We start from the raw sequence: 57,671 nt of genomic DNA, 5'->3' as shown, positions 1-57,671 counted from the left end.
TGGGTGCGGAAGGTGCACGGCGGCGTCTCGCGCTCGACCCGCTCCGCCGAGCCCGAGGTCGCCGTGGTGATCGGCGGCGGCTCGGGCCACTACCCGGCCTTCGCCGGGCTGGTGGGGCCCGGTCTCGCGCACGGAGCGGCGATGGGCAACCTGTTCGCCTCGCCCTCCGCGCACCAGGTCGAGTCGGTCATCCGCGCCAGCGAGCAGGGCCGCGGGGTGCTGCTCAGCTACGGCAACTACGCGGGCGACGTGCTGCACTTCACTGCGGCGCAGGACGCGGTGCGCGCCGACGGCATCGACTGCCGGACCATCACGGTCACGGACGACGTGTTCAGCGCCCCTCCCGCCGAGGCGCACCGACGCCGGGGCATCGCCGGCGACCTCACCGTCTTCAAGGTCGCCGGAGCAGCGGCCGCCGCGGGCTACGACCTCGACGGCGTCGAGCGGGTCGCCGCCGCCGCGAACGCGCGCACCCGCTCGCTGGGTGTCGCCTTCAGCGGCTGCACGCTGCCGGGCGCCGACGAGCCGCTGTTCTCGGTGCCCGAGGGGCGGATGGCCGTCGGCCTCGGCATCCACGGCGAGCCCGGGATCGACGAGGTCGACGTGCCCAGCGCGGCCGGGCTCGCCGAGCTGCTCGTCACGCACCTGCTCGACGACGCCGAGATCCCGGAGGGGGTCGCCGTCGAGGGCGCCCGCGTCGTGCCGATCCTCAACGGCCTGGGCTCGGTGAAGAGCGAGGAGCTGTTCGTCGTGTTCAGCACCGTCGCCGATCTGCTCGAGGCGCGCGGGGCGGTCCTCGTCGATCCGCAGGTGGGCGAGTTCTGCACGAGCTTCGACATGGCCGGCGTCTCGCTGACGCTGCTCTGGATCGACGACGAGCTCGAGACCCTGTGGTCGGCTCCGGCCGACACTCCCGCCTACCGCACGGGCGCGGTCGACTCCGGCTCGCTGACCGCCGTCACGGCCTCGGACGAGGACGTCGCCGAGGCCGCGCTCGGCGAGGCGAGCGATGAGTCGCGCGAGGCGGCGGCCCGTGCGGCCGACGCGCTCGGCGCGATCCGCACGGTCATCGACGAGAACGCCGGCGAGCTCGGGCGCCTCGACTCGATCGCGGGCGACGGCGACCACGGCATCGGCATGCAGCGCGGAGCCCGCGCGGCGGCCGAGGAGGCCGGGTCCGTGCTGGCTCGGGGCGCCGGAGCCGGCTCGCTGCTCACGCGCGCCGGCGACGCCTGGTCGGACCGTGCGGGAGGCACCTCCGGAGCGCTCTGGGGCGTGATCCTGCGCAGCCTCGGCGACGCGCTGGGCGACGACCGGCCCGTCAGCGCTGCCGAGGTGAGCGCGGGCGCGACCGCCGCCTCCGACGCCGTGCGCGCCTACGGCAAGGCGGCGCCCGGCGACAAGACCATGGTCGACGCGCTCGTGCCGTTCGCCGAGACGCTCGCCGAGCGGGTCGCGGCCGGCTCGCCGCTCCGTGAGGCCTGGGCGGCCGCGGCCGTCGCCGCGCGCACCGCGGCCGATGCGACGAGCGAGCTGATGCCCGGCCTCGGCCGCGCGCGCTCGCACGGCAGCAAGTCCCTCGGCACCCCCGACCCCGGAGCGGTGTCGCTGGCCCTGATCGTCGAGACCGTCGGACGACGGCTCGCCACCCCGATGGAGGAGGAGACCCCGTGAGCACCACCTGGAGACTCGTGATCGGCTCGGACGACGCCGGTTACGACTACAAGGAGGCCCTGAAGCGCGACCTCGAGGCCGACGACCGCGTCGTCTCGGTGGTCGACGTGGGAGTGGACGCCGACGGGCACACGGCGTACCCCACCGTCGCGACCACCGCCGCCGAGATCGTGGCGCGCGGCGACGCCGACCGCGCCCTGCTGATCTGCGGCACGGGCCTCGGAGTCGCGATCGCCGCGAACAAGGTGCCGGGCATCCGCGCGGTGACAGCCCACGACTCCTACTCCGTGGAGCGCAGCGTGCTCTCGAACGACGCGCAGGTGCTCTGCATGGGCCAGCGCGTCGTGGGCCTGGAGCTCGCGCGCCGGAACGTGAAGGAGTGGCTGGGCTACGTCTTCGACACCTCGAGCGCCTCGGCGGCGAAGGTCGACGAGATCCGCGAGTACGAGCGCGGGACGTCCGGCGGGGAGTGATCGGGCGGCTGCCGGGCCGTGGATGCGTAAGCTTCTCCCGGGCCCGGCAGCCGTCGCCCCTCCTGCAGCACTCACCCCGCGAGGCCTCATGACCGACCCCGTGTTCCGACTCACCGGCTCGGAGTCGATCGAGCGGCGGGGACTGCGCGACCACGTCTACGACCGCGTCCTCGACGTCCTGCTCGGTCCCGGCATCGAGCCCGGCATGCGGCTCTCGATCGACGCGGTCGCCCGCGAGCTCGGCGTCTCGCCGACTCCCGTGCGCGAGGCGCTCGTGCAGCTCGAGCGGACCGGCCTGGTGACCCGGGTGGCCAACAAGGGCTACCGCGTCGCTCCTCCGCTCGCCGACGACCAGCTCGACGCGCTCTTCGACGCCCGGGTGGTGCTCGAGAGCGGAGCCGCGGCACTCGCCTCGGCGCACGAGGCCGCACTCGTCCCGCGCCTCGAGGCGGCGCTCGCCGAGCACGAGGCGATGACGGCGGTGGTGCGGGCCGCGTCGTCGACCGGGGACCTGCCCGTCGACCTGCTGCGCGAGTACTTCGAGGTGGACTGGAACTTCCACCACCTCATCTTCGAGGGCACGCACAACCCGTTCCTCATCGACATGTCCGAGGCCATCTCGACCCGCGTGCACCGCATGCGCCAGACGGTGCAGACCGGGGTGAGCGACGCCGACGACGCGGTGATCGAGCACCGCGCGATCGTCGCCGCGTTCGCCGAGGGGCCCGAGGCGGCTGCCGCGGCGATGCGCTCGCACATCGAGCGGGTGCGCGAGCGCTCGCGCCGGGACTCGGTGCGCTGAGCGCCGGGCGGGCGTTCGCGGCGCCGGTCGTCGCGACGATCCGTCGCGAACGGCGGGGTTCCGGGGGCGCCGGGGACCGTCTGCGACGGATCGCGGCCTCTGCCGCTCGGTCGGGGCGCGGAGGCGTCGGTCCGTCGCGAACGGCGGGGTCCCGGGGGTGCGGACGACTGTTCGTGGCGGATCGCGGCGCCGACGCGCGGCTCCGTTGCGCCGCTCCGAGGGCCGGAACGCGCCGACGAGGGCGGAGAATGGGGTGTCCTGCGCGCGCGGGCGGGGGAGGAGCGGCATGACGGGGCCCGAGGTGCTGCCCGAGACGACGGCGATCGTCGTGCCGAGCCCGGCCGACCGGCTCCGCGGGACCCTCGCCGACACCTACGAGCGCGGAGTGCTGCTCGTCGGACTCGGCGTGCCCGTCAGCGTCCTCGTCGTGCTCGGCAAGATCGCCCTGACGGCCGCCTCGCCGTCGGTCTTCCTCTTCGCGAACGTGCTCGTCACCGCGGCCGTCGCCGTGTCGCGCGTGCTCGTCTTTCGCGCGCACCACTCCAAGCGCGCGATCGGCGTGCGCGCCGACTTCCCCGTGCAGCGCCGGCTCTACCGCGTGATCGGGCGCCTGATCGCCGGGACGGCACTCCTCTACACGGCGGCGTCGGCCTGGGAGTTCGTCGACGACTCCCCGGAGGCGGCGTTCCCGCAGCCGATCGCGCTCGCCCTCGCCGTCATCGCCCTGACCGAGCTGGTCTTCGCGATCGTCGGCACGATCACCGCCCGGCGGCAGCGGGCGCTCCTGCTCGAGGCGGCGCGCCTGGCCAACATCGCGGCGGCCCTCGTGCTGCTCGTGCTCGCGCAGACGGCGCTGCTCAGCCTCGTGAACGCCGAGTCGCAGGGCCGGATCGACGCGGTGAGCGGCATCGTGCTCGGCGCCGCGGCGACGCTGATCGGAGTCGGCATGCTGGTGCGCTCGCGGATCCCGCGCGGCCGGTTCTCCCCGGATCCGCGGGTGCGGGCGCGGCTCGACGACTGACGCGGGTCGGGCCCGGCCGGGATCCCGATCCGCCGGTCGGTCCCTGCTCGGCGCCGCTGCGCATCAGGATCCGCTCGCGCTCCTCACGGGGTCACGGGCGCGCCTGCGCCACAAGTCGACGGACGGCTTCTCGAGGAGCGCTCTCGACGACGGGAGGATGCGCCAGGACGAGTGTGGACCGGCGGGCCGCCGAGTACTCGGGCCAGCCGTCCGGCGCCCGTCCCGCGATGAAGGCTGCCCATCGGTCGGTGATCGCATCGCTCAGCGCGAGCGCGTCCCCGTCCTCCTCCTCGAGGAGGGCGGCATCGGCCCTGTCGAGGTTCCGGAAGAGGAACGGAAGCTCGAGCGAGTGCGCCGCACCGCGCGCATCATCGACGCGATGGGCGAACAGGAACGCGCGCGTCGACGCCTCTGCGCCCGCGCGCGCATCGAGGAGCCGGTGGCTCGGCTGCCGGTAGATCTCGTCGGCCAGGCATGCTTCGAGCGCCTCCGCATCCGACGGGGGACGACCGAGGACGAGGGCGAGCGCGTCGCGGTAGGCGGAGGAGCGATCGCCCTGCAGCCGGGGGAGCAGCGCCTGCAGCCGCTCGTCCAATCGGCGACGCCACGCCTCGTCGTCACCGGCCTCGAGGTCGACAGCGCCGGACGCCTCGTTGACGTTCGTGCCCACGATGAGGTCGACGTTCGTCGAGGCGCCCTGTCGGAGGGCGGCTACGGGCGGGCGGGTCAGCAGACGCCCGTCGAGAGCGGCGCGGAACACCGCGACGGTCGTCGGGCTGCGCGAGGACCGCTGGGCGAGGAGCCGGTTCTGCGCCTCGAGGATCAGCGGTACCGGCAGGTCGAGGAGTCGGCGGGGTGCTGCGTGGAGGTCGAGGAGGCCGAGGAGATCGTCCGTGACGGCTTCGCCGTAGTCCCGGTCGCCGATCCGCTCGGGATCGGCGCTGTGCAGGATCGCCCGGTGGAAGAGCCCCGCGGCGGCATCGGCGGCGAGGAGCATCGCGACCGTCGTCGCGCCGGCCGATTGGCCCGCGAGGGTCACGGCCGCGGGGTCGCCTCCGAACGCGCCGATGTTCTCCCGCACCCACTCGAGCGCGGCGATCACGTCGTGGAGTGCGGCGTTCCCCGAGTCGCGGTACTCGTCGCCGAGGAGGTGGTCGAGGGTGAGGAATCCGAGGGCGCCGAGACGGTGGTTCACTGCGACGACGACGATACCCGTGCGGGTGGCGAGGCGAGCACCGTCGCACAGGGGGTCGGAGTTCGATCCCGCCACGTGGAGCCCGCCGTGGATCCAGACGAGCACGGGCGCCGCGCCGTCCCGCCTCGACGGTGCCCAGATGTTCAGGGTGAGGCAGGCGTCCTCGTCGCCGAGTGGGGCGCCGGAGCCCTGTGCGCTCTGCGGCGCCGACGGCCCGATCCGGGTCGCGGTCCGCACCCCGTCCCACCGCGCGACGGAAGCGGCAGGACGGAAGCGGCGGGTCGCCCGGGCGAACGGGACGCCGAGGAAGGCGTGAGCGTCCCCGTCGGGAGTCCGTGCCGTCAGTCCGCGGATGCGGCCGGCGGGAGTATCACGCTCCGGCACGGTCGTCCTCGTGTCGCTGCAGGATCGGCCCGTGCCCTGGGGAGAGCGTGCTCTGCAGCACGAGCGACGAGGCGCCGACGGCGGCGGCGTCGCGGGGGTTGCTCGAGAGCGAGACGTCGAGGGGGTGGGCGCGACGAGCGAAGCGGCGCTCGTCGAGCTTCGAGCGGATCGCCCGGGTGTAGATCGAGCCGGCGATGGCGACCCCCGGCCCGGTGAGCACGAGCTCGTCCAGGTCGAAGAGGTTGACGAGGGTGAGAGCGCCCTCCGCGAGGTGGTCGGCAGCCTTCCCGATGAGCGCGAGCGCTGCGGAGTGACCGTTGATGGCGGCGAGGCTCAGCACGTCGAGGTCGCGACCCTGCTCCTCCGGCCGGAACGCCAGCTCGAGGTCGATGAACGACTCGGGATCGTCGCGGGCGCCCTCGACGATGACGGCGGGGGCCGCGTAGCGCTCGAGGCAGCCGCGATTGCCGCAGAAGCACTCGCGACCGCCGGGGACGATCGAGATGTGGCCGACCTCGACCGCATTGGAGCTCGCGCCGCGGAGGAGAGCCCCGTCGAGGACGACTCCCGCGCCGATGCCGGTGCCGACGTAGATGGTGCCGAACGTGCGGTGTCGCGAGACGCCGCGGCTCCAGTACTCGCCGATGCCGGCCGCCGCGGCATCGTTGTCGAGGAGGATCGGAGCGCCGATGCCGGCGCCGAGTGCTCGCCGGAGCGGGAAGTCCCGCCAGTGGTGCAGTGTCGGAGGGCCCAGGACGCGGCCGGCCTGCTGGTCGATCGGACCGGGCGCCACAGCGGCGACCCCAGCGATCGAGCGCCGGTCGATCGCGGTCCCACGCACGAAGTCCTCGTAGGCGCCCACGATGCGCTCGGTGACCTCCTCTGGTGAGGCGAGCGCGGCTCCATCGATCTGCTGGCGCGCGATGACGCCGCCTCCGGTGTCGGTGGCCACGAGCGTGATCGACTCGAAGCCGAGCTGCACGCCGATGCCGATCCGTGCACGGGCGTTGATCTCGAGGAGCTGACGGGGCTTGCCGCCCGTCGAGGTCGAGCCGGTCTGCCGGATGATCCCGTCCGTGAGCAGCTTGCGGACGATCATCGAGATCGCCGGCTGCGTGAGGCCGGTCGCGGCCGTCAGCTCGACCCGGCTGATCGGACCGGACGAGCGGATGAGGTCGACCACGAGGGCACGGCTGCCGGGTGCGGCGGGAGTCGCTTCACGACGAGCCATGGGGGGGCTCCTCTCATCACGTTCGACAGCGTACGGGACGGCCGACAGCCGGCTTCCGCGAAGAAGGGGAGCCGTGACGGAGCGCCCTACGCTGAGGGTCTGTGCAGAGAGGACTACGTCGATGACTCGGACGGCACTTCCCCGACCGATCGGCCTCGCGCTCGTCCGTGCGACCGAGATCATGGGTGCGGAGCCCTACTTCCACGAGTTCATCGCCGGAGTGGAGCGGACGGTGCGGCCCGCGGGGTACTCGGTGCTCCTGAACGTCCTGCCCGACGAGGCGGCCGAGTTCGAGACCTACCGGCGCTGGAGCGAGGACGGCGAGGTGAGCGCGGTCATCGTGGTCGACCTCGAGGTCGACGATCGCCGGCCCGAGTACGTCCGGAGCCTGGGGCTGCCGGCCGTCGTCGTCGGCCCCCCCAGCGCGGCGGACGGCTTCCGGGCCGTGTGGACGGACGACGACAACGCGATGCGCAGCGCCGTGGAGTTCCTCGAGGGCCTCGGGCATCGGCGGATCGCTCACGTCGCCGGCCCGGCGGAGCTCCTCCACACGCGGATCCGACAGGAGACGTTCGAGCACGAGTGCGGGCGGAGGGGAATCGCCGTGACGCATGCCTCCGGCGACTACTCGAGGGCCTCGGGCGCCCGCGCCCTGCGGTCGCTGCTGGAGGGCGCCGAGAAGCCCACTGCAGTCATCTTCGACAGCGACCTGATGGCGCTCGGCGGGCTCGACGAGGCCCGCGACGGCGGGAGGCAGGTCCCCAGCGAGCTGTCCCTCCTCGCGTGGGACGACTCCGCGCAGTGCCAGCTGAGCGAGCCGCCGCTGTCCGCGGTCTCGCACGACGTGCAGGTGATCGGGATGCTGGCCGGTCGCGAGCTGCTCGAGGAGATCGCCGGGCGAGGGAGCGACCCGATCAGCAGCCCGGCCGTGGTCATCGTCCCTCGCGGTTCCACGGGGGCTCCGACGACCTAGCTCGGGCCGGCGGCGGGAGCAAGCGGGAGGAAGCACTCGTCGATCGTTCCATAAATTATTTACTTTTGTATTGACGAGGCCCCGCTGCGTCGACGAGTCTGTGGGGGCACCGCGAAAGAGCGCCCTTGCCGCCGGTGCGTCCCACCCGGTCGAAGGAGCCCTGGAGAACACATGACCCGATCAGCCCTGCCCGCCTCCCTGAGGACGCCTGTGCGTACCTGCCTCGCCGGTGCCGCTCTCATCGCTGTGACCGCGTCGACTCTCGTCGTCGCCGCCCCCGCCTCTGCCGACCCGCCGCTCGACTGGACCAGTGAGAACACCGAGTTCGTCCAGCGCGAGGGCAGCTCGCTGATGCTCGACGGGGAGCGCTTCCGCGCGAGCGGCACCAACATCTACTGGCTCGGCCTCGACGAGAACGTCGGGGGAGTGGACTACCCGACGTACTTCCGGATCAAGGACGCACTCGATACCGCCGCGCAGATGGGTGTCACCGTCGTCCGATCGCACATGATGACCTCGACGGGCCAGAACGATCAGAACCCCCTCGCGCTGATGCCCCGCCTCGGCGAGTACAACGAGGAGGCGTTCCGCACGATCGATTTCGCCGTCGCCTACGCGGGCACGCTCGGCATCCGGCTCGTGCTGCCGCTGACCGACGAGTGGCAGTACTACCACGGCGGTCACCGCGACTTCACGACACCGCTCGGCTTGGAGCCGGCCGACTTCTACGCCGACCCCGCCGCGATCGACAGCTACCAGGACTACGTCGACCACATCCTCGGGCACACCAACTCGATCACGGGGATCCCGTTCGTCGACGACCCCACGATCATGGCCTGGGAGCTCGGCAACGAGCTCGAGGGGATGACCCTCGACTGGATCGACGAGCAGGTCGCCCACATCAAGGAGCAGGCGCCCGAGCAGCTCGTCGCTGCAGGCCGTCGATTCGACATCGACCCCGACACCCTCGCGGCCGAGGACCTCGACATCGTCGACGTCCACTACTACCCGCCGACCGCGGAGCGCGTTTCGGCGGACGCCGCGACCGTCGCCGGCGCAGGCAAGGTCTACATCGCCGGTGAGTACGCTTCGACCGCTGCCAGCCAGGAGCTCCTCGGAGCCGTTGCAGCGGACGAGAACGTCTCGGGGATGTTCTTCTGGTCGCTCTTCGGCAACAACGACCGCGGCGGATTCGTGCCGCACGACGATGGCTTCACGCTCCACTACCCGGGCGACTCCGCTCGAGAGAAGGAGAGCGTCGCCGCCATCGAGGCGTACGGCGTAGAGACCGGCAGCACGCCGGGGGAGCTCGAGCTCGGTTCGCCGCTGATCACAGCCATCGATCAGAACTACGGCATCAACGTCGTCTCCTGGCGCGGCACCGCCGGGGCTGAGGGCTACGTGGTCCAGCGCTCCGTCGAGGACGGAGAGTGGACCGATCTGACGGAGGGGACCGTGTCCGCCTCCGCCTCGCCCGTCACCGATCTCGAATCACCGGCCGGCGCCCGCTACCGCGTCATCCCGGTGGGTGCGGGCGACGAGCGCGGACCCGCGTCCGACGTCCTTGCCGCACCGACCGGAGGAGCCGTGCTCGTCGACCCGCTGCAGAGCTGGTCACTCACGTCCGCACACGAGGGCGCCCGGATCACCGCCACCGTGGACGGTGGAGTCGTCACGGCGGCCGCCGACGCGCCCGCCAGTATCACGTGGCAGCGCGACGGAATCAGCGAGGCCTCCTTCCTCGTCTCCGACGTGGACGCCACTGTCGAGACCACCGCGGACGGATCGACCTGGACGCCCGTACGGACCACGGCCACCGAACTCGACGGACGCACGACGATCACCGCCGCCGACCTCGCAGGCAGCGCTGTGCGACTCAGCTGGACGGGTGCCGGCTCCGTCGAGCGCGCCACGATCACGAGCGCCGCGGAGAAGGTGGCTCTGTTCGACCCGCTGGACGACTTCTCGAAGACGACCTCGCACGACGGCAGCCTCTCCTTCGACAGCGGGAACCCCGCGCTGTTCGGCGGTGACAGCTCCCGCGTGAAGCGCGACAGCGCCGACCCGGCGAGCCTGACCTACTCCCTCGACGACATCAGCGGCGCCGACATCACCGCCTACTACTGGCCCGATCAGCCGGTCGCACCGTTGACGATCGAGGGCTCCGCGGACGGGACCACCTGGACGCCCCTCACCGTGGACGCACGCGGCGGAACCGGAAACTGGAAGGCCTACACGTACAGCGCCCGCGACCTCTCGGGCATCGACCGCATCCGTGTCTCCTGGCCTCAGGCTCCGGGCGAGGTGTGGACGCCCCAGATCGGCTCCGTCAGCCTCTACTCGCCGAACGCGGCAGAGCTCGGAGCTCCCGGCGCCGTTGCGCTCGGCACCCCCGAGGACGACGCCACCGCGATCCGGGCGACACCGACCTTCACGTGGCAGCCCGCCGTCGACGCCACGTACTACCGATTCGCACTGTCGACCTCGAGCGACCTCTCGGATCCGCTCGTCTCAACCACCGGGCTGTCCGCGACCAGCTACCGCCCGGCGACCGACCTGACCCCCGGCACCCGCTACTACTGGCAGGTCACGGCGGTGAACGGAGTAGGCACGAACACCTCCGAGGTCCGCTCGTTCGAGGCGTCCGCCCTGCCCGCCGAACCCGTCATCATCGACGACTTCGAGAGCTACGCCGACGACGCGGCGCTGCAGGCCGCCTACGTCCGAAACACTGGCGGCGGCACCATCACGCCGACGCTCGTACCGGACGCCGTCACCGGCTCCACCGCCGCACGCTTCGACTACGACCTCGCCACCGCGGGATACGCCGGAGTCGTGAAGACCTTCGACAGCGCGCAGGACTGGTGGGGCCGCACCGGTCTCTCTCTCCAGGTCGACACCGACGCGGACGACTCCCTCTCGGTGCAGTTCGTCGCGAACGGCGCCTACTGGGAGGCATCGGTCACACCGAACGCCGACGGACCGCAGACCATCGTGATCCCGTTCGAGGACTTCGCCCCGCCGGCGTGGGCCCCGGAGGCGGACCTCGACCTGACGTCGGTCAGCCAGTACGCCCTCTACATCAACGGAAGCGGAACCGGCGCCCTCACCGTCGACGACGTGCAGGCAGTACCCGCCGAGGTGACGCCCACGCCGACGCCGACGCCGACCCCGACCGGGACGCCGACTGCAACGCCGACGCCGACTGCGACCCCCACGCCGACTGCGACGCCCGCACCTGGGGGGCCGTCCACTCCCTCGGTGCCTTCGTGGCTGGAGTCGCTGGTCAAGCGGTACCTGCCCGCCGTCTGGCAGTGGTGGCACGGCCGCCACTAGCCCCCACTCCTCCCTTCCTCACACAGCACTGCACCCCGTCGCCGATGGCGGCGACGGCCTACCAAGGAGAACAACCGTGCACCGATACCACCCCACCCGCCGAACGGCGCTGATCGGCATCGCCGCCGTCGCCGTCTCGACATCCCTCGCCCTCTCCGGATGCTCCGCCGGCGCGAGCAACGACTCCGGAGAGCCCTCGGGCGAGATCACCGTCCTCACCAACCGCACCGACATCGTCGACACGACCTTCGCCGACTACGCGAAGGCGTTCGAGGAGAAGTACCCCGGCACGACCGTGAAGTTCGAGGCGCTGACCGACTACGAGGGCGACACCAAGATCCGCCTGAACTCGAAGGACTACGGCGACGTGCTGCTCATCCCGAGCTCGAACGTCACCAAGGACGACTACGCGAACTACTTCGAGCCGCTCGGCAGCACCGAGGAGCTGTCGTCGCAGTACCGCTTCACCAATGAGGGTTCGTTCGACGGCACCGCCTACGGCATCTCGACCTTCGGCTCCGCCATGGGCTACGTCTTCAACCGCGACGTGTGGACCGCCGCCGGTGTCACGACGCCGCCGACGACGGAGGAGGAGTACCTCGCCGCTCTCGAGAAGATCAAGGCGAACGGCGTCACTCCGTACTACACGAACTACAAGGACGGATGGCCCCTCGCCACCATCGAGGGCAACCTCGGCACGGTGCAGGGCGAGGACGTGCGCACCGAGATGATCGCCGACGACGCTCCGTGGACTGAGGGCAACGACCAGTACAACATCGACGGTCTGCTCTACGACACGGTCGCCGCCGGCCTCAGCGAGGACGACCCGACCACCACCAACTGGGAGGAGTCGAAGGACCTGCTCGCCAGCGGCGACATCGGCTCGATGGTGCTCGGCTCCTGGGCCGTCTCGCAGATGCAGGACGCCGCCGAGAAGGCCGGCAAGCCGCGCGACACCATCGGCTTCTGGCCGATGCCCTGGGCACAGGACGGTGTCTTCACCTCGGTGACCGCCTCGGACAAGTTCCTCGCGATCAACAAGAACTCCGGGAACAAGGCCACCGCTCGCGCCTGGATCGACTGGTTCACGAACGAGTCCGGCTACGCGGCGAGCCAGGGCGCGATCAGCCCGGTCATCACCGACCCCGCTCCCGACACCCTCGCCGACTTCGACGCACTCGGCGTGCAGTACCTCGAGCTCGCCCCCGACCCGGTCGGCAAGGAGGCGGTCATCAACGACATCGCCAACGAGGCCGAGATCGACCTCTTCGGCAACGCCTACCGCCAGGAGCTCATCGACGCCGCACGTGGCGCCGGCGACGGCGACAAGGAGACCCTCTTCGCCGACCTCAACGAGCGCTGGGCCACCGCCCGCGCCGTCGTCGCGGAGTAAGACCCCGGGGGTGGCCCGCCGACCACGGCGGGCCACCCCCTCGACCGCATCCGAGAGATACCGAAAGGATCGACATGGCGATCACCGATGCTCCGCCTCTCGAGGTCGGAGCGAGCAAGAGGATCCGCACCCGACGCGGGCAGCGGCTCACCGGGCGCCGGATCACTCCGTGGCTCTTCCTGGCGGTGCCGCTCGCCTTCCTCGTCGTTCTGACCTACATCCCGGTCGCGAACATGTTCTGGTACAGCGTCACCGACTGGGACGGCCTCGACCCGGACAAGACCTTCGTCGGCCTCGAGAACTACGTCGAGATCTTCACCCGGCCCGAGATCTTCCGCGTCTTCTTCGTCAGCCTCTTCTACCTCGCGGGCGCCGTCGCGCAACTCGGACTCGCACTGTTCTTCGCGACGCTGCTGAGCTTCAACACCCGGTTCCGCAACTTCTTCAAGGGCGTCATCTTCTTCCCCTACCTGATCAACGGCGTCGCCATCGGGCTGATGTTCCTCTACTTCTTCCGACCCGACGGCACCCTCGACGCGGTCCTCGGCGCTCTCGGCGTGCAGGACACTCCGCAGTGGCTCGGCGACCCCTCCGTGGTGAACGTCTCCCTCGCCGCCACCTCGGTCTGGCGGTACATGGGACTGAACTTCGTGCTGTTCCTCGGCGCCATCCAGTCGGTGCCCGAAGAGCAGTACGAAGCCGCCGACATCGACGGCGCGACCGCCTTCGACAAGTTCCGCTTCATCATCGTGCCGAGCATCCGGCGCATCCTCGGGCTCTCGTTCATCCTCGCGATCGCCGGAGCCCTGTCGGCGTTCGAGATGCCGTACATCATGACCGGCGGCGCCAACGGGTCCGAGACCTTCGTCATCCAGACCGTCGACACCGCCTTCCGCTACTCGAAGGTCGGCCTCGCCTCGGCCATGGCCGTCGTCCTGCTCGCGATCGTCCTCATCATCACCGCGGTCCAGCGCCGCGTCTTCCCCGACGAGAAAGGCGGCCAGGAATGACCGACACTCAGCCGCGACAGGCCGACGTCACCGGTCTGCCCGTCGAGCAGCGGCCCGCGATCACCTCGCCCGCGCCGGCTCGGCGTCGACGCGGCCGATCCCGCTCCACCCTCGCCGGCCTCGGCAAGTACGGCTCGCTCGTGATCGCCTGCGTGTTCGCGCTGCTCCCGATCGTCACCATCTTCATGCTCGCGTTCAAGACGTCGGCGGAATACCGCAGCACCGGCCCCCTCGTGCCCCCGAGCAACTGGTTCAACTTCGAGAACTTCGCGATCGCCTTCACCCAGGGCGGGATGGTCACGGGCTTCCTCAACACCGGGATCATCCTGGTGGTGTCGATCGCCGGCACCGTCTTCATCGGGACGATGGCGGCGTACGCGATCGACCGCTTCCGCTTCCGCGGACGGCGCCTCGTGACCGGGCTCTTCCTGCTGGCGACCCTCGTGCCGGGAGTCACGACGCAGGTCGCGACCTTCCAGGTGATCAACGCGCTCGACCTCTTCAACACCCGCTGGTCGGCGATCCTGCTCTTCACCGGCACCGACATCGTCGCGATCTACATCTTCCTGCAGTTCATGCAGTCGATCCCCGTCTCCCTCGACGAGGCCGCGATGCTCGACGGCGCGAGCCGCTTCACCGTGTACTGGCGGATCATCCTGCCGCTGCTCAAGCCCGCGATCGCGACCGTCGTGATCATCAAGGGCATCGCGGTCTACAACGAGTTCTACATCCCCTTCCTCTACATGCCCTCGCGCGATCTCGGCGTGATCTCGACCTCCCTCTTCCGCTTCATGGGGCCCTTCGGGGCGCAGTGGGAGGTCATCGCCGCCGGCACGATCCTCGTGATCGTCCCGACGCTGATCGCGTTCCTCTTCCTCCAGCGCTTCATCTACAACGGACTGACATCAGGAGCTACGAAGTGACCCACACCCTCGACACCACCCCTCGCACCGCGGCGGCCACCAGCCGTCCGCTGCACGACGGCTGGAGCGTCCGCGCGACCCGCGGGCCGATCCCCGCCGAGCTGGTCTCGGCCGTCGTCCCCGCGGTCGTCCCCGGCCTCGTCCACACCGACCTGCTCGAGGCCGGGCTCATCCCCGACCCGTACCTCGACCAGAACGAGAAGAAGGTGACCTGGATCGGCGAGACCGACTGGGAGTACTCCACCTCCTTCGACTGGACGCCCGACGACCACGACGTGCACGAGCTCGTCTTCGAAGGCCTCGACACCGTCGCCACCGTGTCCCTCAACGGTCACGAGATCGCGAGCACCCGCAACCAGCACCGCACCTACCGCGTGCGCGTCGACGGCGTGCTGCACGAAGGCGCGAACGAACTCGTCGTGCGCTTCGCATCTCCCGTTGCGGAGGCGGACCGGGCCAGCCTCGAGATCGGCTACCGTCCGCACACCTACTCCCACCCCTTCAACGCGCTCCGCAAGGCCGCCTGCAACTTCGGCTGGGACTGGGGCCTGGACGCCGCCTCCGTCGGTATCTGGAAGCCGCTCACCCTGGCGGCCTGGACCACCGCGCGGCTCGCTTCCGTGCGACCCGTCGTCACAGTCGACGGAAGCACGGGCCGAGTGGCCGTGCACATCGACCTCGACCGCACCTCCGACGTCGAGGTCGAGCTGAACGCCACCGTCGCCGGAGTGACGGCGACCACCGCTGTCCCCGCCGACGAGAGCTCGGCAGTGCTCGAGCTCTCGGTCGAGGACGTCGCAGTGTGGTGGCCGCGCGGCTTCGGCGAGCAGCCCCTCTTCGACCTCGAGGTCGTCCTGAGCATCGACGGCGAGTCGATCGACTCCCGCTCGCACCGCATCGGCTTCCGCACCATCGACGTCCAGCTCGACCAGGACGCGGAGGGGACCTCGTTCCGCTTCGTCGTGAACGGCGAGCCCGTCTGGATCCGCGGTGCGAACTGGATCCCCGACGACGCCTTCGTCACCCGCGTCGACCGCGCCCGTCTCGCCCGACGGATGGACCAGGCTGAGTTCGCCAACATGAACCTGCTGCGCATCTGGGGCGGCGGCTACTTCGAGTCCGACGACTTCTACGAGCTCTGCGACGAGCGCGGGATCCTCGTCTGGCAGGACTTCCTCTTCGCCTGCGCCGCCTACGCCGAGGAGGAGCCGCTGCGCAGCGAGGTCGAGGCCGAGGTGCGCGACAACGTGACCCGCATCATGCCGCACCCGAGCCTCGCGCTCTGGAACGGCAACAACGAGAACATCTGGGGCTTCGAGGAGTGGGGCTGGGAGAAGCGTCTCCAGGGCCGCACCTGGGGGCTCGGGTACTACCTCGACCTCCTGCCGCGCCTGGTCGCGGAGCTCGACCCCGAGCGCGCCTACACCCCGGGCAGCCCGTGGTCCGGTGACCCGCAGATCTTCGCGAACGACGTCGATCACGGCTCCGTGCACCTCTGGGAGCTGTGGAACCGCGTGGACTACCCCGCGTACCGCGACGTGCACGCCCGATTCGTCGCCGAGTTCGGCTGGCAGGGGCCGGCGAGCTGGTCCACGATCCAGCGCTCGATCTCGGATTCTCCGCTGACCCCGGAGTCGCCCGGGATGATCCACCACCAGAAGGCGACCGACGGCAACGACAAGCTCACGGACGGACTCGTCGCGCACCTGCCGCTGCCGGACGACACCGAGGACTGGCACTGGGCCATGTCCCTGAATCAGGCGCTCGCGGTCACCCTGGCGATCGAGCACCAGCGCTCCGAGAGCCCGCGCTGCATGGGCTCGATCGTCTGGCAGCTGAACGACTGCTGGCCCGTCACCTCCTGGGCGGCGGTGGACGGCTACGGCGTCGCCAAGCCGCTGCTCTACGCCCTCAAGCACGTCTACGAGGACCGCCTGCTCACCGTGCAGCCCCGGGACGAGGGCCTCGCGGTGGTCGCGGTGAACGACAGTGCTCTCGAGTGGTCGGGGGAGTGCATCGTCCGCCGCATGAGCTTCGAGGGACGAGTGCTGGCGGAGGAGCGGCACGAGGTGGCTCTGGCTGCGCGCTCGACCGCGACGCTCGCGGTCGGCATCGGCGCGGCGGGTGACGCCGCCTCCGAGCTCCTCGTGGTCGACCTCGCCGGGGAACGCGCCTTCTGGTTCTTCGCCGAGTACCGCGCCTCTGCGCTCGAGGCGGCCGTGGTCACGACGTCGGTGCGGCAGCTCGACGGCGTCGCGGAGGTGACGGTCACGGCCGAGAACCTCGTGCGCGACCTCACCCTCCTCGTCGACAAGCTCGACCAGGCCGCGACGGTCGACGACCAGCTCGTCACCCTGCTGCCGGGCGAGTCCGTGACGTTCCGGGTCAGAGCGCAGTCGCCGCTGGACGCGGACGCCCTGGTCTCGTCGAGCGTGCTGCGGACCGCGAACCAGCTCGTCGCCGACTGGGCCTGACGCCCACCGGGGCTGAGCGGTGGCGTCGCTTCGACCCGCTGCTCAGCCCCCTGCCGCTTCTCGAGGAGAACCGATGCGCTTCCTGCTCACCTCTGGCGTCGCTGCGCCCTCCGGCGACGCCTGTTCGCCGGCGGGCGCGGTCCCCCTCGCTGCCCGGCGCGCTGCCGCCGCGGGACGCCTCGGCTCCGGCCCGCGCCCCTCGGCCGACCTGCCGTGAGCGCGCGATCGGAGCGAGCGCGCACCGGGACCGCGATCGACGCGGACCATCCGCTGCGCTCCGCTCTACGGCCCTCCGGGTGGCGACTCGTGTCGGCCGCGATCGCCTTCGCCGTCAAGGACAGCCCGCTGTGGATCCTGCCGCTGGTGACGGCGGCCGTCGTCGACGCCCTGGTGGCCGGGGATCCCCCCGAGGCGCTGCTGCTCCCGGCCGCCGCGGGGGCGGCCACCATCGTGGTCAACGTGGCCGCGAACGGCGTCTTCGTACGGCTCTTCTCGTCGTCCGTCCGCTCCATGGGCGCACGTCTCCGTGAGGCGCTCGCAGAGCGCCTCCAGCTGTTGTCCTTCGGCTACCACGCTCGGGGCAGCGCGTCGGTGCTGCAGACCAAGATCGTGCGCGATGTGGAGAACCTGGAGCTCATGCTCCAGCAGGCGTTCGGGCCGCTGCTCAACGCTGTGGTGATCCTCGTCGGGGCCGGCGTGGCGACCGCGCTCCGAGTGCCCCAGTTCCTCCCGGTCCTCGCGCTCACCCTCCCGCTCGCTGCGGGGCTCATCCTCTGGCTCCGCTCCCGCACCGCGGCGAGCAACGAGACCTTCCGCCTCGACGTCGAGACCATGTCGTCGGCCGTCGGCGAGATGTCGTCTCTCCAGGAGGTCACCCGGGCCCACGGGCTGGAGCAGGTCTCGGCGCGGAGAGTGGTCGAGGCGGCGCATCGCGTCGAGCGCGCCGGCTTGCGGCTCGACCGCCTCAACGGCCGCTTCGGCGCACTGTCGTGGAGCAGCTATCAGGTGATCACGCTCGGATCCCTGTTCGGCGCCGCGCTGGTGACGATGACGGGCGCTCTCCCGATCTCGGTCGGCGAGGTCGTGCTGCTGAGCTCGTACTTCGCCCTGCTCACCGGCGCGATCACGGGCGCGTTCCAGACCGCGCCGCTGATCACCCGCGGACTGGCGTCGCGACGCTCCATCGCCGAGGTCCTCACCGATCCGGATGTCGAGAGGAACGAGGGAGGCGCTGTCGTCGAGGCGCTCGACGGCGCGATCGACTTCGAGTCCGTCTCGTTCTCGTACGGGGAGGAGGAGGTCCTCTCGGAGGTGACCCTGCACATCGCGCCGGGACAGACGATCGCCTTCGTCGGCGCGTCCGGATCGGGCAAGTCGACCCTGACCCGGCTCGTTCTGGGCTTCCTGCGGCCGACCCGCGGGCAGGTGCTGCTCGACGGTCGCGACGTCGGCGAGCTCGACATGCGCAGTGTGCGGCGCTTCGTCTCGGTGGTGCCGCAGGAATCGGTCCTGTTCCGCGGGAGCATCCGCGACAACGTCCTGTACGGCTCTCCGGACACGAGCGACGAGCAGCTCGTGGCGGCGCTGCATGCCGCGAACGCCGACTTCGTCCTCGCGCTCCCCGACGGCTGGAACACCACCGTGGGTGAGCGGGGTGGGCAGCTCTCCGGAGGGCAGAGGCAGCGACTCGCGATCGCTCGCGCGCTCATCCGCGATCCGCGACTGCTGATCCTCGACGAGGCGACCGCCGCGCTCGATCCGCGAGCGGAAGCCGAGGTGCGCGGGGCCCTCGAGCGCCTCCGGGAAGGCCGGACGACTCTGATCGTGGCGCATCGGCTGAGCACGGTCAGGACGGCCGATCGGATCGTCGTCCTCGACGGCGGGCGCGTGATCGAGGAGGGGACCCACGAGCAGCTGCTCGCTGCGCGAGGGCGTTACGCCGAGATGAGCGGAGCCGTCTGACGGTGCCGGGGAGCGGATCCCCGGCACCGCCGCTCCTCAGGGCAGCGTCAGCTCGCCCTGGTTGAGCACGCGCGGATGGAAGTAGGCGCTCTGGATCGCGGCGTTGGTGTTGCCGCCGCGCAGCTGCTCCGACCAGATCATGAAGTACGACCACCGCGGCTGGCCCTGCAGGAGCGTCGCATCGGGGACCTTCCCCATCTCGGCGAGGGCGATCGGCTTCGGTCCGGCGATGGACTGCATCTGCTGGTAGTCCGAAGCGCTCGGGAAGCTCTTGTACCAGACATCGAGCGAGACGACGTCGACGTACGAGGCCCCCGGATAGTAGGTGGACCAGCCGCCCTGCGGGTTGTCCTGGACGTTCCACACCCAGATCAGGTTCGTCAGGCCCTGGGAGTCGAAGTAGTCGCGCATCTGCTGGTAGATCTTCGCCCCGCCGTTCGCTCCTGGGCGTCCGCCCCACCAGCTCCAGGTCTCGTTCATCTCATGGAACGGGCGGAACAGAACGGGGACGCCGGCGTCCTCGAGCTGGCGGAGGTACGGCACGACCTCGCTCATCCACTGCCGCCACGTGGTGTTCAGCGCGGTGCCCCTGGTAACGATCTGCTGGAACTGCGCGTCGGTGATCGAGCTCTTCACACCCCCGTCGAAGGCGCAGGTGCTCGGACCGGTCGGCGGGCAGACGTGCCAGGCCAGCGTCACGAGGGAGCCGTTCGCCCACTCCGTCTTCGCCTGGTCGACCACCCGCTGCCTGTTCGCGGCGTCGGACGCGGTGAAGAACAGGTCGCCGCCCCAGAGCCCCGGGTACTGCCCCGTGATGTCCTTCACCTGCTGGGTGTACTGAGCCGGCGCGCTCGCGGGCTCCTTGTTGTGCTGCCCTGAGACGATGCTCGTCCCGGTGATCGACTGCAGATACTGCAGAACGGCGGCCTTCGGCTTCGCCGGGAACGCCTGCGCGGTCTCGGGCGACGGGGTGAGGAGGGGAGTGAGCAGTGCGGCGGCGAGGGCTGTGGCCAGGAGGAGGCGGCGAGTGCGGGCTCTTCGTCGAGTCATGGGTCTTCCTCTCTGCGGATGCTCCTCGATGAGTAACCGCACGGCCACCCTCGCGTGCACGCACGCCTCCGTCAACCATTACGTCAATTAATTATGATTTGCGAGGAGCGCGGAAGGGCCCGGCCGCCGCAGCGACCGGGCCCTCGTTCCGCGGGGCTCAGTGCCCCGTCTGGATGTTCGTGGTCTCGAGCAGCTCGTCCGCCTTCGCGCCGCGGAAGAACTTGGTGCTGAACATCATCGCGGCCGCCAGGAACGCGAAGACGCCCAGCGAGACGACTCCCCACACCCCGCTCTCGGTCGGGATCGCCTCGTTGAAGCCGTTGCGCATGAGGGGCGCGACGAAGCCGCCGAGGTTTCCGAGCGAGTTGATGAGGCCGATTCCCGCCGCCGCGGCCGCACCCGTGAGGAACGCGGTCGGGTAGGCCCAGGTGATCGGTCCGACCGAGAGGAAGCTCGACACCGCGAGGGTGATGAACAGCAGGCCCAGGATCGGCTGGCCGTTCGCTCCCGCCCACGCCGATCCGAAGATCGACAGGCCGGTGAAGATGTAGAACAGCGAGCCCCAGGAGCGGCGGCGGCGGATGGTGTTCGCGTGCCGGCCCACGTAGTAGCAGGCGAAGAGGCCCACGAGCCACGGGATGGCCGACACGAGTCCGACCTGGAAGCCGACGTCCTGCCCGATCAGGTTCGCGACCTGCTGCGGGAGGTAGAAGGTGGTGCCGTAGACCGCGATCTGCAGGCAGAAGTAGATGATCGTGAAGTACCAGACCTTCCAGCTGCCCATGGCGCGCCAGATGCCGGTCGGGCCGTCGGCCTGCCGCACGGTGTCCTCGCGCTCCATCGCGGCCGTCAGCGAGTCCTTCTCCTCCTGGGTCAGCCACTTCGCCTTCTGCGGATGGTTCGTCAGGAACTTCAGCGCCGCGAATCCGGCGATCACCGCGAGCATGCCCTCGGCGAAGAACATCACCTGCCAGCCCTCCCAGGGGGTGATCTGGTTGCCGATGCTGATCAGGCCGCCGCTGAGCGGGGCGCCGAGCATCTGCGAGAACGGCTGCGCCAGGTAGAAGATCGAGAACATCTGCACGCGCACCTTGTTCGGGAACCACTCCGACAGGAACATGATGACGCCCGGGAACAGGCCCGCCTCGGTCACGCCGAGGAGGAAGCGCAGGATGATGAACATCGTGTCGTTCGTCGTGAAGGCGAACAGCGCCGCGACGATGCCCCAGGTCACCGCGATGCGGGCGAGCCAGAAGCGGGCGCCGAAGCGCTTGAGGAGCAGGTTGCTCGGGATCTCGAAGATCGCGTAGCCGATGAAGAAGATGCCGGCGCCGAGGGCGAACGCGCCGTCCGAGATGCCGCGGTCGACGCGGAGCGCCTCCTCCGCGAATCCGACGTTGGTGCGGTCGAGGAACGCGACGAAGTAGAGGATGACGAGCATCGGCATGAGATGCCGGCCCGCCTTGGTGATCGCGGACTTCAGCGCGGGATCCCGCGTGGATCCGACGGCCGCGGACGGCGAGGGGTTGGACAAGGCACTCTCCTTTGAGATGACCGGTGCGAGGGGGAGGCGCTGCTGCGCCGGACGGCCGGAGCCGCCGCGGAGGACGGGGAGGTCAGCCGCCGAGGGCGGGCAGGATCTGGGCGGCGCCGACGCCGACCAGCAGGACGCCGACGGCGAGGAAGAGCACGCGGCCGATCGACCAGGTGCCGAAGGTCTTGTTCATGAGGGCTCCGATCAGTGCATGTAGAGGCCGCCGTCGACGTTCAGGGTCTGACCCGTCACGAATCCGGCGTCCTCGCTGATGAGGTAGGAGACGGCCGCGGCGATGTCGCGCGGGGTCCCGATGCGGGGGAGCACGCCGTCGGCCGCCATGGCCGTCTTGCGCTCCTCGGTGAGGGTGCCGCCCATGATGTCGGTGTCGATCGGGCCGGGCGAGATCGCGTTGACCGTGATCCCCTGGTGGCCGAGCTCGCGGGCGACGCTCCGGGTGAAGCCGATGACGCCGGCCTTGGCGGCCGAGTAGGCGGTCTTGCTGAAGGTGCCGCCGCCGCGCTGGGCCGAGACGGAGGAGAGGTTGACGACGCGGCCGACTCCGCGCGCCGTCATCGACTCGACGGCGCGACGCGTGCTGAAGTGCACGCCGTTCAGGTTGATGTCGATCACGCGCTGCCACTCCTCGGGGGTGACGTCGAGGTAGGAGACGGGCGAGGCGACTCCCGCCAGGTTCACGAGGGCGACGACCGGGGGCAGGGCGGCCTCGAGGGAGTCGAAGGCGGCGCGGACCTGCGCGTCCTTCGAGACGTCGGCGCCGGCGCCGGCCGCCTGCACGCCGTGCTGCTCGGCGATCTCGGCGGCGACCTCGCGGGCGGCGTCGTCGGCGAGGTCGATGACGCCGACGTTCCAGCCCTGCTCGGCGAGGTGGTGGGCGGTGTAGCGGCCGATGCCGCGGGGAGAGGCGGCGCCGGTGAGGACGACGGTGCGGGATTCGGGGAACGCGGGCATGCGGTGGCCTTTCTGACGACTCTGTCGGGGGTGGCGCGGGGGTGGTGCGAGCGCGCCGGCGGGTGCGCGACGGCCTGCGGAGGGCGGTCGCGCGGGTGAGCGCCGCGGCGCGGGTCAGGCGATCGGGGCGGGGCCCAGCTCGTCCATCAGCTTCTTGATGGCGACGTAGGCGCGGTTGCGGTAGGCGATGAGCTCGGCGGTCCGCTCGGCGGGCACGTCGAGGTAGCCGGCGCCCGACTTCGTGCCGAACTTGCCGGCCTCGACCAGCTGCGCGAGCGACTCCGGGGTCGCGAAGCGCTCGGGCCAGCGGGTCTGCAGCGACGCGTAGCAGAAGGCGTAGACGTCGAGCCCGGCCATGTCGGCGATCGCGAACGGGCCGAACACGGGCAGGCGGAAGCCGAAGGTGGTCCGCACGATCGTGTCGATGTCCTCGGGGGTCGCGATGCCCTCCTCGACGATCTGCGTCGCCTCGTGGAACAGCGCGTACTGCAGGCGGTTGAGCACGAAGCCGGTCGAGTCCTTCACCCGCGCCGTCTCCTTGCCGGTCGCCGCGACGATCTCCTCGGCGAGGGCGATCGCGCTCTCGGAGGTGGCGGAGTGCGGGATCAGCTCGACACCGGGGATGAACGGCGCCGGGTTCGAGAAGTGCACGCCGAGGAAGCGCTCGGGGCCGGTGACCGCCTCGGCGAGCGAGCCGATCAGGATCGTCGAGGTGTTGGATCCGATGACCGCGTCCGGACGCGCGGCCGCGCTGATCCGCCGCAGGGTCTCGTGCTTGATCTCGATCTTCTCGGGCACCGCCTCCTCGATGAAGTCGGCGTCGGCGACGGCCTCCTCGATCGAGGCGGCGGGGGAGAGGTTCTCGCGGATGCGCTCCACGGCGTCCTCGGGGAAGAGCCCGTCGGCGACGAACTGCGCGGTCTCGGTGAGCAGGCGCTCGTAGTTGCTGCGGGCGATCTCCTCCGAGATGTCGGCGATGACGACGGTGGCGCCCGAGAGGGCGAGCACCTGGGCCATGCCTCCGCCCATGTAGCCGGAGCCGACGACGGCGATTCTGCGTGCGGTCATGGTGCTGCGTCCTTACTTCGAGGTCCGGGCTGCCCGCGGGAGCAGGGTGCGGAGGTAGGTCTGGTTGGTGGAGCACATGCCGAGGCTGTCGCCGCCGTAGTGCTCGGCGAGGAGGATCCCGCGGAATCCGCCCTCGACGGCGTCGCGCATCACCTGCCGGTAGTTGATGAGCCCGGCCTCCATGCTCGAGGGCACCGAGGTCGCCCAGCTGCCGTCGGCCGACTCGTCGCGCGTGTAGTTCTTGACGTGCATGTAGTTGGCGTAGGGGAGGGTCTTGGCGAAGAGCTCGCGCCAGTCCTCGACCGGGCGGTGCAGGCGGATGAGGTTGGCGACGTCGGGGTTGAGGCCCACGTTGTCCAGTCCCACGTCCTCGACGAAGCGCACGGCGCTGTCGGCGGTGCCGAGGTAGGTGTCCTCGTAGAGCTCGAGGGCGAGCGGCAGGCCGACGTCGGCGGCGTGCTTCCCGAGCTCCCGGATGCGGCTGACCGCGGCGTTCCAGACGTCCGGGTCGTCGGGGTCCTTCGGTCCCTCGGCGGTCCAGAACCACAGCGCGCGCTTCTGCGCCTCGCTGAAGGGCTGGTGCAGTCCGGTCGAGAAGACCTTCATGCCCCACTCGGCCGCCGCATCGATGGTGCGGTGCGCGTAGGCGAGGTTCTCCTCCTCGCGGCCCGGCATGATCACGCTCTGGCGCTGCAGGTGCACGGAGGGGATGCCGACGCCGTGCCAGCGCGCGATGTCGAGGAACTCGTCGCGGCGTGAGGGCTCGAGGTCGGCGGGGCGGACGTGGCTGTCGGCCAGCTCGGCGAGCGTGAATCCGACGCCCTCGACCTGGGCGAACAGGTCGTCCCACACCTCGGGGGCCGCGTCGTGCAGGGCGACTCCGTCGCGCGAGACCGGGGGGATGCCGTGGAGGCAGGTGGCGATGGGCCAGGTCTCGGCGGTCCAGGTGTCGGGGTCCCAGTCGACGCCGTCCCAGGTCTGGGCTCCGGTCGGGGCTTCGGCGTCTGCTGCGCCGGTCGTGACGTCGGTCATCCGTGCTCCCTCGCACTCGGTGCGCCCGGCTCTGGACGCACAAAAGATCCTATAGGAAATATAGTCCGGATCGAGGGGAGCGCAAGGGGGGTGGTGGCGGGAAGCCTTTGTGCGGGATGCCGCTCCGGTGCGCCCTGCGCGGCGTAGCGCAGACCGGGGTGGCGTCTCGAGGGGTGTTCTCGAGGGTGTGCGGGGCGGGTCTGGGAGGACTCGGTAGCGGACGCGCTGATGGCGGGGACCCCGGGAGGGATCCCCGCCATCAGCGGTGGTGGTGCGGGTCAGTCCAGGGTCGAGCGGACCGCGGTGCGCGCCTGCTCGAGCGCGGTGCGCAGGGCGTCGACGCTCTCGGGAGTGACGTCACCGCGCGAGGCGGCCGTCCGCAGCTCGGCGCGCAGCTCGTCGCGGAACTCGGTGAGCAGCACCTCCGCGTCGCGGAGCGCGAGACGCGACGCCGTGCGCGCATCGGTCGGAGCGGGCATCGGCTCGCGGGCGGGCTCGGCGGTCGGCTCGTCCTGCGTGCGCGGCGGCTGCTCCGACGAGTGCTCGGGAGTGCGGGACTCCCCGCGGTCGCCCCGGTCGCCCCGCGCGTCGCGGGCGGCGCTGGCGAGGTCAGCGCGGAGGCTCTTCATCGCCTCCGCGACGCCCAGGCGGACCTCGTCGGCGAGACGGCGGACCGAGTCCGTCAGCTCGTCCTCGATGTCGCCCAGGTCCGTCGCCCGGTTCGCGAGCTCGGCGCGGCCGTCGTCGGTGATGGAGTAGACGGTCTTGCGGCCGTCGGCCTCCTTCGTCACGAGGCCCTCCTCCTCGAGCTTCGCGAGGCGCGGGTACACCGTGCCGGCGCTCGGCGCGTAGGTGCCGCCGAACCGGTCGCTCAGAGCCTGGATCAGCTCGTAGCCGTGCTTGGGGGCCTCGGCGAGGAGGCTGAGCAGGTAGAGGCGCAGGCGTCCGTGCGCGAAGACGGGGCTCACAGGGCACCTCCGTCGACGGGGCGCTGGTCGTCGGTCGAGGTGCCGGCGTCGGGCGAGCCCCAGCCTGCGCTCTCGCTGCTCGGGGCGGAGGCGGTGACGGGGCTGCGGCGCACGACGGTCACGTCTCCCGTGACCGAGTTGGCGGCGATGTCGACCCACTTCGAGTCGAGCGAGCCGGTGGTCGAGGTGTAGCCGCGGCCGAAGGTGCCGCGCACGACCGAGCCGTCGAGCTGGAGAGTGCCCGAGACGGTGTTGATGCGGTAGCGGGCGCCCAGGCCCTCGTCGACGCGGACGGTGAGGTCGCCGCTGACGGTGTTGGCCTGGATCTGGTCGGGAGTGCCCTCGGCGTCGACGAAGACGCTGCCCGAGACTCCGTCGACCGAGAAGCGCGTGAGCTCTCCGGCCGCGGTGACGTCGCCCGAGACGGTGTGCGCCGTGACGCGCCCGGTGTGGTTGCGCACCGAGAGCTCGCCGTGGACGGTGTTCACGTCGATGTCGCCGTGCAGTCCGTCGACCACGACGTCGCCGCCGACGGTCGAGATGCGGGCGTCGCTGTGCAGGCCCGAGACGAGCCCGTCGGCCGAGACGGTGTCGAACTTGAGAGCCACGCCGCGGGGGACGAGCAGGCTGATGTCGGCGCGATCGCCGCGACGGCCCAGTCCCTTCACGACCTCGACGATCGAGTCCCAACGCAGCTGCACGTGGTCGATCTCGAGGCGGTCGCCCTCCATCGAGACCTTGAGCGCGCGGCCGCCGACGCTGTGCACCTCGACGCGAGCCGTCGGCTCGTCGTGCGCGATGACGTCGATCTGGCCGCCCACGAGGGCGATCTTGACCGAGCGGACGACGTCGAGGTCGATGACCTTCGACTCGCCCGCCTGCACGAGCCATTTCTCGAGCGACATGAGCTCCTCCTTCTTCCGGCCCCGGTGAGGAGCCCTTGCGTGTAACGCGATATATCGCGAGTGGTGGAAGTCACGATATATCTCGACTCATCGGAGGGGCAAGACCGCTCAGCGAGTCCGCAGTTCCGGCCGTCTTGACTCTGACGCCGCGTCAACCCGTACCGTCGCTTCCACCGCCGCCGGATCCGGTCGGCGGGCGGAGGAAGGAGGGCGCGGTGGAGCGGGAGTGGTCGGTGCACGAGGTGGCGCGCCTGGCGGGAACGACCAGCCGGACGCTGCGGCACTACGGAGCCCAGGGGCTCCTGCCGCCGAGCCGGGTGGGGGCGAACGGGTACCGCTACTACGACGCCGCCGCGCTCGTGACGCTGCAGCGGATCCTGCTGCTGCGCGACCTCGGTCTCGGGCTGGCCGAGATCGGGGAGATCCTCCGGCGCGACACCGAGCCCGTGACCGCTCTGGAGCGGCACCTCGACGTCCTGCGGGAGGAGCGGCGGCGGCTGGACCGCCGCATCCGAGCGGTCGCCGGGACCGTCGGGACGATGAAGGAGGGGACAGGGCCCATGGCCGAGGAGATGTTCGACGGGTTCGACCACGCGGAGCACCGCGAGGAGGTGGAGCGCCGCTGGGGTGCGCCGGCCTACGCCGACGGCGACCGCTGGTGGCGCTCGATGAGCGAGGAGCAGCGGGAGCAGTGGCGCCGGAGGCAGGCGGACCTGGCCGGCGCGTGGACCGCCGCGGCGGCGAGCGGAGCGGATCCGGAGGGGGAGGAGGCGCTCGCACTCGCCGAGCGGCACCGCGCATGGCTGGCCGAGGTGCCGGGCACGCCTCGGGACGCGACGGGCGGGCCGAGTGACGAGTACCTGCTCGGACTCGGCGCGATGTACGTCGAGGACGAGCGCTTCGCCGCGGCCTACGGCGGGGTCGCGGGCGCACGGTTCGTGCGGGACGCGCTGCGGGCGCTGGTCGAGCGCCGAGGGTGATCCCCCGCACGGGCGACCGCGTCTGCTAGACCGGGGGACATGGATCCCCTCGACGCACTGCACGAGATCGCGACACTGCTCGAGCGGGAGCGCGCCTCGAAGTACCGCGCCAAGGCGTTCCGCAAGGCGATCGCAGTGCTCGAGGGCATGACGGAGGCCGAGCGCGAGGATCTCGGTGCCGTCCGCCGCGCGGCCGGGATCGGGGACACGACCTTCACCGTGATCAGCCAGGCGCGGGAAGGTCGGGTGCCGGACTACCTCGCCGACCTGCGCGGGAGCGACCCGCTGCCGACGAGCGCCCTGCGCGGCAGACTGCGGGGCGATCTGCACAGCCACAGCGAGTGGTCGGACGGCGCGACTCCGATCCTCGCGATGGCGGACGCGGCCCGCGCGCTCGGGCACGAGTACCTGGCGCTGACCGATCACTCCCCTCGTCTGCGCGTCGCGCACGGCCTCAGCGCAGACCGCCTCGAGGAGCAGCTCGCCCACCTCGCGACCCTCGACACCGGGCCGCTCCGTCTGCTGAGCGGGATCGAGGTCGACGTGCTCGAGGACGGCTCGCTCGATCAGACGCCGGAGCTGCTCGACCGCCTCGACGTCGTCGTGGCGAGCGCGCACTCGAAGCTGCGGACCCCGCGGCGCGAGATGACGGCGCGCCTGGTCGCGGCGGCGTCCGATCCGCGGACGGACGTGCTCGGGCACGTCACCGGCAGGCTCGTCGGCGGGGAGCGGGGCACCCGTCCGCCGTCGGAGTTCGACGCCGTCGCCGTCTTCCGCGCGTGCGCCGATCACGGGACGGCCGTCGAGATCAACTCCCGGCCCGAGCGGGAGGACCCGCCGGACGAGCTGATCGCCCTGGCTCTGGACGCGGGCTGCCTCTTCTCGATCGACAGCGACGCGCACGCTCCGGGCCAGCTCGGCCTGCTGGACTACGGGGCCGAGCGCGCCGAGCGGCTCGGCGTGCCCGAGGAGCGGATCGTGACCACCTGGCCGGTGGACCGGCTGCTGGAGTGGACCCGGCGCTCCTGAGCACGTCCCGCGCCTCCACGCGCGCGTGGAGGACGCGGATCGGAGGCGGTACCCCCTTGACAGTGCGCACAGTCCGGGGGTGTCCGCAAGTGGTGAAATCCCAGCGCTCGCCCCGGCATGCTCGTACTCGGTCCGCCGATACCGCGATCCGTCGAGCCCGAGGGCTCCGAAGGACGAGCGGTGCGGAGGTGCCGCCCCATCCGCCCCGACGAGACCAGGTGAACCGTGGCCACCCAGACCGTTCTCGATGCCGTGCGCGGCGCGCCCACCCTGCTCGAGGCGATCCGGGCCGCCGACGAGCTCACCATCGCCGCGGTCAGCGACGGAGGCGGTCGCGCGGTGCGCCTGCTGACCCGCGCCGCTCTCGACCCCTCCGACCAGCTGACGGCCATCGCCGCGGTGCACTCGCTCGCCCAGGTCTTCGACGAGGAGGCCGATCTGGCGCTGCTGCGCCTGCTCGCCGATGAGCGGCCCTTCATCCGCGAGCACGCGGCATGGGCGTTCGGCGGACGCCTCCCTCGCCCCAGCGCCGTCGGCCCTCTGCTCCGGATGATCGGCGCGGGCGGTTTCGCCGGCATGCTGGCCCAGCGCACCCTGCTGCTGTGGGCGCCCTCGACGCCCGATCCGATCTCGCTCGCCCTCGAGGGCGTGCTGATCGGCGAGCGCGACCCCGGCGCCCGCTCGCGCGTCGTCGAGACCCTGGGCCTCGTGCCCGGTGCGATCGCCGAGCGGACCCTGCTCGAAGTGGCCGCCGACGAGGCCGAGGGCTTCGACGCCCGGGCCGCGGCCATCGACGCGCTCGGGGAGCGCCGCTCCGACGACGCCGAGCTGCTGCTGTCGCGCCTGACCGGACTGGACGGCGCGCTGGGCTCGATCGCGCGCACCGCGCTCCTCGACCACGCTCCGGCTCCGGTCTCTGACGCGGGACCGACCATCGCGCAGCTCTTCGTGCACGCCGACATCGACGGCACGCTCACGCGAGTGGGCGCCGGGGACAACGGCGGCATCGCGACGCTGCTGGTCCGGCTCGGCGACGCGCTCGAGGGCGAGGACGGCATCGAGCGCGTCCTCACGCTCTCGCGCGGGACACCGGCCGAGGCGGAGCGCGCTCTCGCCGAGCTGCCATCCTCCGGCCACGGCTTCGCGCCCGTGCCCTTCGCGGGACCCGCGGTACCCATGCCCGAGGCCTGGCCGCGCCGGGTCGCGGCCGAGCGGGGGATCCGCCGGATCCTGAGCGCGGCAGGACGGGTCGACGTGCTGCACCTGCGGATGGCCGACGTCGGGTCGCTGGCCGCCGCCGCGGTCGCCCGCGAGCTCGAGATCCCCGTCGTGTTCACCGTCGCCCCGGATCCGCACGCGCTCATCGCGGGCCTGGACGCCTCCGGCGCTCTGTCGCGGGCCGACTTCGGCGACCGCGACGCCGTGGACCACTTCTGGTTCCGAGTGCGCCTCGTGCAGCGACTCGCGGCCGATGCCGCCCACACCGTCCTGTTTCCGCGGGCGGAGCTGGAGCGGAGCATGCGCGAGCTGATCGGCATCGACATCACCGCGCATCCGGAGCGGCACACGATCGTCCCCGAGGGGATCGACGTGCGCCTGGTCGAGCGGGGCGAGCGGGCCGCGCGGAGTGCCGCCGCGGGCGAGCCCGTCGCGCTCGACGCGGGCGACGACCTCTCGGCCCTCGACGAGCTCCTCCGCGAGCTCCCGGAGGAGCGGCGCGGCCTGCCCCTGCTGCTCAGCGTCGGCCGCCTGCACCGGGTCAAGGGCATGGCCGCCCTGGCCGAGGCGTGGGCCGGCGACCCGTCGCTGCGCCGGCGCGCGAACCTCGTGCTGGTGGGCGGCGATCTCGCCGACCCCAGCCCGGACGAGCGCGAGCAGCTCGACCGCATCGGCGCCGCGGGCGGCTCCTCGGCGGGTCTCCTGCTCGCCGGTCACCGGCCCAACGGCACGGTCGCCCGGTGGCTGGGCGCGGTCCGGCACGGCAGGCCGGGTCTCGCCGCCCCGGGAGGCGCGTACGTCTGCGCCAGCGTGAAGGAGGAGTTCGGCATCGCCCTGCTCGAGGCGCTCGCCGCGGGCCTCGTCGTCGTCGCTCCCGCGACCGGCGGTCCGGTCACCTATGTCGAGGACGGCGTCACCGGATTCCTGATCGACACCGCCGACTGCGCCGCACTGGCCGGTGCCGCCGGGGACGCCCTCGATCTGGCGGGCGGTCCGTTGGCCCAGGACGCCTCGGAGCGAGGCCGCGCGATGGTCGCCGAGCGGTACACGATCGAGGCCATGGCGCGAGCCCTCTCGGGCGTCTACGCGCACGCCACGGCCGACCAGGAGCGGCCGCTGCGCTCGGATCTCGTGCTGGGAGCGTCGTGACCCTGCTGATCGTGAGTCCGGACTACGCCTCCCACCTGCTCCCGCTCGCGACCCTCGGCACCGCCTGGCGCGACGCCGGGGAGCGGGTGGTCGTGGCGACGGGCGACGCGACGCGGTCGATCGTGGACGACTTCGGCTTCGAGCACGTTCCGCTGCGACTGGGCCGGGGCTCCAATCCCGGCACGATCCGCGCCGAGGAGCAGGCCCCGGACGAGGGCGCCTCGCTCCGCGGGTTCTTCGACGCCACCCGGCGCGGCATGGTCCCGACCCTCGCCTACCAGGCGCGGGAGCGGCTGACCGATCTGCTGTGGGATCCGGCGGGCGTCGCTGCGCGGCTGCGCGAGATCCTCGACGAGGTGCAGCCCGACGCGATCGTCGCCGACCACCTCGCCTTCACCGCCCGGGTGGCGCTGCGCGCGCTCGGCGTGCCCTACGGCGACGTGGTGCTCGGGCATCCGACCGCCCTCACGGTGCCCGGCGAGGTCTACGGATTCCCGCCCGTCTGGCCCGACGCCTTCGCCCCCGACCCGGACGAGCTCGCCGACCTGCGCGCCCTGTGCCACGAGGTCCGCGACGCGTTCACCGCCGAGTGGAACGCCGCCCTCGCCTCGCTGGATCCCTCCGCCCCGTCGAGTCAGGACGCCTTCGCCGAGTCCGGCGACGTGCTGCTGCTGAACTACCCGGGCCGCCTGCACGACCCCGCGCGCACCGCCCAGCTGCCTCCGCACGCCTTCCTCGGCTCGGCCGTCCGCTCCGAGCCGGTCGACGACGAGGTCGAGCAGTGGCTCGCCGCCTCGGACGACCCGGTCGTCTACGTGAGCTTCGGCAGCTTCCTCTCGGTGCGCGACGACGTGCTCGCGCGCGTCGCGTCGGCGCTCGCGGGCGTGTCGGTCGACGGCCGGCCGGTGCGCGTCGCACTCGCCTCCGGCGCGACGGATCGCTCGGCCCTGGGCGGGCTCCCCCCGACCTGGCTGGTGCGCGGGTTCCTCCCGCAGGTCACGCTGCTGCGCCGCGCGGCTCTCGCGATCACCCACGGCGGCAACAACAGCGTCACCGAGTCGATGACCGCCGGCGTGCCGCTCGTGGTGCTGCCCTTCTCGACCGATCAGTTCGCCGGCGCGGCGGCGCTCGAGGACGCGGGAGTCGCCGAGGTGCTCGACCCGAACAGCGCCGGATCCGGGGCGATCGCCGCGGCGGCCCGGCGGCTGCTCGCCGCCGACCACACGGGACGGGAGCGGCTCGCCGCCCTCTCGGCGGAGCTCACGGGGACGACCGGCCCCCAGCGCGCCTTCGCAGCCCTGTCCGGACTCGTCTCGCGCCGCTAGCCTGACCGGATGAGCGCCCTCCACGCCGAGACCGACCCGGAGCGGGGCCGCTGGGTGCTCGACGCGCTGGGCCCGTTCGCCACGTTCGAGGGCATCGTTCCGCCGCTGTTCGAGGCCGCCGTGCGGATCCTGCATCCCGCCTCCGATGACGCGGGGGAGCCGCTGAGGTGGCGCGAGGTCGCGGAGCGCGCAGGGACGGTGCTGCATCCGCTCGCCCAGTGGGACGACCTCTCGGGCCAGGACCGGACGTTCGGCGCCCCGCGGCTCGGGGAGCTCGACCTCGAGGAGCTGGCGGCGATCGCCGATGTCCTCGCCGGCGCCACCACGACTTCCGAGCGGTGCTCCGCGGCGTTCTGGGAGGGGACGGGCGTGCTCGGAACCTTCGGGGTCGTCACCGCCCGGCGGACGGACGGCGGGGACGAGCTCCCCGAGGAGCACGACGACGGTCGACCGACGGGACGCGAGCACCCCGCGATCGCCGCGGCCGGAAGCATCCGCCTGCCGCAGCGCGAGTGCCTTCTGTTCGCGCTCGACGTCCGCGTGCTCACCGAGCCGACCTGGGCTCGCGACAACGGGTTCGCCGACGCGACCGGGACGGTCGTCCAGACCCCGCTCGCGCTCTGGCCGGAGGACCGCGCCTGGTACCTCGCGAGCGAGATCGACTTCGACTCGACGCTGATCGGCGGCTCGGAGGAGCTCGTCGCCCGGATCCTCGCGCTCGCCGATCTCGGCGTGATCGAGGCGCTCCGGCTGCCCGCCTCGGTCGATCTGACGAGCACCGGCGATCGGATCAACCGGCGTGGCTGACGAGCACGACGACGAGCACGACGCCGAGCAGGACACCGCCCGACAGGACGCGGAGCGCTGGCTCGTCGTGAACGGCCGCCGCTGGCGCCGCACCGATCCGATCCTCCCCGAGGAGCTCGTCGCCGCCCTGACCTCCCACCTCGGCCGAGGCCGATCGGGCACCCGGTCGGCGAAGCGCGCCGGGGACGAGGACGCGGTGGCCGCCGCCCGCACCCGCACCGGGCTCGCCAAGCACGGGCTCGGGGAGCGGGGCCCCGCCTGGTGGGACGAGCCCGAGGAGGCGCGGCTCTCGCGCGCCCGGGACGCGCTCCGCGACCTGGAAGCTCTCGACGACGGGGACTGACTCGACACCTGCATGCCGCGAGGATGCCCCGGCGCTGGCCGGCGCGGATCCGGAGTGACGCGATCGGTGGAGACGCTCCGTCCCGCGCCCCTGGGGAGGACGTCAGGCCCGGAACGTCACCACGAAGCCGTCCGCCGGCTCCGTCGGGAACGAGCGGAGGCTGATCGAGAAGTCCTGCCCGGGCATCACGTCGTACGGGTGCCCGGTCGCGAGCAGTTCCAGCGCCTCGGCCAGCAGGTCGACGGTCGCGGGCTCGCCGGGGCAGCGGTGGCCGTCGCCGTAGTGGCCGCCGCCCTGCGCGATGAAGCCGTTGCGGTCGACGGGGGCGAGGAAGCGCTCGGGATCGAAGGTCTCCGGCGCGTCCCAGTGCGCGGTCGCGTGGTCGGTCGCGTACAGGTCGAGCAGGAACCACTGCCGGTCGGGCAGGGTCTCGCCCTGGAACTCCAGACCGCCGCGGGCCCGTCCGCCGACCATCGGGAAGAAGGGGTGGAACCGGCGCACCTCGTTCGCGAAGGCCGCGCGCTCCTCCGGGTGCACGAGACGCTCCCGCCACTCGGGGTGCTCGTGCAGCGCCAGCGCGGCGAAGACGATGAAGCGCCCGACCGCGACCGTCGGTCGCAGGAGGTTGAGCAGCTCCACGGCGGCGACCTCGATCGGCAGCGGAGCGCCGTCCTCCTCGGCGTGCGCGATCCGGTCGACGATCGACGCCGCGCCGTCCTCGGGCGGCAGTCCCGCCGCCCGGCTCGCCTCGAGCAGGCCGCGCGCCCAGCTCTCGGTGCGCCGGCGCCGCAGCCGAGCCGCCCAGTTCGGCGGTCCGAAGCGGCCCGCGTTGTCGACCATGCTGCGCAGCTCGTCCGACCGCTGCTGCGCCTCCCGATCCGGGAGCGCGACGCCGGCCCACACGAGGACTGCGCGTCCGAGCACCTCGGCCGCCATGTCCTGCAGCGGCACCGGAGCGCCCGCGAAGCGCGCGGCGGCCCGCTGCCACTCGACCGCGAAGGCGTCGACGAGCCGCGAGCGCTCCTCCGGCGCCTCGATCAGCGAGAGGAAGAGCTTCTTGCGGCGCCGGTGCCGCTCGTCCTCGAGGGTCTGCACGCTGCCCTCGTCCTGCAGAAGGTGCAGCACCGAGCCGGGCAGGGCGCCCGCCCGGTCGAAGCGACCCCCCTCGTAGAAGAAGCGCGCCGCCTCGATCCCCCGGGCGACCACGACGGGCCGCCCGAGGATCCGGGTGCGGAAGGCGTCGCCCTCGACCTGCGCGAAGCGCCTCGTCCCGAACAGGTAGCCGTCCGAGAGGACCGCCGCGGTGCTGTCCAGGGCGCTCAGCGCGGGGATCACGCTCAGTCCGTCGGCTCGCTGACGCCCGCGTCGAGGTCGTCGTCGTCGACCGCGGTCGTGACGTCCTCGGCGGTGCTCTCGGCGCCGCCGACCTGCGCGTCGTCGCCCTCGGCCTGCGAGGGCTTGTCCACTCCGGCGTCGCTCACCGTGTCGTGGTTCTGCGGGTTGTCCTGGGGTCCGTCGATGCCGCTCATGCCCGATCTCCTCTCGCGCGCGGCGCGGGATGCGCCGACGTCACCACGCTAGGGAGCTCCGCGCGAGGCCTGCAGCCGGTTGACTCCGTCCGCTCCCGCCTGGCATCCTCGCGCGACCGCGTCGGGCGCAGGAGCGCCGTGCGCCCTCAGCTCCGCCGCAGGATCACGGGCGCTGTCACCCACACCAGCGCGATGATCAGCAGGACCGCGCCGCCCGCCACGAGCCCCGCCGCCTGGGTGAGGACGAAGTCGAACACGAACGTCACGACTCCCACGAAGAGGAGGGAGCCGGCAGCGAGGCAGGTCAGGACGATGCGGTTGCCGAAGCGCACCAGCTCCGCCTTGCGTCCGCGCGCGAACAGCAGGCGGTGCACGGTGACCGGGGCCAGCGCCAGCACGGTCACCGACGCGGCGAGGAACACGAGCACCAGGTAGAGCGCGACGTCCGGGGCGGCGAGCTCGGTGAAGCGCTGCTGGAAGCAGAGGGTGAGCAGGAAGCCGCCGAGGATCTGCGTGCCGGTCTGCACGACGCGCAGCTCCTGCAGGATCTCGTTCCAGTTGCGATCGGAGCGCTCCTCCGGCGTCTCGTCGCGGCCCGCTCCCGGCTGCGGTCGGCTCTCGTGTCCAGTCATGGACAGGAGGGTAGCGCCGCCGCAGGTCTCCCCGTGTTCACCGTCCGCCGTCATACTCGTCAGGCCGATCCCCATCCCCACTCAGAGGAGCCCCCCATGAGCGACGCCCCCGCCGTCCTGTTCGTCTGCATCCACAACGCCGGCCGCTCGCAGATGGCCGCCGGCTATCTGACGAGCCTGTCCGGCGGCCGGGTCCAGGTCCGCTCCGGCGGCTCGGAGCCGGGTGCGAGCATCAACCCCGTCGCGGTCGCCGCGATGGCGGAGGAGGGCATCGACATCTCGCAGGAGGTGCCCCAGCAGATGACGACCGAGCAGGTGCGCGAGTCGGACGTCGTGATCACCATGGGCTGCGGCGACGTCTGCCCGATCTTCCCCGGCAAGCGCTACGAGGACTGGGAGCTCGCCGATCCGGCCGGCCTGCCGCTCGAGCAGGTGCGTCCCATCCGCGACGACATCCGCGGTCGCGTCGAGCGCCTGGTCGCCGAGCTGCTCGGCTGACCGCCCTCCTCAGACCAGGGACTGCGCGAGCGACAGCGCGCCGCGCACGCCCGACTCGTCGCCCAGCCCCGGACGCACGATGCGGATGCGCCCCGCCGACGTGCCCGTCGCTCCCGGTGCGCCCATCAGCCGCTGCACCTCGGTCTCGACCGCCTCGAGCAGTCCGGGCGTCTTCGACACCCCGCCGCCGAGGATCGCCAGGCGCACTCCGGCGACGTAGGCGAGCGTCGTGACGAGCTGGGCGAGGTAGTACGAGCTGAAGCGGAGGTTCGCCGCGGCGTCCTCGGCCCCCAGACTCGAGCCGTCGACGCCCCAGCGCGCCGAGATCGCGGGCCCGGCGACGAGGCCCTCGAGGCAGTCGCCGTGGAACGGGCAGGTGCCGGCGAAGGCGTCCTCGGGGTGGCGGCGGGGGAGGAGGTGCGCGATCTCTGGCCAGCCGCTGCCGGCGAGGAGGCGGCCGCCAGCGAGCAGGCCGCCGCCCACTCCGGTGCCGACGGTGACGTAGACGAAGTCGGGCTCCCCGGCGGCGGCGCCCCAGCGCGCCTCACCGAGGGCGGCGCCGTTGACGTCGGTGACCAGAGCGGTGCGGGCACCGGGCGCGGCCTCGCCCAGCGGACCGAGGACGTCGACGCCCTCCCAGCCGATCTTCGGCGTCGAGGTGAGGTGGCCGTAGGAGGGCGAGCCGGGATCGACGTCGAGCGGCCCGAACGAGGCGACTCCGATCGCCGAGACGGAGCCGTCGACGCCGTGACCGCGGACGAACGCCGCGATGTCGGCGAGGGTCTCGACGGGGCCGCGGGTGGGCAGCGTGGTCGTCGCGAGCAGCCGCTCCGGTTCGTCGAGGGCGGCGACGGCGGCGACGACCTTGGTGCCTCCGGTCTCGATCCCGACGAGGAGGGGGCGTGCGGTGGCAGTGCTCATGGGGGTCTCCGGAGTGAATGTCCTACGTTGGCACTCCGACAGTAGCGGCCCGCGGTCGCGCCGTCACGCGATCCGCGGGCCGCAGCCGTCGGTCGGTCTCTCAGCAGGCTCGGAAGCGGACCGCATTCAGCGAGAGGGTCTTGTCGCTGCCCAGCACGACCGCCGTGTCGAGGTGCTGGCGCTTGAGGGAGTCGGTCGTCTCGACCGGCACGCAGTCGGGGCGGGCGAGCGAGAGGGGTGCTCCCTGCGACGCGGCGACCGCCGCTCCGGACAGCGCGTCCGCGGCGCCCTCACCGGAGGCGAGGTAGGTCGTGTAGGTGAGCCCCTCCGCCGGGAACGCCTCGTTGATCAGGCGGCTCGTCTCGTACCGGCTCGCGCCGCCGATGCGGGTGAGCTCGCCGCCGACGAGAGCGGACACATCGGCCTCGATGCCCGCGGAGACGGAGGCGGTCCGGCCCAGGATCACCGCGCGGTCGGGGCCGAGGCGGGTGAGAGCGGACCGGGTGGCGGCGTCGATGCCGGTGTCCGCGCCGTTGACGAGCAGGACCGCCTGCTTGTCGCGACCCGCGACGGGCGCGACCGAGAGGGCGTCGGGGAAGTCGTTCCCGGTGGCCAGGAAGACGTCCTCCGCGGAGTCGTCCTCGAAGGCGTCCGCCACGATCAGGCGGGACGTGTCGTAGCGGTCCGAGCCGCCGATGCGCGTGATCGGTCCCGTGACCAGGGCGTCGATCTGCTGGAAGACCGCCTCCGACACGGTGGCGTCGCTGCCGACGACCACGGTCTCCTTCGGAGCGAGCCGCGTGATCTCGGCGCTGGTGCTGGCGAAGAGCGTGGAGGGGTCGGTGAGCAGGAGCGCGCCGTCCTGGGCCGAGGCGGCGGGGGCGGCGCTGAGGGCGTCCGCCCATCCTGCGCCGCTGGCGATGTAGAGCACGGGGACGCCGGGCGCGTAGTCCCTCGTCGAGGCGGCCGACGTGCCGTAGCGGTCGCTGCCCTCGACGCGGGAGGTGGTGAAGAAGAACGGATCCGGCGTGAAGTGGATGCCCGTGACGGCCGCTCCCGCCACCTCGACCACGGTCGAGGCGCCGACCCAGTCGGTGTCCTCCCAGAACGAGTCGCCCACGGTCGGCACGCCGTTCTGCAGGGGGGTCTCGAGGACGCGGACGATGTAGGAGCCGTCGGGGAGGGCGGGCAGGGCGTACTCGCCCGTCTTCCCGCTCGCGATGGTCGTGACCGTCCGGGCGACCGGCTCCGCCGTCGCGAGGTCGGCCCCCACGGGCCACGCCTGCACGGTGTACGTGTGCGAGCCGGGGACCGAGGCGGGGGAGGTGATCGATCCGCGCACCGGCGAGTCGGCGGCCGATGCGGGCGAGGCGACGAGTCCGGCCAGCGCGACGGCGCCGACGGTGGAGAGGGTGAGCGCGAGCAGACGCGCGGAGGGCCGACGGCGGCGAGGAGTCACGGGAGTCTTTCGGATGGTCGCGGCGGACCGCGGCGGACACGAGGTCTTCTGAATCTAACGGGGCGGTGCGGGGGCGACGCCCCCTGTCAGGGGGCGGATCGACGGCGGTCGAGTGGAATCCCGTGGTCGCGGTCGAGGATCGTCACCGGGGCGGTCACACGAGGGGCGCGGACGCCCGTCGCTCCGCAGGAGCGCGGAGCGACGGGGCGCCGGAACCGGCCTAGCGGCAGGTCGTGAGCGAGCCGACCGACGCCTGGAACGTCGGCAGACCGCCGAGCAGCGTCACGTAGTCGAGCTCGTGCGCCTGCAGCTCGACGCGGGTGTCGTACGGGACGCAGTCCCGGTAGCCGAGGTAGAGCGGAGCACCCAGGGCGGCGGCCGTCGGGCCGACCGAGAGCGCGTCGGCGAACGAGTCCGCCCGGGCGAGGAACGCGCGGTCCTGGAGCTCGAACGGCGGGTACGCGGCGTTGAGGAGGTGGCTCGTGGCATCACGGCTCGCACCGGCGATCCGGTCGACGTCGCCGACGAGGCCGGAGGCGGCGAGATCGGCCTCGATGCCCGCCGAGATCGAGGGGGTGCCGCCGACCAGCTGGCCCAGGCCTGCGTCCAGACGGTCGATCGCCGCGCGGGTCGGCGCGTCGAGGGCGCTCTGGGCCCCGTTCACGAGGATGACCGGCTGGCCCTTGCGTCCGGCGATCGGCGCGACGGAGAGCGCGTCGGGGAAGTTCAGCCCGGTGGGCAGGAAGACCTCGCTGTACTCGCCGGCGGGGAACGCGTCCTCGACGATCATGCGGCTGGTCTCGTAGCGGTCCAGTCCGCCGATGCGCTGAACTTCGTCGGTCGGCGACAGCGCGTCGATCGCGCGGAACACGTCCTCGCTGACGGAGGGGGTGAGGCCCACCACGATGATCTTCTCGGGCTGCAGTCGCTGGATCTCGGCGGCAGTGACGGGGAACAGCTGCCCCGGATCGGTGAGCAGCAGCGCTCCGCCCCGGAACGAGGCCGCCGGACCGGCGGTGAGGGCGTCCGGCCAGTTCGCGCCGCTCGCGACGTAGAGCACCGGGACCGTCCCCGGGAAGCCCAGCTGCGTGGTCTTCGCCGAGGTGCCGTACCGGTCGTCGCCCGCGATGCGGTCGGTGGCGGACCCGAAGTTGTCCATGGTGAAGTCGATGCCGGTGCGACCAGCGGTCGTCAGCGGGACGACCCGCGCGTCCTTGAGCCTCGACCTGTCGAAGTAGTACTGGTCGTCGAAGTCCGGGTAGCCGGGCTGCGTGACGCGGAACTTGTACGAGCCGACCGGCAGTGCCGCGGCGCCGCTGAACGACCAGTCCGAGGTGCTGAGCGCGGCGCCCGAGGTCGCCGTCTCGCCGAGGAGGCGGGGCCGCTCACTGCTCGCCGGGTCGATCCACCAGGCCTGGACCGTGTAGTCGGCGACGCCCTCGAGGTAGCTGCTGTCGGGGGTGCTGACCGTCCCCGCGACGGAGGCGGTGCGCGGAAGGGTGACGACGATCTCGGCGCTGGCGCTGATCGGGTCGGCGTCCTCGGGGCTCGGGGTGTCGCCGTACCAGGTGGGGTACCAGGTCGTGCTGCCGGTCACCGACGCCTGCAGGTGGTACGGGCCGCCGGCGGGAAGGGGCACGCTGAAGGTGGCTCCGGTGGCCGTCTCGCTGACGGTCTCGAGGTCCTCGTTCGTGACGCGCACGGTGTACGCGTCGCCTTCCGGGGCCGGATGCGCCTCGTCGACGCCCGAGAGCGCGAGGGTGCCCGTCACCACGATTTCGCCCTCGGCGGCCGCGGCGACGGGGTCCGCGGAGGCGGCGGGGGGCGCGGGGGCCGGTGACGGAGCGGTCTCGGTGGACGTCGCCGATCCCAGCGGAGGGAGCGGAGCGGCGCTCGCTGCAGGGCCGGTGGCGAGACCGGCGAGCAGCACGGCGGCGAGACCGACGGAGCTGAGGGGGACGAGGCGCGGCGCGCGACGGCGGCGTGTGGGCACGGCAGATCTTTCGAGAGGATTCGCGGCGGGCCGCGGCGGACACGGTGTCTGCATGCTAGCTGCGGGCCGAGGAGGGCTCACGGGGGCGGGGGTCGCGCGGGTTCCCCCGAACGGTGGGTACGACGTCGGGCGCGGACGTCGGCGGAGGAGGGCCGGAGGAGACGCCGCCGACCCGCGCTCCGCACGGATCGAGCGTCAAGGAACGAGTTCTCAGCGGATCCCTGCGCCGAGCGGTGGGAATCGCACGATCCGCGCGTGCAAGACTGGGCGCGAGCGTGCGCCACCCCGTGATGATCCTCCGCGGGGTCCGGCGCCACTGGACCCGGTCCGCTCATCCGCAGCCTTTCGCAGGAGGACTCGAATGACCGACACCGCTGTGCTTTCCGCCGCCCCGACCCGCACCCCCGTCGCCAAGACGATCCTGATGTGCCGACCCGAGCACTTCACCGTCGTGTACCGGATCAACCCGTGGATGGATCCGCAGGTCCCGACCGACACCGCGCTGGCCGTGCGCCAGTGGCAGACCCTCTACGACACCTACGTCGGCCTCGGCTTCGACGTGCAGCTGATCGACCCCGAGCCGGGCCTGCCCGACATGGTCTACGCCGCGAACGGCGGCTTCGTCATCGACGGCATCGCCTACGGCGCGTCCTTCACCTACCCGGAGCGGCAGCCCGAGGGTCCGGCGTACATGGACTGGTTCCGCGGCGCCGGCTTCGACGTGCGCGTCCCCGAGGAGGTCAACGAGGGCGAGGGCGACTTCCTCCTCGTCGGCGAGCGCATCCTCGCCGGCACCGGCTTCCGCTCCGCCTCCGACTCGCACGCCGAGGTCGCCCGCGTCTTCGGCCGCGAGGTCGTGACCCTCGAGCTCGTGAATCCGTCGTTCTACCACCTCGACACCGCGATCGCCGTGCTCGACGACGAGAACATCGCCTACCTGCCCAGCGCGTTCAGCGACGAGGGCAACCGCGTGCTGCAGGAGCTCTACCCCGACGCGATCCTCGTGTCGGAGGAGGACGCCTCCGTCCTCGGGCTCAACTCCTTCTCGGACGGACTGCACGTCGTCATCGCCTCGCGCGCCGTCGGCTTCGAGCGCCAGCTGCGCGAACGCGGCTACGAGCCGATCGGCGTCGACCTGTCCGAGCTGCTGCTCGGCGGCGGCGGCGTGAAGTGCTGCACCCTCGAGCTGCGCCGCTGACCCGCGATCACGAGAGGACCGACATGAGCATCCTGGACACGACCACCGCCTCCGCCGCCCTGATCGCCGAGGAGCAGGCGCACGCCGCGCACAACTACCACCCGCTGCCCGTCGTCGCCGCGACCGGCGAGGGCGCCTGGATCACCGACGTCGAGGGGCGCCGCTACCTCGACTGCCTGGCCGCCTACTCCGCCGTCAACTTCGGCCACTCGCACCCGGTGCTGCTGGCCGCGGCCCGCGACCAGCTCGACCGCGTCACGCTCACCAGTCGGGCGTTCCACAACGACCGGCTCGGCCCGTTCGTCACCGCGCTCGCGGCGCTCGCCGGCAAGGACATGGTCCTGCCGATGAACACCGGGGCGGAGGCGGTCGAGTCCGGCATCAAGGTCGCCCGCGCGTGGGGCTACCGGGTCAAGGGAGTGACGCCGGGACGCGCGAACATCATCGTCGCCGCGGGCAACTTCCACGGGCGCACGACCACGATCATCTCGTTCAGCGACGACGCGGAGGCGCGCGACGGCTTCGCCCCGTTCACTCCGGGATTCCGCACGGTGCCGTTCGGCGACGCGGCGGCGCTGGAGGCGGCGATCGACGAGGACACCGTCGCCGTGCTGATCGAGCCGATCCAGGGCGAGGCCGGCATCGTCGTGCCCCCGGCCGACTACCTGCCCGCCGTCCGTGAGATCACCGCTCGCCGGAACGTGCTCTTCATCGCCGACGAGATCCAGTCGGGACTGGGCCGTACCGGTGCGACCTTCGCCTGCGATCTGGTCGGAGTCGTCCCCGACGTGTACCTGCTGGGGAAGGCCCTCGGCGGCGGCATCGTGCCGGTCTCGGCCGTGGTCGCGAATGCCGACGTGCTCGGAGTGCTGCAGCCCGGTCAGCACGGCTCGACCTTCGGAGGCAACCCGCTCGCCGCCGCCGTGGGCCTCGCGGTCGTCGAGATGCTCGCCACCGGCGAGTACCAGGCGCTCGCCGTCGCCCGCGGCGCACAGCTGCACGCGCGGCTCACCGCCCTGATCGGCCGTGGCGTCATCGCCGTGCGCGGAGCCGGACTCTGGGCGGGCATCGACATCGACCCCGCGCTCGCCACGGGCCGGGCCGTCTGCGAGGCGCTGATGGCGCGCGGTGTGCTGGCCAAGGACACGCACGGATCCACGATCCGCCTCGCTCCTCCGCTGGTGGTGACCGAGGACGAGATCGACTTCGCGGTCGACGAGCTCGAGGCGGTGCTCGAGAGCCTCCGCTGATCCCCGGCCGGTTGTCAATCCTCTCCGAGGCGGGGGCCGATCGCGAGAGGGTCGTCCAATGGTTCTCCGTGTGCTCCCCACGCCGGCTCCTCCTCGGGAGCGTCCGGCGCACGTGCGACCGACCCCGCATGTCCCCGCGTCGCCCCCGCGGCGCACTCCGCTCTCCCCTTCCGCACGGCTCGTCGCGCGGACATCCCCAGGAGTGGTCGACGTGCACGAACCCGAACAGCTCCCCGTCCCTCCCGAGCGCGTGCTCCGCGATCTGCTCGACGCGTTCGCGCAGCCGGGCGCCGTCGACCCGGGCCTGGCTCGTCACGTGCTCGGCCACGTGCAAGAGGCGCTCGACCGGCTCGAGATGCGGCGCCGCATGCCCACGCTGATGGTGCCGCGGTCGGCGGTGGACGAGATCCCGGATCCGCCGCCGGTCCCGCCCGCGGCGCTCTGACCCGGGGAACGTCGGCCGAGGGAGTGGTCCGGCGGCTGCCGTTCGCGACGGATCGGACCACAGCGGCTCCCCGTTGGACACGATCTGCTGCTCTGAGCGGCTCAGAGCAGCGGAAAGTGCCCGACGGTGGCCGCTGGGCGAGGAGATCGGGCTCGGCCGAGGAGCGCCGGGTGCCACTCGGCGTCGTTCTGCGTGGTCAGTCCCCGTCGCGGACCGTCGAGAGCGGCTCCGTGATGCTCTCGAGGCTGCGGCGCTCGGCGTCGACCCCGAAGATCAGCGCCACGACGCCGCCCACGATCATCACCCCGGCCCCGACGAAGTAGCCGACGGTGAGCGGACCGCGGTCGCTGCCGTCGCCGATCAGCACGCCGTAGAGGGTGGGAGCGATCGCGCCGGCGATCTGGCCGAGGGTGAAGAAGTACGAGATGGCCTGGCTGCGCAGCTCCAGCGGGAAGATCTCGCTGACGGTGAGGTAGGCGCTCGAGGCGCCCGCGGAGGCGAAGAAGAAGGACACGCACCAGAGGATCGTCTGCGTCGTCGCGGTGAGCACGTCCATGCTGAACAGCACGGCCGACAGGGCGAGGACCGCTCCCGAGACGCCGTAGGTGAGGAAGATCATCTTGCGGCGGCCCCACACGTCGAACAGGTGGCCCAGCACCAGCGGGCCGATCAGGTTGCCGATCGCGAACGGGAAGAAGAAGTACGAGACGGCGCTCTGCTCCACGTCGTAGAAGTTCTCGAGCACCAGTGCGTAGGTGAAGAAGATGGCGTTGTACAGGAAGGACTGCGTGACCATCATGGTCGCGCCCACCAGCGTCCGCTTCGGATACTGCCGGATGAGGACCCGCGCGATCGTGCGGAACGGGATGCTCTCGGTGGCCTTCACCGTGATCGCCTTCGCGTCGTCGACCGGCTCGAGCACGCCCCCCTCCTTCTCCACGCGCCGCTCGATCTCGTCGACGGTGCGCTCCGCCTCCTCCTCGCGGCCGTGCGTCATCAGCCAGCGGGGGCTCTCGGGGATGTGCCGGCGGAGGTAGATGATCGCGAGGCCCAGGATCGGGCCGAGGAAGAAGCCGAGCCGCCAGCCGATGTTCTCGGCGAAGATCTCGTCGTTGAGGAAGAAGAGGTTGGCGGCGGAGCCCAGCGCGGCGCCGCCCCAGTAGGTGCCGTTGATCGCGATGTCGACGCGTCCGCGGTACTTGGAGGGGATCAGCTCGTCGATCGCGGAGTTGATCGCCGCGTACTCGCCGCCGATGCCCATGCCCGCGAAGAAGCGGAACACGGCCAGGAACGCGTAGTTCGGCGAGAGTCCCGCGATGCCGCTGGCGAGGAGGTAGATCACCAGGGTCAGGATGAAGAGCTTGCGGCGGCCCAGCTTGTCGCTCAGTCGGCCGAAGATCAGGGCGCCCGCGATCTGGCCGACGAGGTAGACCGTGCCGAGCACGCCGACCTGGGCGGCCGAGAGGTCGAACTCTCTCGCGAAGCCGGCGCTCGCGACGATCTGGATCTCGAGTCCGTCGAGGACCCAGGAGAATCCGAGTCCGACGACGATCGACCAGTGGAACCGGGTCCACGGGAGCCGGTCGATCCGGGCGGGGACGAGGCTCCGGACGGGGCTTCTCGGGGTGTCGGTGGTCGACATGGCGCGCGCCTTCCTGTCGCCCCGGTTCGTTCTGCGGGAGGCCCCTCCGGTCGCGGCGAGACACGACGATAGACCCGCACGGGATTCGTATGGCCGGGCTATCGGAGTAGGGCCGCGCGGGTGTAGAACAGTGCGTTTCGGGACGCGCGGCTCCTCCCCACTCGTGGATCTGCACGCTTCTCCACCGGCTCGTCCACCCCGGAGCCCGTGCCGGGGCGGCTTGGCTAGGTTGAGTCCATGATCGTCGCGACGCCCGCGGGCACCCCCTCCTACGTCCTCAGCGAAGGCCCCGTCTGGGACGCCTCCACCGGCCGCCTCACCTGGGTCGACATCGAGTCCGGAGCGGTGCTGTCGGCGCCGCTCGGGGCCGAGGGGCTGGGCGCCGTCTCGCGCTCGGACGTCGGCGAGCAGGTGGGCTGCGCGCTGCCGCTGGGCGACGGGCGCGTGCTCGTCGCGCTGACCCGCCGCCTCGCGATCCTCGAGGTCGACGGGTCGCTCACGCGCGGCTCCGAGCTGCTGCCCGAGGGGCACCGCTTCAACGACGGCTCGATCGACCCGCAGGGCCGGCTCGTCGTCGGCTCCCTGACCCTCGGCGAGTCCGTCGGCGACGACGTGCTGCTGCGCCTCGAGCACGACGGATCCGTCACCGTCCTCGACCACGACCTGCGGCTCTCGAACGGGCTCGGCTGGTCGCCGGACGGCGCGGTGATGTACTCGATCGACACCGAGTCCGGCGTGATCTTCCGCCGCCCCTACTCCGACGGGTCGCACGGCGCGCGCGAGACGTTCGTCGAGCTCGAGGAGGGCGTCTTCGCCGACGGGATGACCGTCGACGCCGACGGGCGCCTCTGGGTCGCGATCTGGGGCGGCTCCGGGGTGCGGGTCTACGACTCCGAGGGGCGCCTCGTCGAGGGCGAGGGCATCGAGGTCGACGCGCCGCACTCCTCGAGCATCGCCTTCGCGGGCGAGGGGCTCGACGTGGCGGTCGTGAGCTCTGCGTCGCGCGACCTGTCGGCCGACGAGCGCCCCGCGCATCCGTTCGCGGGCGGGCTCTGGCTCGCGCGTCCGGGGGTGCGCGGGCTCCCGGCGACGCGGTGGGTCGAGACGCGGCTGCCCTGAGGGGTCGGGACGCGGCTGCCGTGAGGGGTCGGGATGCGGCTGCCGTGAGGGGTCGAGACGCGGCTGCCGGAGAAGGGCGCGGGGGCGCGCGGCTCGGCCGCTGCGACTCGGTCGCCGCGGGACGCGGGGGCTACGCGCTCGGCTCGGCCGGGTCCGCGGAGGTCGACGAGGCCGGCTGCGGGGTGAGCGTCACGCGCGAGATGCGGTAGCGATCCGTCTCGGCGACGCGGAGGAGGTGCTCGCCGACGCCGATCGAGTCGCCCACCACGGCCACTCGGCCGATGCGGTCGAGGATGTAGCCGCCGACCGTCTCGTAGGGGCCGTCGGGCAGCTCGACGCCGAGCATCTCCTCGAGGTCCTCGAGGATCATGCCTCCGTCGAGGTCGTGCAGCTGCTCGGCCGCCTTCGCGTCGACCTCCTGCCGGGCGCCGTCGTACTCGTCGTAGATCTCGCCGACCAGCTCCTCGAGCAGGTCCTCGAGCGTGATGATGCCGTCGGTCCCGCCGTACTCGTCGACGACGACGGCGATCTGATGGCCGTCCTGCCGCATCGTGCGCAGCGCTGCGAGCACCTTCGTCGATCCCGGGACCGCGAGGATCGGCCGGGTGATGTCGGCGACGCTGCTCGCGGTGCCCTCCTGGGCGGCGTCCGGGAACGCGGCCATCAGGTCGCGGACGTGCACGAAGCCCAGCACGTCGTCGCGGTTCTCGCCCACCACGGGGTAGCGGGAGTGCGGCTGGTCGAGGACGGCGCGGTAGCCCTCCTCCAGGGGGAGCTCGCCGCGGAGGAAGTCCACGTCCGGTCGCGGGCGCATGACCTCGGCGACGCGGCGGTCGTCGGCGCGGAAGATGTCGGTCAGCAGGCGGCGGCTGTCCTCGTGGATCTCGGTGTTGCTCGAGATCATGTCGCGCACCTCGTCGGCCGAGACGCTCTCGCCCTTCTCGCGCGGGTCGGCGCCGAGCAGGCGCACGACGCCGTCGGTCGAGACCGAGAGCAGCCAGATGACGGGGCGCATCAGGCGCGCGAAACCGTTGAGCGGCGGGGCCAGGACCTTGGTGAACGCGACCGACTTCTGCATCGCGAGGCGCTTGGGCACCAGCTCGCCGAGCACGAGCGAGAGGTAGGCGATGACCAGCGTGAGGCCGATGAAGGCGACGGTGGAGGCGACTCCGGCCGACAGGCCCAGAGCCTCGAGCGGCGGGGCGAGGTCGGGCGCGATGGTCGACGCTCCGTAGGCGGACGAGAAGAAGCCGGCCAGCGTGACGCCGATCTGCACGGCCGAGAGGAACGTGTTGGGGTTCCGCACGAGGGTCGCGATGCGGCCCCCGCGCTCGCCCTGCGCCTCGATCGCGCGGACCTGGCTCTCGCGGAGGCTGACGATCGCCATCTCGGTGCCGGCGAACACTCCTCCGATCAGCACGAAGAGGACGACGAGGCCGATGTTGAGAAGGGTGTCGAGATCCACGGAGCAACAGTAGGGATGCCCGCCGTGAGAACGCCTCGCGGATTCTCAGGGGTGCGCTGAGCGGCCCGACTCCTGGGGCTGCCTGACTCCCTTCGAGTCCGCAGGAGTCGTCGTACTGGGTGGTCGAGTACGACGACTTCTGCGGAGTCGCTGGCCGGGTGGCTTCAGGCGCGGCGAGCACCGCGCCGAGTCCGCGGGAGTTGTCGTACGTGGCGTCGAGTACGACGACTTCTGCGGAGTCGCCGGCCTGGTGGGTTCGGGCGCGGTGAGCATCGCCTCCGAGTACGCGGAAGTTGTCGTACTGGGCGTCGAGTACGACAACTTCTGCGGAGGCGGAGGCGGAGGCGGAGGCGGAGTCGGAGTCGGAGTCGGAGTCGGAGTCGCAGCCGCAGTCGGAGTCGGGCGACCGGGCGCCGGTCAGACCAGGCGGCGGGAGCCGTCCGACAGCAGGCGGAACCAGCGGCCGCCGTAGCCGTCGATCGGGATCGACACCGCGCCGTCGTCCCCGACGGGGTACTCCTCCGAGCTCAGCGAGTCGACCAGGCGCGCGCCGGGCTCCACGTCGGGCAGGGTCAGCGCCGCCGTCCGCGGGCTCGAGGCGAAGTTGTGCACCGCGACGGTCGAACCGGTCGAGGCCGACATCCGGTGCGCGAAGACGCACGACTCGTCGGCGGGGAGGTACGTGTACTCGCCCCAGCCGATCTCGGGGGAGCGGCGGTAGAGCCACGCGAGGCCCTTCAGATGCGCGAGCAGCGACTCCGGGGCCTTGAGCTGATCGGCGGCGTTCACGTGCTCGGGGCCGAAGCCGTCCCCGGTGACGGGCGCGATCAGATCCGACGCGTCGGCCCGCGAGAAGCCGCCGTTCGCGGCCGAGCTCCACTGCATCGGGGTCCGCACGGCGCTGCGGCCCGGGACCGACGCGTTCTCGCCCATGCCGATCTCCTCGCCGTAGTAGAGCACCGGGGCGCCGGGCAGCGAGAACAGCAGGCTGTAGACCATGCGGAGGCGTCGGGGATCGCCGCCCAGCATCGGCGGGAGGCGGCGGACGATGCCGCGTCCGTGGATCCGCTGCGACTCGTCCGGGGCGAACGCTGCGAAGACCTCGTCGCGCTCCGAGTCCTCGAGCTGGTCGAGGGTCAGCTCGTCGTGGTTGCGCGCGAAGTTCGCCCACTGGCTGCCGACCGAGATCTCGGGACGGCTCGCGAGCGCCTCGGCCAGCGGCGCGGAGTCGCCGCGGGCGAGCGCCAGGTAGAGGCGCTGGTTCGCGATGAAGTCGAACTGCATCGAGAGCTCGTCGGCGTCGGACCCGCCGAAGAAGGCGAGCTGCTGGTCGCGGCTCACGTTGACCTCGCCGAGCATCATCGCCTCGCCCGAGCGGCGCGAGACGAAGCGGCGCAGCAGGCGGAGCCACTCGTGCTCGTCGTGCGCGCCGGGCTCGATCAGGAACGGGACCGCGTCGACGCGGAAGCCGTCGACTCCGAGCTGCAGCCAGAATCCGACCAGCTTCGCGATCTCGTCCCGCACCGCCGGGTTGTCCGTGTTGAGGTCGGGCTGGTGCCGGTAGAAGTTGTGCAGGTAGTACTGGCCGGCCTCCTCGTCGAAGGACCAGACGCCGTCCTCCACGTCGGGGAAGACGTTCGCCGGCTGGTCGGCCGGCGGCTCGTCGCGCCAGACGTAGTAGTCGCGGTACGGGCTGTCGGGGGAGGAGCGCGCGGCCTGGAACCAGGGGTGCTGGTCGGACGTGTGGTTCACGACCAGGTCGATGATCACGCGCATGCCGCGGTCGTGCGCCGTGCGGATCACCTCGACGACGTCGCCGTGGTGGCCGTAGCGCTCGTCGACCCCGAAGAAGTCGCTGATGTCGTAGCCGTTGTCCTTGCCGGGCGAACGGTAGAACGGCGCCAGCCAGAGGCAGCTCACGCCGAGCTCGGCGAGGTAGTCGATGCGGTGCGCGAGGCCCTCGAGGTCGCCGACGCCGTCGTCGTTCCAGTCCATGAAGGTCTTCACGTCGAGGTTGTAGTAGACGGCGGAGCGCCACCACAGGTCGCTGGTGTCGGTCAGTCTCATGCGGAGCGCTCCTGGAAGTCGGGGAGGACGGTGGTGCCCATCGCGTCGAGGAACTCGTCCTGCTCCTTGCCGACGTGGTGGAGGTAGACGCGGTCGGCGCCGCAGTCGGCGAAGAGCGCGATCGCGTCCGAGAGCTCCTGGGCCGAGTCGGTGCAGAGCACGGACTCGGCGACCTGGTCCTCGGTGGTGCGCTCGGCGGCGAGATCGAAGTGCTCGGTCGTGTCGAGGTCCCAGCAGAGCGGCGGCTCGAAGATGTTGGTGCGCCACTGGTCGTGGGCGAGTCTGCGGGCGGCGGGCGCGCCTCCGCTCTGCGAGGGCACGTACGCGACCTGGGCCTGCACGATGACCTCGCCGCGACCGCCCGCGTCGCGGTAGGCGGCGATGGTGCGGCGCAGCTTGTCCTCGGGCTGGGAGATGGTCGCGAAGCCGTCGGCCCACTCGGCGAGCCAGCCCGCGGTGGCGGCCGTCACTCCGGCTCCGACGAACGGCGGAGGGATCGCGGGCAGCGACCAGACGCGGGCCCGATCGACCGTGACGAGGCCGCGGTGGCTGACCTCCTCGCCGGCGAGCAGGGCGCGCATGATGTCGACGCACTCGCGGAGGCGGGCGTTGCGCTCGGGCTTGGCGGGCCAGCGCTCGCCGGTGACGTGCTCGTTCATGGCCTCACCGCTGCCGAGGGCGACCCAGAAGCGGCCCGGATTCATGAGCTCGAGGGTCGCGGCGGCCTGCGCGATGATCACCGGGTGGTAGCGCTGGCCGGGGGCGTTGACGACTCCGAAGCCCAGCGGAGTCGACGCGAGCGCGGCGCCGAGCCACGACCAGGCGAAGCCGGACTCGCCCTGCCGCTCGCTCCACGGCGTGAGGTGGTCGGAGCACATGCCCTCGGTGAAGCCGACCTCGCCGGCGCGGCGGGCGACGTCGAGGGCGGTGCGGGGGTCGAGCTGCTCGTGCGAGACGTGCAGGCCGATGGTGGGTGCGGGCATGGGGCGGCTCCGGAGGGTCGAGGGTGGGGGTCGTCCTGCATCGACGGTAGGTGCAGGGCGGATCCGCGTCTGCTCGTTGATTTCTCAGGGTCGTGGGGGTGCTGGGAAAGCGGGCTGGTGCTCGAGTCCGCAGGAGTTGTCGTACTGGGGCTCGAGTACGACGATTCTCGAGGAGTCGGTGGCGGCGGCAGCGGGGGCGAGAGAGTGAAGGTGCTCGAGTCCGCAGGAGTTGTCGTACTGGGGCTCGAGTACGACGACTTTCGAGGGGTGGAGTGCGAGGAGTGGGCGCCGTCCACCCCCGGAGCCGCACGCGCCGCGACCGTAGGGTGAGGGCATGCATCCCCTCGACGCCCGGGACCCGCTCGCGCAGTACCCCGAGCTCTTCGTCCGCACCCCCGAGGTGCGCTCCTACCTCGACGGCAACTCGCTCGGGCGGCCGCTGCGCGCAAGCATCGAACGGCTCCAGCGCTTCGCCGAGAAGGAGTGGGGCGGCCGCCTCATCCGCGGCTGGTCCGAGAGCTGGCTCGAGATGCCGCTCACCGTCGGCGACGCGCTCGGTGCCGCGGCGCTGGGAGCGGCGGCCGGGCAGACCGTCGTCGCCGACTCCACCACCGTGCTGCTCTACAAGCTCGCCCGCGCGGCCCTCGCGCACCAGCTGCCCCTCGGCCGCGACGAGATCGTGATCGACAGCGACAACTTCCCGACCGACCGCTACGTGCTCGAGGGCATCGCGGCCGAGACCGGAGCGACGCTGCGCTGGATCCGATCCGCGCCGGACGCGGGGGTGCGGACGGAGGAGCTCGCGCCGGTCCTCGGCGACCGCACCGCACTCGTGCTGCTCAGCCACGTCGCCTACCGCTCGGGCTTCCTCGCCGACGCGGCCACGATCACCGCGCAGGCGCACGACGCGGGCGCGCTCGTGCTCTGGGACGCCTCCCACTCGGTCGGCTCCGTGCCGATGCAGCTCGACGCGTGGGGCGCCGACCTCGCCGTGGGCTGCTCCTACAAGTACCTCAACGGCGGTCCCGGCGCGCCGGCCTGGGCCTACGTCGCCGCGCGGCACCAGGAGTCGCTGGCGCAGCCCATCCAGGGCTGGATGGGCGTCGCGGACATGTTCGAGATGGGTCCCGGCTACCGTCCCGCCGAGGGCATGCGGCGCTTCCTCAGCGGCACGCCGCCGATCACCGGGATGCTCGCGATGCAGGACATGATCGCGCTGATCGCCGAGGTGGGGATGCCCGCGATCCGCGCCAAGTCCGAGGCGATGACGGCGTACGCGCTCGAGCTGATCGACGAGTGGCTGGTGCCGCTCGGCGCCCGCGTGGCGACTCCGCGCGACCCCGCCGCCCGCGGATCGCACGTCACCGTCGACCACGAGAAGTCGGCCGCGCTGGTGCCGGAGCTGCAGGCGAGGGGCGTGATCCCCGACTTCCGGAACCCGGACGGCATCCGGATCGGACTGTCGCCGCTGTCGACGACGTTCGCCGAGCTCGAACTCGGGCTCGCGGAGGTGCGCGACTCGCTGCGCTGAGCGCGCCCGTCCCGCTCTGCCCCGCCCCTCCGCGACCTGTCAAGCGGCCCCCGCTCCGCGCCCCGCATGCCTAGCGTCGAACAGAGGTCGCGAGCCGCGCGGCCGACGCGAGGAGGGCATCCGATGGGTTTCTGGGGACAGCACGACGCCGGACGCGAGACCAGGCCGGTCGACGAGCCGGTCGGCGAGCTCGAGCTGGTGCACGCGTTCGAGAGCGGGCCGATGCCCACCGGGGTGAGCGTGTCGCACACCGGGCGGATCTTCGTGAACTTCCCGAAGTGGGGCGACGAGGTGCCGGCGACGGTCGTCGAGCTGCGCGACGGAGTGGCGGTGCCGTTCCCGAGCGAGGAGTGGAACAGCCCCGCGAGCGACCACGACGAGACCGCGCTCGTCTCGGTGCAGAGCATCGTCGTCGATCCGGCCGACCGGCTGTGGATCCTCGACACCGGCAGTCCGCTGTTCCAGCCGACGGAGCGGGGCGGACCGAAGCTCGTCTGCGTCGACCTCGCCACCGACACGGTCGAGAAGGTCATCGTCTTCGAGCCCGACGTCGCCCTGCCGACGACCTACCTCAACGACGTGCGCTTCGATCTGCGCCGCGGAGTCGCGTACATCACCGACTCCGCCGACTCCGGCCCCAACGGGCTGATCGTGGTCGACCTCGAATCGGGCACGGCCTGGCGCCGCTTGCACGAGCACCCCTCGACCAAGGCGCTCACGCCGCCCGAGATGGTGGCTGTGGCGGAGGGACGCGTCCTGATGAAGCGGCCCGAGGACGGCGATCCGCAGCCCGTCACCATGGGTGCCGACGGCATCGCGATCTCGGCCGACGGCGAGCGGCTCTGGTACTGCCCGCTCGTCTCGCGGCGCTGGTGGAGCGTCTCGACGGCGGCGCTCGCCGACCGGGCGGTGTCCGACGACGAGGTCGCGGCGACGGTCGTCGACGAGGGCGACAAGGGCGGCGGATCCGACGGACTCGAGACCGACGCGCTCGGCCGCTTCTACGCCACCGACTACGAGCACAACGCGATCCTGCGCCGGCGCACCGACGGCGTGCTCGAGACGCTGGTCCACGACGAGCGGATGCTGTGGCCCGACACGATGTCGGTCGCGACGGACGAGCACCTCTACTTCACGGCGAACCAGCTGCACCGCCAGGCCGACTACCAGGGCGGAGTGGACCTGCGCGCGTATCCGTACTCGCTGTTCCGCGTCGCGATCGGAGCGGGGCCGGTACTGCTGCGGTGACGGGGCGGGGAGGGTCTCGATACGCCGCCGGTGGCGGGCTACTCGACCAACAGGGTCTGCTGATCGAGTAGCCCGCGGAGCGGGCGTATCGAGATCCCCGTCCTCGGGCGGTGGCGGGATACGCCGGTGCGCGGCCACTCGACCAGCAGGGGAGTCAGCGGGCCTTGCGGGTCTGCCGGGCGTTCTCCTTCTGCAGTGCCTCGACGAGCTCGTCCTTCGTCATGCGGGAGCGGCCGGAGATCTCGAGGCGCTTGGCGAGGTCCATCAGGTGCGCCTTCGAGGCGTTCGCGTCGACTCCGCCCGCCGTCTCTCCGCCGCCGTCGGTGCCGCGCTCGGCGGCCCGCGAGTCGGACGGACCCTTCTCGTCCTTGCGCTCCCAGTGGTCGCCGACCTTCTCGTACTCGTGCTTCAGCGCGGCGAAGGCGGTGCGGTGGGCGCGCTCGCCCTCTCCGTAGCTCTCGACGGCGGAGTCGTGCGCGGCCGACCAGAGGTCCTGCGCGTGCTTCTCGGAGCGCTCGATGGTCGACGGTATCTCGTCGCGTGCGGGCATGGTGCCTCCCTCTCGTCCCCTCCGACGCTACGACCCGACTCCCGCCGCCATCACCCCGTTGACGAGCCCGCGAGATGCCACTCCGGTACGCCCGCGTCGGCTTGTCGCGTACCGGAGTGGCATCTCGTGGAAGGGCGTCAGCCCAGCAGGCGCTCGCGCACGAAGTCGCTCGCGAAGCGTCCGGAGGGATCCCATTCGCCCACCAGCGCACGCCACTCGGGCAGGTGCGGGTAGAGCGGGGCGATCTCGTCCGCTCCGACCAGGAAGTGCTTGCCCCAGTGCGGGCGCGCGCCCAGCGGCAGCAGCGCGCCCTCGACGGCGGGCAGCACGGCGTCGACTCCGGCGCGGTCCTTCGCGAACGTGAAGTGGATGCCGACGCTGTCGCGCCCGGACGCCGGGGACAGCCACTGGTCGTCGCCCGCCATGGTGCGCAGCTCCGTGATCAGCAGCACCTCGTCGATCCGGTCGCCGATCGCGCGCAGTGCGACGATCGCCTCGCGGATGCGGTCGCGCGGCACCATGTACTCGCTCTGGATCTCGTCGCCCGCGCTCGGCTCGCGGTCGAGGCGGAAGTGCGGCAGCCGCTCGGACCACGGCCCGACCGACCCGCCGAACGGGTTCAGGTTCGAGTCCACTCCCTCCGACACGGCGAAGAGGCTCGCGGAGGCGGCGACCGCGCCCAGGTGCGTCGCGTCGACGTCGGCGACGCTCCCCTTCTCGACCTTCGTCTTCAGCCACAGCTGCTCGACGGTCGGGCTCGACCAGTGCGTCATGAGGCTGACGCTGTAGGCGGAGGAGGTGATCGCGTCGAAGTCGTCGAGCACGCGGTCCCACGGCAGGTCGACGAACGCGTCCTGCCGCACGTCGAAGGTGGGCTGGATGTCGAGGGTGACGCGGGTCACGATGCCGAAGGCGCCGAGTCCGACGACCACGCCCTCGAAGCCGGGCTCGCCGCGGCGGATCGTGCGGAGCGAGCCGTCGGCGGTGACGATCTCGAGCGCCGAGACGGCGGAGGAGAGGTTGGCGTTGCGGTCGCCGGACCCGTGGGTGCCGGTCGAGATCGCGCCGGCGACCGAGATGTGGGGGAGCGAGCCCATGTTGTGCAGGGCGTAGCCGGCCGCGTGCAGGTGCGAGGCGACGATGCCGTAGCGCGTCGATCCGCCGACCGTGATCGTGCTCGCCTCGGCGTCGATGACCGGTTCGGGCGCGATCCGGCCCAGGTGCACCAGGGTGCCGGGGGTGTCGGGCAGGGCGTTGAAGGAGTGGCGGGTCCCGAGGGCGCGGATCCGGTCGCTCGAGCGGACCAGGGACTGCACCTCCTCGATCGACTCGGGCTCGAGGATGTCGGCGGCGTGGTACTCGTACGTGCCCGCCCAGTTGCTCCGTTGCGTCATGCGTCCATTGTGCCGGTGTGCGCTCGGTTTTGTTGCTGTGTGCAACGAATTTGCGCGTGCGGAGGGGGCGGGAAGCGGCGGGGGCTGCGATGGCGGTCCCGTGCTCTCGCGAAGAGGACCCGTGGCGTGCTCTCACCTGCGTCTGAGCCCCGGTTCGGGGCGAGTCGCGTGCTGAGGCGGTCGCGAGTGGTCGCGAAGCGGGCTGCGCCTCGCACCTGCGCCCCGGTTCGGGGCGAGTCGCGTGCTGAGGCGGTCGCGAGTGGTCGCGAAGCGGGCTGTGCCTCGCACCTGCGCCCCGGTCCGGGGCGAGTCGCGCTCTGCCCAAAGGGGTCGTCGGCGCGACGCAGGACCCCCCGCCTGCGCTCCGGATGGCGTCCACCCGCGCCCCGTCCGGTCACGGAGTGGACGCGAACCGCGGTGCGAGAAGGGGCCGCATCCCGCTCCGCGCCCGCCCGTCTCCCGTGCGACAGCGGGCGTGCACCGCGGCCCTCAGTACTCGATGCGCCCGCGCCGGTCGTGGAACTCGCCGGTCGGGCCGTCGGCGCCGAGCAGGGCGAGCGCGACGGTCGCGTCGGTCCCCTCCGTCACCGTCTGGTGCCCGCTGTTGCCGTTGAAGTCGGTCGCCGTGTAGCCGGGGTCGCTCGCGTTGATCCGCATCGCGGGCAGGTTCTTCGCGTACTGCACGGTCAGCGCGATCACGGCCGCCTTCGACGCCGCGTAGGGCACCGCGAGAACGGGGAACTCGTCGTGCCCCTCCGTCGACAGGGAGCGCGGCCAGCCGACGCCCGACGCCACGTTGACGATCACGGGGGCGGAGGAGCGGCGCAGCAGCGGCAGCGCGGCCTGCGTCACCCGCACGAGGCCGACCACGTTGGTCTCGAGCACGCTCGCCATCGCCTCCGCCGAGAGGTCGTCGACGCCGAACGAGGTGCCGAGCACGCCGGCGTTGTTCACGAGGACGTCGAGGGAGGGGAGCGAGGCGAGGGCGGAGTCGACGCTCGCCTGGTCGGCGACGTCGAGTTGCACGATGCGGGCGCCGAGCGCGCGGACGTCGTCGCCCGTGGCGGGGTCGCGCAGGCCGGCGTAGACGGAGTGGCCGGCCTCGAGGAGGCGGCGGGCGGTCTCGAGTCCGAGGCCGCGGTTGGCTCCGGTGATCAGTGTCGTTGTCATGTCCCCAGCGTGCGGCACGTCGACGACGGCGCCCAGGTACCGCTCGACAGGGGGACCACCGGTACCAGGACCGGCGCCCGCGAACGGAGGACGATGGGGGCATGAGCGAGTTCGCGAGTGTCCTGCGGTCCTGGCGGGAGCGCGTCCGCCCGGCCGAGGTCGGCCTGCCCGCCGGATCCGGCCGTCGCACCGCCGGGCTGCGGCGCGAGGAGCTCGCCGCCCTCGCCGGCATCAGCGTCGACTACATCGTCCGTCTGGAGCAGGGGAGGGCCGTGAACCCGTCGGCTCAGCTGCTCGGCGCGCTCGCCGTCGCCCTGCGGCTGACGGAGGAGGAGCGCGACCACCTCTTCCGGGTCGCCGGAGTCGCGCCGCCGACCCGCGCGCAGGTCCCGCGCCACATCACGCCGGGCGTGCAGCGGATCGTCGACCGGCTCGGCGACGTGCCGCTCGCCGTCTTCAGCGCCGCCCACGACATCCTGCTCTGGAACCCGCTCTGGGCCGCGGTGAACGGCGATCCCTCGGCGCTCACGGGGCTCGACCGCAACCTGGTGTGGCGGCACTTCACGCAGGGGCACGCGGGCACCGACTTCGACGAGCGGCACGAGGAGGAGTTCGCGGCCGACCTGACGGCGGATCTGCGCACCGCGGTGGGCCGCTACCCCGACGACCGCGCGCTCGCGCAGCTCGTGACGCGGCTGCTGGCGGAGTCCCCCGACTTCGCCCGCCGCTGGTCCGAGGCGCGGGTCGCCGAGCACCGATCGAGCCGCAAGACGCTCACCTCGACTCCGGTCGGACCCCTGACGATCGACTGCGACGTGCTGAGCGTGCCGGGCAGCGACCTGCGGATCGTCGTCTACACGGCCGCCCCCGGATCGGGCGACGAGGCGCGCCTCGACCTGCTGCGGGTGACGGGCCTGCAGGAGCTGGCGCTGGCCTGAGGCGGCGTCACGGGCGTCCTTCGGAGTGACCGATCGCAGAACCTCAGCTGAAAAGGGGGTCTGTCCGCTGTCAGCCGTCGGACCCCCTTCTCAGCTGAGGTTGTGCGCGTCGTGGGCCTCCCGGGGGTGCCCGGAGCGGCTCGGCCCCGATCGCATCGTGGCCGCCTCCCGCCAGGTTCCTCGAATCGTGGAGCACGCTCGCCGTGACTCTTTCCCACACTCCACGCAGAGCGGAGTCGAAACCCGCGATGGCAGGCTGGAAACCTGACCGCAACACGGTTTCCCCCTGCATCGAGGAGCGCACGCGGACCGCGGACGGAAATCCTCCGTGCGACGAGGCGCTCGCGTCGGAGCCGCTCGAGCAGGCGGTGAGGGCGGTGGTGGTGGCCAGGGCGACGGCGAGGAGGG

Annotated in this window: 47 protein-coding genes (1 of these 47 running past the window's edge); 25 read left to right on the top strand and 22 right to left on the bottom strand. The window is 71.9% G+C overall.

Features of this window, described 5'->3' with window-relative positions; translation table 11 throughout:
• The 4 genes from IOC53_RS06600 to IOC53_RS06585 form a co-directional block, all read left to right on the top strand.
• Positions 1–1,674 carry the 3' portion of a dihydroxyacetone kinase family protein gene (locus IOC53_RS06600; RefSeq protein ID WP_207403582.1) on the top strand. It extends 75 nt beyond the left edge of the window, so 1,674 of the gene's 1,749 nt are visible here — the last part of the coding sequence; its start codon lies off the left edge, out of view; the stop codon is at positions 1,672–1,674.
• Entirely contained in the window at positions 1,671–2,147 is a 477-nt protein-coding gene (locus tag IOC53_RS06595) for a ribose-5-phosphate isomerase (protein ID WP_207403580.1), read from the top strand. Before IOC53_RS06600 ends, IOC53_RS06595 begins: the two co-directional genes overlap by 4 nt.
• A gap of 88 nt (positions 2,148–2,235) precedes the next feature.
• Positions 2,236–2,949: a GntR family transcriptional regulator gene (locus tag IOC53_RS06590; RefSeq protein ID WP_207403578.1), complete on the top strand. Its 714-nt coding sequence runs from the start codon at positions 2,236–2,238 to the stop codon at positions 2,947–2,949.
• Positions 2,950–3,235: 286 nt separating this feature from the next.
• Positions 3,236–3,970, top strand: a complete 735-nt coding sequence (locus IOC53_RS06585; RefSeq protein WP_207403576.1) for a hypothetical protein — start codon at positions 3,236–3,238, stop codon at positions 3,968–3,970.
• A gap of 91 nt (positions 3,971–4,061) precedes the next feature.
• On the opposite strand, the gene IOC53_RS06580 is transcribed toward IOC53_RS06585, so the two are convergent.
• Both IOC53_RS06580 and IOC53_RS06575 read right to left on the bottom strand, forming a co-directional pair.
• On the bottom strand, positions 4,062–5,549 hold the full coding sequence (locus tag IOC53_RS06580; RefSeq protein ID WP_207403574.1) for a carboxylesterase/lipase family protein: 1,488 nt from the start codon (positions 5,547–5,549) through the stop codon (positions 4,062–4,064).
• Positions 5,536–6,780, bottom strand: coding sequence for an ROK family transcriptional regulator (locus tag IOC53_RS06575; protein ID WP_207403572.1), 1,245 nt, complete (start codon positions 6,778–6,780; stop codon positions 5,536–5,538). The genes IOC53_RS06580 and IOC53_RS06575 overlap by 14 nt, the downstream gene beginning before the upstream one ends.
• Before the next feature lie 121 nt (positions 6,781–6,901).
• On the opposite strand from IOC53_RS06575, the gene IOC53_RS06570 reads away from it, so the two are divergent.
• The 7 genes from IOC53_RS06570 to IOC53_RS06540 all read left to right on the top strand — a co-directional run bounded on the left by IOC53_RS06570 (position 6,902) and on the right by IOC53_RS06540 (position 18,851).
• Positions 6,902–7,753, top strand: a complete 852-nt coding sequence (locus tag IOC53_RS06570; protein WP_207403570.1) for a LacI family DNA-binding transcriptional regulator — start codon at positions 6,902–6,904, stop codon at positions 7,751–7,753.
• A 171-nt stretch (positions 7,754–7,924) separates the two neighbouring features.
• A complete protein-coding gene (locus tag IOC53_RS06565) occupies positions 7,925–11,089 on the top strand; it encodes a carbohydrate binding domain-containing protein (protein ID WP_207403568.1) in 3,165 nt (1,054 codons plus the stop codon).
• Between the two features lie 76 nt (positions 11,090–11,165).
• Positions 11,166–12,482: an ABC transporter substrate-binding protein gene (locus tag IOC53_RS06560; protein ID WP_207403565.1), complete on the top strand. Its 1,317-nt coding sequence runs from the start codon at positions 11,166–11,168 to the stop codon at positions 12,480–12,482.
• Between the two features lie 74 nt (positions 12,483–12,556).
• Positions 12,557–13,492, top strand: coding sequence for a carbohydrate ABC transporter permease (locus IOC53_RS06555; protein WP_207403564.1), 936 nt, complete (start codon positions 12,557–12,559; stop codon positions 13,490–13,492).
• Positions 13,489–14,415 (top strand): carbohydrate ABC transporter permease, encoded by a 927-nt coding sequence (locus IOC53_RS06550; RefSeq protein WP_207403563.1) that lies wholly within the window; start codon positions 13,489–13,491, stop codon positions 14,413–14,415. Before IOC53_RS06555 ends, IOC53_RS06550 begins: the two co-directional genes overlap by 4 nt.
• Positions 14,412–16,889, top strand: coding sequence for a glycoside hydrolase family 2 protein (locus IOC53_RS06545; protein WP_207403562.1), 2,478 nt, complete (start codon positions 14,412–14,414; stop codon positions 16,887–16,889). Before IOC53_RS06550 ends, IOC53_RS06545 begins: the two co-directional genes overlap by 4 nt.
• 213 nt (positions 16,890–17,102) lie before the next feature.
• Positions 17,103–18,851: an ABC transporter ATP-binding protein gene (locus tag IOC53_RS06540; RefSeq protein WP_207403561.1), complete on the top strand. Its 1,749-nt coding sequence runs from the start codon at positions 17,103–17,105 to the stop codon at positions 18,849–18,851.
• A gap of 36 nt (positions 18,852–18,887) precedes the next feature.
• On the opposite strand, the gene IOC53_RS06535 is transcribed toward IOC53_RS06540, so the two are convergent.
• The 7 genes from IOC53_RS06535 to IOC53_RS06505 form a co-directional block, all read right to left on the bottom strand.
• Positions 18,888–19,901, bottom strand: a complete 1,014-nt coding sequence (locus IOC53_RS06535) for a glycosyl hydrolase (RefSeq protein WP_207403560.1) — start codon at positions 19,899–19,901, stop codon at positions 18,888–18,890.
• 157 nt (positions 19,902–20,058) lie between these two features.
• A complete protein-coding gene (locus tag IOC53_RS06530) occupies positions 20,059–21,435 on the bottom strand; it encodes an MFS transporter (RefSeq protein WP_242683015.1) in 1,377 nt (458 codons plus the stop codon).
• 204 nt (positions 21,436–21,639) lie between these two features.
• A complete protein-coding gene (locus IOC53_RS06525; protein ID WP_207403559.1) occupies positions 21,640–22,407 on the bottom strand; it encodes an SDR family NAD(P)-dependent oxidoreductase in 768 nt (255 codons plus the stop codon).
• Positions 22,408–22,521: 114 nt separating this feature from the next.
• On the bottom strand, positions 22,522–23,475 hold the full coding sequence (locus IOC53_RS06520; RefSeq protein ID WP_207403558.1) for a 3-hydroxyacyl-CoA dehydrogenase family protein: 954 nt from the start codon (positions 23,473–23,475) through the stop codon (positions 22,522–22,524).
• A gap of 12 nt (positions 23,476–23,487) precedes the next feature.
• A complete protein-coding gene (locus IOC53_RS06515) occupies positions 23,488–24,507 on the bottom strand; it encodes a sugar phosphate isomerase/epimerase (protein ID WP_207403557.1) in 1,020 nt (339 codons plus the stop codon).
• A gap of 278 nt (positions 24,508–24,785) precedes the next feature.
• A complete protein-coding gene (locus IOC53_RS06510) occupies positions 24,786–25,475 on the bottom strand; it encodes a PadR family transcriptional regulator (RefSeq protein WP_207403556.1) in 690 nt (229 codons plus the stop codon).
• Positions 25,472–26,380 (bottom strand): DUF4097 family beta strand repeat-containing protein, encoded by a 909-nt coding sequence (locus tag IOC53_RS06505; protein ID WP_242683014.1) that lies wholly within the window; start codon positions 26,378–26,380, stop codon positions 25,472–25,474. Before IOC53_RS06505 ends, IOC53_RS06510 begins: the two co-directional genes overlap by 4 nt.
• 215 nt (positions 26,381–26,595) lie before the next feature.
• Between IOC53_RS06505 and IOC53_RS06500 the strand changes: the two genes are divergently transcribed.
• The 6 genes from IOC53_RS06500 (at position 26,596) to IOC53_RS06475 (ending at position 33,231) form a co-directional block, all read left to right on the top strand.
• Complete coding sequence (locus IOC53_RS06500) at positions 26,596–27,360, top strand: TipAS antibiotic-recognition domain-containing protein (protein WP_207403555.1); 765 nt, start codon at positions 26,596–26,598, stop codon at positions 27,358–27,360.
• Positions 27,361–27,399: 39 nt separating this feature from the next.
• Positions 27,400–28,389, top strand: coding sequence for a PHP domain-containing protein (locus tag IOC53_RS06495; RefSeq protein WP_207403554.1), 990 nt, complete (start codon positions 27,400–27,402; stop codon positions 28,387–28,389).
• Between the two features lie 225 nt (positions 28,390–28,614).
• Positions 28,615–30,756, top strand: a complete 2,142-nt coding sequence (locus IOC53_RS06490) for a glycosyltransferase (protein WP_207403553.1) — start codon at positions 28,615–28,617, stop codon at positions 30,754–30,756.
• On the top strand, positions 30,753–32,081 hold the full coding sequence (locus IOC53_RS06485) for a glycosyltransferase (RefSeq protein WP_207403552.1): 1,329 nt from the start codon (positions 30,753–30,755) through the stop codon (positions 32,079–32,081). Before IOC53_RS06490 ends, IOC53_RS06485 begins: the two co-directional genes overlap by 4 nt.
• Positions 32,082–32,090: 9 nt before the next feature.
• Entirely contained in the window at positions 32,091–32,888 is a 798-nt protein-coding gene (locus IOC53_RS06480; RefSeq protein ID WP_207403551.1) for a hypothetical protein, read from the top strand.
• Entirely contained in the window at positions 32,881–33,231 is a 351-nt protein-coding gene (locus IOC53_RS06475; RefSeq protein ID WP_207403550.1) for a biopolymer transporter Tol, read from the top strand. Before IOC53_RS06480 ends, IOC53_RS06475 begins: the two co-directional genes overlap by 8 nt.
• A gap of 102 nt (positions 33,232–33,333) precedes the next feature.
• On the opposite strand, the gene IOC53_RS19425 is transcribed toward IOC53_RS06475, so the two are convergent.
• The 3 genes from IOC53_RS19425 to IOC53_RS06460 form a co-directional block, all read right to left on the bottom strand.
• Positions 33,334–34,566, bottom strand: coding sequence for a cytochrome P450 (locus IOC53_RS19425; protein ID WP_207403549.1), 1,233 nt, complete (start codon positions 34,564–34,566; stop codon positions 33,334–33,336).
• 2 nt (positions 34,567–34,568) lie between these two features.
• Positions 34,569–34,760, bottom strand: coding sequence for a hypothetical protein (locus IOC53_RS06465; RefSeq protein ID WP_207403548.1), 192 nt, complete (start codon positions 34,758–34,760; stop codon positions 34,569–34,571).
• 146 nt (positions 34,761–34,906) lie between these two features.
• Positions 34,907–35,392 carry a DUF6328 family protein gene (locus IOC53_RS06460; protein ID WP_207403547.1) on the bottom strand — a complete coding sequence of 162 codons (486 nt, stop codon included), beginning with the start codon at positions 35,390–35,392 and terminating at the stop codon, positions 34,907–34,909.
• Positions 35,393–35,488: 96 nt separating this feature from the next.
• Here IOC53_RS06460 and IOC53_RS06455 point away from each other — a divergent pair, with 96 nt between their 5' ends.
• Positions 35,489–35,890, top strand: coding sequence for an arsenate reductase ArsC (locus IOC53_RS06455; protein WP_207403546.1), 402 nt, complete (start codon positions 35,489–35,491; stop codon positions 35,888–35,890).
• Positions 35,891–35,899: 9 nt separating this feature from the next.
• Here IOC53_RS06455 and IOC53_RS06450 read toward each other — a convergent pair whose 3' ends face one another.
• The 3 genes from IOC53_RS06450 to IOC53_RS19420 all read right to left on the bottom strand — a co-directional run bounded on the left by IOC53_RS06450 (position 35,900) and on the right by IOC53_RS19420 (position 40,263).
• Entirely contained in the window at positions 35,900–36,811 is a 912-nt protein-coding gene (locus IOC53_RS06450; RefSeq protein WP_207403545.1) for an ROK family protein, read from the bottom strand.
• Positions 36,812–36,911: 100 nt separating this feature from the next.
• Positions 36,912–38,270, bottom strand: a complete 1,359-nt coding sequence (locus IOC53_RS06445; RefSeq protein ID WP_207403544.1) for a cell wall-binding repeat-containing protein — start codon at positions 38,268–38,270, stop codon at positions 36,912–36,914.
• Between the two features lie 220 nt (positions 38,271–38,490).
• Positions 38,491–40,263 carry a cell wall-binding repeat-containing protein gene (locus IOC53_RS19420; protein ID WP_207403543.1) on the bottom strand — a complete coding sequence of 591 codons (1,773 nt, stop codon included), beginning with the start codon at positions 40,261–40,263 and terminating at the stop codon, positions 38,491–38,493.
• 361 nt (positions 40,264–40,624) lie between these two features.
• Between IOC53_RS19420 and ddaH the strand changes: the two genes are divergently transcribed.
• The 3 genes from ddaH (at position 40,625) to IOC53_RS06425 (ending at position 43,156) form a co-directional block, all read left to right on the top strand.
• Complete coding sequence (ddaH, locus tag IOC53_RS06435) at positions 40,625–41,461, top strand: dimethylargininase (RefSeq protein WP_207403542.1); 837 nt, start codon at positions 40,625–40,627, stop codon at positions 41,459–41,461.
• Positions 41,462–41,484: 23 nt separating this feature from the next.
• Complete coding sequence (gene rocD, locus IOC53_RS06430) at positions 41,485–42,711, top strand: ornithine--oxo-acid transaminase (RefSeq protein ID WP_207403541.1); 1,227 nt, start codon at positions 41,485–41,487, stop codon at positions 42,709–42,711.
• Positions 42,712–42,922: 211 nt separating this feature from the next.
• Positions 42,923–43,156: a hypothetical protein gene (locus IOC53_RS06425; protein ID WP_207403540.1), complete on the top strand. Its 234-nt coding sequence runs from the start codon at positions 42,923–42,925 to the stop codon at positions 43,154–43,156.
• A 196-nt stretch (positions 43,157–43,352) separates the two neighbouring features.
• Here IOC53_RS06425 and IOC53_RS06420 read toward each other — a convergent pair whose 3' ends face one another.
• Positions 43,353–44,798 carry an MFS transporter gene (locus IOC53_RS06420; protein ID WP_207403539.1) on the bottom strand — a complete coding sequence of 482 codons (1,446 nt, stop codon included), beginning with the start codon at positions 44,796–44,798 and terminating at the stop codon, positions 43,353–43,355.
• 237 nt (positions 44,799–45,035) lie between these two features.
• Here IOC53_RS06420 and IOC53_RS06415 point away from each other — a divergent pair, with 237 nt between their 5' ends.
• Positions 45,036–45,917, top strand: coding sequence for an SMP-30/gluconolactonase/LRE family protein (locus tag IOC53_RS06415; protein WP_207403538.1), 882 nt, complete (start codon positions 45,036–45,038; stop codon positions 45,915–45,917).
• A gap of 130 nt (positions 45,918–46,047) precedes the next feature.
• Here the strand turns inward: IOC53_RS06415 and IOC53_RS06410 are convergent, their stop codons facing one another.
• The 3 genes from IOC53_RS06410 to IOC53_RS06400 all read right to left on the bottom strand — a co-directional run bounded on the left by IOC53_RS06410 (position 46,048) and on the right by IOC53_RS06400 (position 50,432).
• Positions 46,048–47,382, bottom strand: a complete 1,335-nt coding sequence (locus tag IOC53_RS06410) for a hemolysin family protein (protein WP_207403537.1) — start codon at positions 47,380–47,382, stop codon at positions 46,048–46,050.
• 417 nt (positions 47,383–47,799) lie between these two features.
• Positions 47,800–49,449 carry an alpha-amylase family protein gene (locus tag IOC53_RS06405; RefSeq protein ID WP_207403536.1) on the bottom strand — a complete coding sequence of 550 codons (1,650 nt, stop codon included), beginning with the start codon at positions 49,447–49,449 and terminating at the stop codon, positions 47,800–47,802.
• Positions 49,446–50,432 (bottom strand): TIGR03885 family FMN-dependent LLM class oxidoreductase, encoded by a 987-nt coding sequence (locus IOC53_RS06400; RefSeq protein WP_207403535.1) that lies wholly within the window; start codon positions 50,430–50,432, stop codon positions 49,446–49,448. The genes IOC53_RS06405 and IOC53_RS06400 overlap by 4 nt, the downstream gene beginning before the upstream one ends.
• A 334-nt stretch (positions 50,433–50,766) precedes the next feature.
• On the opposite strand from IOC53_RS06400, the gene IOC53_RS06395 reads away from it, so the two are divergent.
• Positions 50,767–51,963, top strand: a complete 1,197-nt coding sequence (locus IOC53_RS06395) for a kynureninase (RefSeq protein ID WP_207403534.1) — start codon at positions 50,767–50,769, stop codon at positions 51,961–51,963.
• A gap of 123 nt (positions 51,964–52,086) precedes the next feature.
• Positions 52,087–53,211: an L-dopachrome tautomerase-related protein gene (locus tag IOC53_RS06390; protein WP_207403533.1), complete on the top strand. Its 1,125-nt coding sequence runs from the start codon at positions 52,087–52,089 to the stop codon at positions 53,209–53,211.
• 154 nt (positions 53,212–53,365) lie between these two features.
• Here IOC53_RS06390 and IOC53_RS06385 read toward each other — a convergent pair whose 3' ends face one another.
• The 3 genes from IOC53_RS06385 to IOC53_RS06375 all read right to left on the bottom strand — a co-directional run bounded on the left by IOC53_RS06385 (position 53,366) and on the right by IOC53_RS06375 (position 56,325).
• Positions 53,366–53,761 carry a ChaB family protein gene (locus IOC53_RS06385; RefSeq protein ID WP_207403532.1) on the bottom strand — a complete coding sequence of 132 codons (396 nt, stop codon included), beginning with the start codon at positions 53,759–53,761 and terminating at the stop codon, positions 53,366–53,368.
• A 137-nt stretch (positions 53,762–53,898) separates the two neighbouring features.
• Positions 53,899–55,155 carry a D-arabinono-1,4-lactone oxidase gene (locus IOC53_RS06380; protein WP_207403531.1) on the bottom strand — a complete coding sequence of 419 codons (1,257 nt, stop codon included), beginning with the start codon at positions 55,153–55,155 and terminating at the stop codon, positions 53,899–53,901.
• Positions 55,156–55,644: 489 nt separating this feature from the next.
• Entirely contained in the window at positions 55,645–56,325 is a 681-nt protein-coding gene (locus tag IOC53_RS06375) for an SDR family NAD(P)-dependent oxidoreductase (RefSeq protein ID WP_207403530.1), read from the bottom strand.
• Positions 56,326–56,426: 101 nt separating this feature from the next.
• On the opposite strand from IOC53_RS06375, the gene IOC53_RS06370 reads away from it, so the two are divergent.
• Entirely contained in the window at positions 56,427–57,263 is an 837-nt protein-coding gene (locus IOC53_RS06370; RefSeq protein WP_207403529.1) for a helix-turn-helix transcriptional regulator, read from the top strand.
• Positions 57,264–57,671: the final 408 nt, after the last annotated feature.

It is taken from the genome of Rathayibacter sp. SD072, from assembly GCF_017355185.1.
Taxonomy (GTDB): Bacteria; Actinomycetota; Actinomycetes; order Actinomycetales; family Microbacteriaceae; genus Rathayibacter.
This window is presented reverse-complemented; position numbering and strand designations above follow the sequence as displayed.

Excerpts from the sequence above, each read along its gene's own strand:
- IOC53_RS06420 (WP_207403539.1), bottom strand. The coding sequence starts at position 44,798 with ATGTCGACCACCGACACCCCGAGAAGCCCCGTCCGGAGCCTCGTCCCC.
- IOC53_RS06585 (WP_207403576.1), top strand. The coding sequence starts at position 3,236 with ATGACGGGGCCCGAGGTGCTGCCCGAGACGACGGCGATCGTCGTGCCG.
- IOC53_RS06550 (WP_207403563.1), top strand. The coding sequence starts at position 13,489 with ATGACCGACACTCAGCCGCGACAGGCCGACGTCACCGGTCTGCCCGTC.
- rocD (WP_207403541.1), top strand. The coding sequence starts at position 41,485 with ATGAGCATCCTGGACACGACCACCGCCTCCGCCGCCCTGATCGCCGAG.
- IOC53_RS06570 (WP_207403570.1), top strand. The coding sequence starts at position 6,902 with ATGACTCGGACGGCACTTCCCCGACCGATCGGCCTCGCGCTCGTCCGT.
- IOC53_RS06395 (WP_207403534.1), top strand. The coding sequence starts at position 50,767 with ATGCATCCCCTCGACGCCCGGGACCCGCTCGCGCAGTACCCCGAGCTC.
- IOC53_RS06415 (WP_207403538.1), top strand. The coding sequence starts at position 45,036 with ATGATCGTCGCGACGCCCGCGGGCACCCCCTCCTACGTCCTCAGCGAA.
- IOC53_RS06575 (WP_207403572.1), bottom strand. The coding sequence starts at position 6,780 with ATGGCTCGTCGTGAAGCGACTCCCGCCGCACCCGGCAGCCGTGCCCTC.
- IOC53_RS06495 (WP_207403554.1), top strand. The coding sequence starts at position 27,400 with ATGGATCCCCTCGACGCACTGCACGAGATCGCGACACTGCTCGAGCGG.
- IOC53_RS06525 (WP_207403559.1), bottom strand. The coding sequence starts at position 22,407 with ATGCCCGCGTTCCCCGAATCCCGCACCGTCGTCCTCACCGGCGCCGCC.
- IOC53_RS06455 (WP_207403546.1), top strand. The coding sequence starts at position 35,489 with ATGAGCGACGCCCCCGCCGTCCTGTTCGTCTGCATCCACAACGCCGGC.
- IOC53_RS06380 (WP_207403531.1), bottom strand. The coding sequence starts at position 55,155 with ATGACGCAACGGAGCAACTGGGCGGGCACGTACGAGTACCACGCCGCC.
- ddaH (WP_207403542.1), top strand. The coding sequence starts at position 40,625 with ATGACCGACACCGCTGTGCTTTCCGCCGCCCCGACCCGCACCCCCGTC.
- IOC53_RS06400 (WP_207403535.1), bottom strand. The coding sequence starts at position 50,432 with ATGCCCGCACCCACCATCGGCCTGCACGTCTCGCACGAGCAGCTCGAC.
- IOC53_RS06520 (WP_207403558.1), bottom strand. The coding sequence starts at position 23,475 with ATGACCGCACGCAGAATCGCCGTCGTCGGCTCCGGCTACATGGGCGGA.
- IOC53_RS06390 (WP_207403533.1), top strand. The coding sequence starts at position 52,087 with ATGGGTTTCTGGGGACAGCACGACGCCGGACGCGAGACCAGGCCGGTC.
- IOC53_RS06460 (WP_207403547.1), bottom strand. The coding sequence starts at position 35,392 with ATGACTGGACACGAGAGCCGACCGCAGCCGGGAGCGGGCCGCGACGAG.
- IOC53_RS06535 (WP_207403560.1), bottom strand. The coding sequence starts at position 19,901 with ATGACTCGACGAAGAGCCCGCACTCGCCGCCTCCTCCTGGCCACAGCC.
- IOC53_RS06515 (WP_207403557.1), bottom strand. The coding sequence starts at position 24,507 with ATGACCGACGTCACGACCGGCGCAGCAGACGCCGAAGCCCCGACCGGA.
- IOC53_RS06385 (WP_207403532.1), bottom strand. The coding sequence starts at position 53,761 with ATGCCCGCACGCGACGAGATACCGTCGACCATCGAGCGCTCCGAGAAG.
- IOC53_RS06565 (WP_207403568.1), top strand. The coding sequence starts at position 7,925 with ATGACCCGATCAGCCCTGCCCGCCTCCCTGAGGACGCCTGTGCGTACC.
- IOC53_RS06370 (WP_207403529.1), top strand. The coding sequence starts at position 56,427 with ATGAGCGAGTTCGCGAGTGTCCTGCGGTCCTGGCGGGAGCGCGTCCGC.
- IOC53_RS06505 (WP_242683014.1), bottom strand. The coding sequence starts at position 26,380 with ATGTCGCTCGAGAAATGGCTCGTGCAGGCGGGCGAGTCGAAGGTCATC.
- IOC53_RS06555 (WP_207403564.1), top strand. The coding sequence starts at position 12,557 with ATGGCGATCACCGATGCTCCGCCTCTCGAGGTCGGAGCGAGCAAGAGG.
- IOC53_RS06480 (WP_207403551.1), top strand. The coding sequence starts at position 32,091 with ATGAGCGCCCTCCACGCCGAGACCGACCCGGAGCGGGGCCGCTGGGTG.
- IOC53_RS06405 (WP_207403536.1), bottom strand. The coding sequence starts at position 49,449 with ATGAGACTGACCGACACCAGCGACCTGTGGTGGCGCTCCGCCGTCTAC.
- IOC53_RS06450 (WP_207403545.1), bottom strand. The coding sequence starts at position 36,811 with ATGAGCACTGCCACCGCACGCCCCCTCCTCGTCGGGATCGAGACCGGA.
- IOC53_RS06590 (WP_207403578.1), top strand. The coding sequence starts at position 2,236 with ATGACCGACCCCGTGTTCCGACTCACCGGCTCGGAGTCGATCGAGCGG.
- IOC53_RS06375 (WP_207403530.1), bottom strand. The coding sequence starts at position 56,325 with ATGACAACGACACTGATCACCGGAGCCAACCGCGGCCTCGGACTCGAG.
- IOC53_RS06465 (WP_207403548.1), bottom strand. The coding sequence starts at position 34,760 with ATGAGCGGCATCGACGGACCCCAGGACAACCCGCAGAACCACGACACG.